This window comes from Halomonas sp. NCCP-2165 (assembly GCF_023708045.1).
GTDB lineage: Bacteria > Pseudomonadota > Gammaproteobacteria > Pseudomonadales > Halomonadaceae > Bisbaumannia > Bisbaumannia pacifica.
Genome location: NZ_BRCY01000024.1, coordinates 1 through 48,849 on the forward strand (window position 1 = coordinate 1; position 48,849 = coordinate 48,849).

Consider the following 48,849-nt stretch of genomic DNA (forward strand, 5'->3'; position numbering starts at 1 on the left):
CCCTTCTTCGAGGACTCGGCGGACCAGCAGGGCTCGACCATGGGGAGTGAGACGGGCATTCTTATGGGTGTTCATCCGGGCCTCCTGGAGGTTGGTTTGGTTCGCACCCCCAGTTTTCCGGGTTGGCTCCGGATGAACAACCTACCGAGAGATCACAGCTAGGCCGAGGCGCCGCGGATTCTCGCGCCCGACGCCGGCCCTTCCCAGATGGGTCGGCGGCCTGTCAAGGAAAAAGGTTCCCAAACGGTGCCGCTTTCCGTAGAATGTCGCGTCTTCATGACTGGGTCGTGAGTCCGCTCACGCCCTGAAGACTCCAAATTTCAGCAATCCAACCGAAGGACTGTTTAACGCCATGGTTACCATTCGTCTGGCACGTGGTGGCGCCAAGAAGCGTCCCTTCTATCACCTGACCGTGACCGACTCTCGCAAATCCCGCGACGGTCGTTTCCTCGAGCGCGTCGGCTTCTTCAACCCGGTGGCCCGTGGCCAGGAAGAGCGTCTGCGCGTCGACCTGGAGCGCGTCACCCACTGGCAGGATCAGGGTGCCCAGCTCTCCGAGCGCGTCGCCGAGCTGATCAAGGAAGCTCGCAAGCAGGCCAGCGCCTGATCGTGAGCCCGGTGCAGGAAACCGCCATGACCTCTCCCCAGGACAGCCCCGATGCACAGCACGTGGTATTGGGTAAACTGACCAGCTCCTACGGGGTCAAGGGGTGGCTCAAGGTGTACTCCTACACCAGCCCCATGGAGGGCATTCTCGACTACCCCGAGTGGTGGGTGCGTCTCGATGGTCGGGTGGCGAAGTACCGCCTGACTCAGGGGCGTCGCCATGGCAAGGGACTGGTCGCGAGCCTCGATGGGGTGAACGACCGCGACGCCGCCGAGCGGCTGGCCGGGGCAGAGATCCTGCTGCCCAAGTCGGCGCTGCCAAAGCTGCCCGCGGACGAGTATTACTGGCACCAGCTGGAAGGACTCGAGGTGGTGACCGCCGAGGGACAAGCCCTGGGGCGTGTGGCCTACCTGTTCGAGACCGGCGCCAACGACGTCATGGTCGTGCGCGGTGCCGCCGACGGCAAGGAGCGGCTGCTGCCCTTTTTGCCCGATGAGGTGATACTCGACGTGGATCTCGATGCCGGCCGCATGACGGTGGCCTGGGATCCCGATTTTTGACCCTAGGGTCTACCGCCCGAGGCGGAACCCCCGGGGCCGATGCCTGGAATCGATTGCCGTGTGGATAGGTGTTGTCTCGCTGTTCCCGGAGATGTTCGACGCGATCAGCCGTTATGGCGTGACCGGTCGAGCGGTCAAGCAAGGGTTGCTGGAACTGGAATTCTGGAATCCCCGGGACTTTGCCACCGACAAGCACCGCACGGTGGATGATCGCCCCTATGGGGGCGGGCCGGGCATGCTGATGAAGGTCGAGACGCTGCGTCAGGCGATTCATGCCGCGCGCGCCGAGGCCGAAGCGACACAGGGCCAGCCGGCCCGCGTGATCTACCTGTCGCCCCAGGGGCGACCTCTGGATCAGCGCGGTGTCCAGGAACTGGCCGCGGCGGGACCCCTGATCGTGGTGGCCGGCCGTTACGAGGGCATCGACGAGCGTATCGTCGAGGCCGATATCGATGAAGAGTGGTCCATCGGCGACTATGTGCTGAGCGGCGGCGAGCTGCCCGCCATGGTGCTGATCGATGCCGCCGCCCGGCTGGTGCCGGGGGTGCTGGGACACCAGGACTCGGCGGTAGAGGACTCCTTCAACGAGGGACTGCTGGATTGCCCCCATTACACGCGCCCCGAGGAGATCGACGGGCGGGTGGTGCCGGAGGTACTGCTGAGCGGCAATCATGGTGCCATTCGTCGCTGGCGCCTCAAGCAGTCCCTGGGACGCACCTGGCTCAGGCGCCCCGACCTTCTCGAGGGTCGCGAATTGAGCCGAGAGCAGCGACAACTGCTCGATGAATTTATCGACGAATACGCCAGTCAGGCGGAGGTGCGAGCCACCCCCGAGGCCCCATAAGCCAGGGCAGACTCGCGTCACACATCCGATTCCCGCGTCTGCGTGCCTACGCCGAGCGTCGGGATCACGGCCACTTCCGGGTGGCGATAGAGAGATTGAGGAGCTAGCAATGAGCAGCAAGAACAAGGTGATCCAGGCGATCGAAAACGAGCAGATGAGCAAGGAAATCCCGGCCTTCGCCCCCGGCGATACCGTGATCGTCCAGGTCAAGGTCAAGGAAGGTAACCGCGAGCGTCTGCAGGCCTTCGAGGGCGTGGTGATCGGCAAGCGTAGCCGCGGTCTGAACTCCGCCTTCACCGTGCGCAAGATCTCCCACGGTGTCGGCGTCGAGCGGACCTTCCAGACCTACAGCCCGCTGGTCGACTCCATCAGCGTCAAGCGCCGCGGCGACGTGCGCCAGGCCAAGCTGTACTACCTCCGCGAGCGCAGCGGCAAGTCTGCCCGTATCAAGGAAAAGCTGGCCTAAGTCGGGCCAGGCCGCGACCCGGCACCGCCGAGGTCGCCGGGAAACCCCGTCACCGCTCGCGCGGGGCGGGGTTTCCCTGCATTTGAGGCCCGCCGATGTCCGATGCCACCCTGATCGACGCCTTCCTCGATGCCCTGTGGCTCGAGCAGGGCGCCAGTGAGCACACCCTGGCCGCCTATCGCCGCGACCTCGGCGCCTGGGCGGCCTGCCTGGCCGAGCGGGACGCCTGCCTGCTGGCTCCCGGCGCCGAGACCCTGCCCGAGTGGCTAGCGGCGCGCCGCGCGGCGGGTTACCGGCTGCGCTCCAATGCCCGCTTGCTGTCCAGCCTGCGGCGCTTCTACCGCTGGGCGCTGATGACCGAGCGACTGAGTGTCGATCCCCTGGCCGGGGTGCGTCTGCCCAAGGTGCGTCCCAACCTGCCGAATACCCTCGACGAGGCCGAAGTGGAGCGGTTGCTGGCGGCGCCGGACACCGAGACTCCCTTGGGGCTGCGCGATCGCGCCATGCTGGAGGTGCTCTACGGCTGCGGCCTGCGGGTCTCGGAGCTGGTCAACCTGAGCCTGGCCAGCGTCAACCTGCGCCAGGGCGTGGTACGGGTGCTGGGCAAGGGCGACAAGGAGCGCCTGGTGCCCCTGGGCGAGGAGGGCATCGCCTGGCTCGAGCGCTACCTGCGCGGCGGCCGGGGGGCGATGATGCAGGACCCCACCCGGCCGGCGCTCTTCCCCGGGCGCGGCGATGCCTGCCTGACCCGTCAGGCCTTCTGGCATCGCATCAAGGCCCATGCTCGCGCCGCCGGCATCTCGCGGCCCCTGTCGCCGCATACCCTGCGCCACGCCTTCGCCACCCATCTGTTGAATCATGGGGCCAATTTGCGTGTCGTACAGCTGTTGCTGGGTCATAGCGACCTGTCGACGACCCAGATCTATACCCATGTGGCCCAGGCCCGCCTGGAGCTGCTGCATGCCGAACATCACCCGCGAGGCTGAACATGCAACGAGCGTCACGAGTCGTACTGGCTGGCCTGCTGGCCGCCGTCCTGTCCGCCCCGGCCCTGGCCGACCCCGCCGCCGAGCTGGCCGAGCGCCTGAGCGTGCGCGGCGAATCGATGCCGGTGGAGAGCGTGACCGCGACCCCCCTGGAAGGGTTCTTCGAGGTGCGCCTGGACAACGGCGAGACCTTCTACAGCGACAGCAGCGGGCGCTTCTTCCTGGTCGGGGACCTCTACGAGAACGCCGACCAGGGGCTGGTCAATCTCACCGAGCAGGCCCGCAACGCCGAGCGCGCCGAGCGCCTGGCGATGATCCCCGAGGCCGAGCGGGTGATCTTCCGTGGCGCCGAGAGTCGCGCCGTGGTCAGCGTCTTCACCGATACCACCTGCCCCTACTGCGTGCGTCTCCACGAGGAGGTGGCGGCGCTCAATGAGCGGGGAATCGAGGTACACTATCTGGCTTTCCCGCGGGGCGGCATGGGCTCACAAGGCGCTCGAGAGCTGCAGCAGGTGTGGTGCGACGCCAATCCCGGCGAGGCGATGAGCCGGGTCAAGGGCGGGGAGTCCCTGGAAGGGCCCGCGGACTGCGACAATCCGGTCGAGGCCCAGTATCATCTGGGGATGGAGCTTGGCGTCCAGGGCACGCCGGCCATCGTGCTGCCCGACGGGCGCCTGGTGCCGGGCTATGTGCCCGCCGAGCGCCTGGCCGCCATGCTGGGCCTCGACGACTGAACAGACGCAAGACGATGACGAGTGGCGGGCGTAGGCCCGGCCGGAACCGCCACCGCTGGACCGCCGCCCGACGACCCGGGCGGACACCGAACACTAGAGCAAGGGGATATCACGTTGAAACCGGTGAGAGTGGGAATCTGTGGCCTGGGTACCGTCGGTGGCGGTACCTTCAATGTCCTGACGCGCAATGCCGACGAGATCGCCCGGCGGGCCGGGCGGCCCATCGTGATCGAACAGGTGGCGATGCGTCGCGACAACCCGGACTGCGACACCACCGGCGTCAAGACCACCGCCGATATCTTCGAGGTGGCCCGTAACCCCGAGGTGGACGTGCTGGTGGAGCTGATCGGCGGCTACGACATCGCCCGCGAGCTGGTGCTCACCGCCATCGAGCACGGCAAGCACGTGGTCACCGCCAACAAGGCGCTGATCGCCGTACACGGTAACGAGATCTTCCAGGCCGCCCACGAGAAGGGCGTGATCGTCGCCTTCGAGGCCGCCGTGGCCGGCGGCATCCCGGTGATCAAGTCGCTGCGCGAGGGCCTGGGCGCCAACCGCATCGAGTGGGTCGCCGGCATCATCAACGGCACCGGCAACTATATCCTCACCCATATGCGCGACGAGGGCCGAGCCTTCGAGGACGTCCTCGCCGAGGCCCAGGCGCTGGGCTACGCCGAGGCCGACCCCACCTTCGACGTGGAAGGCATCGATGCCGCCCACAAGCTGACCATCCTCGCCTCCATCGCCTACGGCGTGCCGCTGCAGTTCGAGAAGGCCTATACCGAGGGCATCTCCCGGGTCACCGCCGAGGACGTGGAGCAGGCCGATAACCTGGGCTATATCATCAAGCACCTGGGCATCTCCAAGCGCACCGAGCAGGGCCTGGAACTGCGGGTCCACCCGACCCTGATTCCCAAGGAGCGCCTGCTGGCCAATGTGCACGGCGTCAAGAACGCCATCGCGGTGATGGGCGATGCCGTGGGCCCGACCCTCTACTACGGCGCCGGCGCCGGTGCCGAGCCCACCGCCTCCGCGGTGGTGGCCGACCTGCTCGACGTGGCCCGGGATATCACCACCGCTCACCACTACCGGGTGCCCTACCTGGCCTTCAGCGGCATCGATGAGGACGTCAGCCAGCTGCCGATCCTGCCCATGGAGGAGATCAACACCGCCTACTACCTGCGGCTGCTGGCGGTGGATCGCCCCGGCGTGCTGGCCCGGGTGGCGACCATCCTCTCCGAGCAGGGCATCTCCATCGAGGCGCTGATCCAGAAGGAGGCCACCGAAGGCGAGCTGGTGCCGATCATCCTGCTGACCCACCGCACCCGCGAGCAGCAGATGAACGAGGCGATTCGCCAGATCGAGTCCATGGCCGATATCGCCGGGCCGGTGACGCGGATCCGCGTGGAATCCCTCGACGAACACGAATAAGCCGGGCTTCGCCCGAGCGGCAAGCCGTAAGCTGGAAGCTGGAAGCGCCCCCCAGCGGATACGGGGGCGCTTCTAGCTACTACCGCTATCTGTCGCCGGATCGGCTCCGAGCGAGCAAAGGAATCGAACAATGCGCTATATCAGTACCCGCGGGCGCGCGCCCGCGCTCTCCTTCGAGGACGTGGTGCTCACCGGCCTGGCCAGCGATGGCGGCCTCTATGTCCCCGAGACCGTGCCGCAGTTCTCCCATGAGGAACTGGCCGAGATGGCCGGCCTGTCGTACGCGGAGATCGCTTTCCGGGTGATGAAGCCCTTCGTCAACGGCGAGATCGACGACGACACCTTCCGTCGCCTGGTCACCGAGGCCTATGCCACCTTCAGTCACGACGCCGTGGTGCCGCTCAATCAGCTCGATGCCAACCACTTCCTGCTCGAGCTCTTCCACGGCCCGACGCTGGCCTTCAAGGACGTGGCCCTGCAGCTACTCGGGCGTATCCTCGATCACTTCCTGAAGAAGCGCGGCGAGCGGGCGGTCATCATGGGCGCCACCTCCGGCGATACCGGCTCCGCGGCCATCGAGGGCTGCCGCCACTGCGACAACCTCGACATCTTTATCCTCCACCCGCACAACCGGGTCTCCGAGGTGCAGCGTCGCCAGATGACCTCGGTGCTGGCGGACAACGTCTTCAATATCGCCATCGAGGGCAACTTCGATGACGCCCAGGCGATGGTCAAGGCGAGCTTCGCCGACCAGGACTTCCTCAATGGCACCCGACTGGTGGCGGTCAACTCCATCAACTGGGCGCGGATCATGGCCCAGATCGTCTACTACGTGGCCGCCGGCGTGGCCCTGGGCGCCCCCCACCGCAAGGTGAGCTTCTGCGTGCCCTCGGCCAACTTCGGCAACGTCTTCGCCGGCTTTATGGCCTACCGCATGGGCCTGCCGGTGGAGCGCTTCGTGATCGCCACCAACGCCAACGATATCCTCCACCGCACCCTGGCCGACAACGACTTCTCCAAGAAGGAACTGGTCGCGACCCTGGCGCCTTCCATGGATATCGTCGTCTCCTCCAACTTCGAGCGACTGCTGTTCGAGGCCTACGATCGCGATGGCGCCGCCGTGGCCGAGCTGCTGGAGCGCTTCCAGGCGGAACCCGCGACGCTCGCCGACGCGCCGCTATCGCGCCTTCGTGAACGCTTCGCCAGCCATAGCGTCGATGACGCCACCATCCTCGAGGTGATCCGCGAGGCGCATCACCGCACCCAGGAGATCCTCGACCCGCACACCGCCACCGGTTATCGCGCCGCCGAGCGCGAGCGGGGCGACGAGAGCGTGCCGATGATCACCCTGGCCACCGCGCATCCGGCCAAGTTCGCCGAGGCGGTGGTCAAGGCGGGCTTCCCCGGGGTGCCGCTGCCGCCGCATATGGACGACCTGCTGGAGCGCGAGGAGCGCTACACGGTGCTGCCGGCGGAGCTTTCCGCGGTACAGCAGTTCGTCGCCGAGAATCGCCGCTAAAGCCGGAAGCCGGAAGCCGGAAGCCGGAAGTCGGAAGTCGAGGCGAAGGGCGCCGGGGACAGGCCTGAAGGGGGGCTATGCCAGGGATGGCATCGGTAGCGCCCAGGGAGGGGGGCACCGCGCCCCGAACAAGGCCTGTCGCTGGATCAGCCCCGAGTGGGCATATGCCCCTCTACATCGTGTGCCTACCTGCAGGAGCCTGACTTGAGTGCCGCCAGTGATCCCATGGAGTTGAACGAGCGGCTACGGCCGCGGATTCAGTCGCGTCCCTTGAACCAGGCCCTCTATGCCCGGGCCCAGCAGGAGGGCCTCTCGGAGCTCCAGGCGCGAATCCTCGCCGGGCGCCTCGACGACTACCGCGGCGAGCTGGCGCCGCTGATCTCGCCCAGCCTGCGCCACCTGGCGCATCCCGAGCGGCTGGCCGACGGCCGCCGCGCCGCCGAGCGCATCGCCCAGGCGGTGGCCGAGGGCGAGCATATCGGCATCCTCACCGACTACGACGTGGACGGCATCACCTCCCATGTGGTGATTCGCCGAACCCTGCACGAGCTATTCGGGGTGCCCGAGGCCAAGCTGCATAGCCTGATCGGCCACCGGATCCATGACGGCTACGGCATCAGCCTGCCCCTGGTGGAGCGCACCCTCTCGCTCGCGCCGCGGCCCAGCCTGGTGATCACCGCCGACTGCGGCAGCAGCGACGAGCCGCGTATCGCTCGCCTGGCCGCCGAAGGGGTCGAGGTGGTGGTCACCGACCACCACGCCCTGCCCGTGGAGGGCCCGCCGGCCTCGGCCTATGCCACCGTCAACCCCACCCGGGACGACTGCGACTACCCGGACCCGACCATCGCCGGCTGCATGGTCGCCTGGCTGACCATGTCGCTGACCCGCGGCGTGCTGATCGACTGGGGCGTGCTGCCCGAGGCCACCCCCAAGCTTTCCCCCTGGCTCTCCTATGTGGCGCTGGGCACGGTGGCGGACTGCGTGTCCCTGGGCGGCAGTCCCGCCAATCGCGCCGTGGTCAGCCATGGCCTGACCCTGATCAACCGCCTGGAGGCCGCCTGCTGGCGCACCATGGCGGCGCGCCTGGGGCCCGACAGCCTGCCCTTCGACGCCGAGACCCTGGCCTTCCAGATGGGCCCGCGCATCAATGCCCGCTCGCGGCTCGACGACCCCTATGCGGCCCTGCATTTCATGCTGGCCGCCGATGACGCCACCGCGGCGCGCCACCTGGAGACCCTCGATCAGGACAATCAGTCGCGCAAGGCGATCGAGGCGGAGATGACCGAGCAGGCCAAGGCCCTGGCCCGGGCGCCGCTGGTCGAGGATGCCCCGGCCCTGGTGATCTTCCTGGAGCAGGGCCATGCGGGGGTCCAGGGCATCGTCGCCTCGCGGCTGGTGCAGGCCTACGGGCGGCCGACCCTGGTGCTGACCCCCGCCGCGGCCCCGGGCATGTTGACCGGCTCCGGGCGCTCCATCGAGGGGCTGCATCTGCGCGATGCCCTGCAACGCGCCCATGAGCTGGCCCCGGAGGCGCTACCGCGCTTCGGCGGCCACCGTGGCGCCGCCGGGGTGGGGGTGCCCCGGGAGCGGCTGGACGCCTTCCGCGAGGCCGTGCTGACGGCGGTGGCGGAGCAGCTCGGCGGCGCCGAGCTCTATCCCAGGGTGCTGACCGACGGGGAGTTGTCGCCCGAGCAGCTCAGCCTCACCACCCTGGAGACCCTCGAGGCCCTGGGCCCCTATGGTCGGGAGTTCGAGGCGCCACTCTTCGAAGGGGATTTCCTGGTGGAGTCGCTGCGCCCGGTGGGTGCCGACGGCAGCCACCTGATGATGGACCTCTCCCTGGGTCGCATGAGTCATCGGGCAATCTGGTTCCGTGCCCTGACCCCCGGCGAGCTGCCCGCCTTCGGCCTGGGCGACCGCCTGCGCTGCGCCTACAAACTCAACCGCAACCGCTGGAAGGGGCGCGAATCGCTGCAGCTGATGGTGGAGCATGCCGAGCCACTGGGCGCCTAGGCGATATGTCGATCCTAGCTAAGCCAGAACCACCAGGCGATGGCGGCGATCAGCGCCAGGCCCGCTAGATTGATCAACCAGGTCATGGGGTTGCCTCCCGTGGCGTCGTGTCGGTGGGATGGTCGCTCGATGCGCCGAGCTTGAGCAGGCGCAGGCGGTTGGCGTTGCCCACCACGGTGATGGACGAGAGCGACATGGCGGCGCCGGCGATCATCGGCGACAGCAGCATGCCGGTCAGGGGGTAGAGCACCCCCGCGGCGATGGGGATGCACAGGGCGTTGTAGCCGAAGGCGCCCACCAGGTTCTGCTTGATATTGGTGAGGGTCGCCCGGCTGATCTCGATGGCCGCGGCGACGCCGTGCAGGGAGCCGCGCATCAGGGTGATGCCGGCGCTCTCGATGGCCACGTCGGTGCCCTGGCCGATGGCGAAGCCCACGTCGGCCCGGGCCAGGGCGGGGGCGTCGTTGATGCCGTCGCCGACCATGCCCACCACCTCGCCGGCCTGCTGGCGACGCTCGATCTCGGCGTGCTTGTCCTCGGGCAGCAGGCCGGCCCGGAAGTCGTCGATACCCAGCTCGGCGGCGATGGCGGCGGCGGTGTGTCGGTTGTCGCCGGTCAGCATCACCACCCGCAGGCCATCCGCCTGCAGGCGCCTGATCGCCGCGGCGGTATCGTGGCGCAGCGGGTCGCTGATGCCGAAGAGTGCGGCCAGTTCGCCGCCCACGGCCAGGTAGACCACGGTGCGGGCCTGCTTTTCCCACTGGCTGGCCCGCTCGGCGGCATCGCCCAGGTCGATGCCGGCCTCCTCCAGCAGGCGGGCATTGCCCAGCAGCAGCGCGTGGCCGTGCTCGTCGCTGGCCCGGACGCCGCCGCCGGTCACGCTCGAGAAGTCGCGGATCTCGGCGGCCGTGTCGCCGATCCGCGCCTCACAGTAGCTCACCAGGGCGCTGGCCAGGGGATGCTCGGAGCCCCGCTCCAGGGCCGCGACCAGGCCCAGTAGCCGGGTCTCCTCGTTGTCGTCCTCCCCGGCAGAGAACAGATGGGCCTCGGTCACCCGTGGCTTGCCCTCGGTGAGGGTGCCGGTCTTGTCCACCACCAGGGTGGTGAGCTTGCTGGCGGTCTGTAGGGCCTCGCCGTTTCTGACCAGCACCCCCTGCTCGGCGGCCTTGCCCACGCCGACCATGGTGGAGATGGGCGTGGCCAGGCCCAGGGCGCAGGGACAGGCGATGATCAGTACCGTGGTCGCGGTGACCAGCATATGAATGACCCGCGGCTCGGCGCCGACGTTGAACCAGGCCAGGGCGGTCAGCACGGCGATGATCATCACCGAGGGTACGAAGATGCTGGAGATGCGGTCGGCCAGGGCGCCGATGGGCGGGCGGGAGTTCTGGGCGCTGGCCACCTGCTCGGTGATCTGGCCCAGGCGAGTATCGGCGCCGACCCGGGTCGCCTCGTAGACCAGCCCGCCCTTGCCGTTGACGGTGCCGGCACTGACCTCGTCATCCACGCCCTTGGCCACCGGAAGTGGCTCGCCGGTGAGCATCGACTCGTCGACATGGCTGGCGCCCTCCACCACCACGCCGTCCACCGGCAGGCGCTCGCCGGGGCGCACGCGGATGTGGTCGCCTTCGCGCACCGCGTCGATCTCCACCTCTCGTTCCTCGCCGTCGCGGATCACCCGGGCGGTGCGGCTCTGCAGATCGAGCAGGCGCTTCAGGGCATCGCTGGTGCGGCCCCGGGCGCGCAGTTCCAGGGCGTTGCCCAGCAGCACCAGGCCGATCACCATGGCCGAGGCCTCGAAGTAGATGCCCTGGGCCACTTCCGGGAGCCAGGGGGCGAAGACCACCACCGCCATGGAGTAGCCCCAGGCGGTGCCGGTGCCCATGGCGATCAGGGTGTCCATATTGGCCTGGTGATGACGGAAGTTCTTCCAGGCGTTGATAAAGAAGTGGCGGCCGGGGCCGGCCATCACCGCCAGCGTCAGCAGCCCGATTACCAGCCAGAAGAACCGCCCCGGACCCACCGGGTGGGGGTGGAAGAAGAACATGCTGGCCATCAGCGGCACCGCCAGCGCCAGCGACCAGAAGCTGCCGTGCAGGCGGCGGCGATACTCCCTGGCATCCTGTTCGGCGCGGCTGGCCTCGGCCTGGCGCAGGTCGACGATCGGCTCGGCCTCGTAGCCCGCCGAGCGCACGGCCCGGATCAGTGCCTCGGCGTCGGCGCTGCCATGGACCTGGGCGGTACGGGTGCCGAAGTTGACGCTGGCGGTGGCCACGCCCGGGGTGCGCTCCAGGGCCTGCTGCACGCTCTTCACGCAGCTGGCGCAGGTCATGCCACCGATCGCCAGCCGCCGGGTGGTGGCGTGCTCCGCCGCCGACGGGGCCTGGGCGGCGGGCGCCTTGTCCTCGTCGGCTGGCGCGGCATCGGGCGCCTCGTCGGCGTGGGCGATCTCGCCGGTCGGGTAGCCGGCCTGGGCGAGGATGGCGTCGAGGGTCTCGCCATCCAGCGAGGAGGTGACGGTGAGGCGCTTCTCGGCGGGCTCGCCCATCACCTCGGCCTCGGGATCCCGGGCCTGAATCGCCTCGCGCATGCGTTTGACGCAGCCCTGGCAGCTCATGCCGGGGACGCTGCGCTGGAGTGATGACTGGGCGTTCATGGTGTCTCCTCCCGGGGCTCGGCATCGTATGAGGCATCGGCCTTGGTATCGCCGAGGGGCTCGGGGAAGCTCTCGATCAGGCGGCACAGGCTATGGCCATCGGGGGTGCCGTCGGGCATCGCTTCCCAGGCCGACAGTGCCTGCTCCATGCGGGCGGCCAGCGCCTCGAGCTCATGGATACGGGCGCGGATCTCCGGCAGGCGGCTGGCCAGCAGGTCGCGGACCAGGGGGCAGGGGGAGTCGCCCTGGTCGGCATGGGCGAGGATGTCGCGAATCTCGGCGACGCTGAAGCCCAGGGTACGGGCGCGCTGAATAAAGCGCAGCCGCTCCAGGTCCCGGTGTGCGTAGCGCTGGTAGCCGTTATCCGGATCGCGGGAGGGGTGCAGCAGTCCCTCGCGGGTGTAGTGGCGCACGGTCTCGCCGGTGACCCCGGCGGCCCGGGCCAGTTCGATCACTTTCATGGCGTCTCTCGCGGGTCGATGGTTACCGGGAGTGTAGAACCTGTGAGTAACACCTAGGTCAAGCAGCGCTTGCCGGGACAGGACGAGGTGCCCGGCGGCGACTCGGCAAGTGGTTGAAAGTTCAGGAGGTCAAACAGTCGTGCGACTAAAGTATTAGCAAATATTGCATTAAAACGAACGTTTGGCCTTGATCTTCCCCAGGGGTTGCGCCAACACTGGGGGCACGTCATCGCCCGCCGGCGCGGGTTTATAACAACGCACAGCTCACCCCTGAAAAGGATGTCGTGACCATGCAGAACAAGTTCAACAAGCTCTCCTTAGCCGTGGCCATCGCCGCTGTCACCTTCGCCGGCCAGGCCAGTGCCGGCGGTTATCAGATCAACGAACAGAGCGTCAGTGGCCAGGGCTATGGTCACGCCGGCCGCAGCTCCAACGTCCATGATGCCACCATCGTCTTCGGCAACCCGGCGGGGATGTCCTTCCTGAACCGGGCCCAGATTAGTGCCGGCGGTACCTATCTCGATGTCAGTAGCGAGATCAGCAATGTTGAATATACAAGCACCGTGCCCGGTACAGGCGGTTCTACTGCCGAAGGCGACATGGTTCCCGGTAAGCTGATCCCCTTTGCCTTCTATGCCCAACCGCTTAACGAGCGCCTGGCCTTCGGCTTCGGTGTCTATGCGCCTTTTGGTTCGAATACAGACTATGAAGATACATTTGCTGGGCGAACTTTCGGCAACTACACCGAAGTGCGGGTGGTCAGCGCCCAGCCGACCCTCTCCTATCGCATCAACGACCAGTGGTCGGTCGGGGCCGGGATTACCTATAACCGAGTAGAGGGCGAGCTGCATCGCCAAGTTCCGATCGGGGTTAGTACCGAGCTTGATTCCCGAATCGAGGGCGATGACGATGGCTGGGGCTATAACCTGGGGGTGATCTATCAACCGGTGCCGGAGACCACCCTGGGCCTGACCTATCGCTCCAAGGTGGATTACACCCTGACCGGCGACTTCCGGGCCATAGATCCCGCCGGTAACGTCGCCATGACCGACGATGCCAGCCTGGATCTGACCACGCCGGAGACCGTCAACTTCTCCCTGACCCAGCAGATGTCGGATCGCCTGAAGCTGATGTTCGGTGCCTCCTGGACCCGCTGGAGTCGCTTCGATGAGATTCTGGTGACAGGAGAGTCTAGGCCCGTGATCACTCGGGAAGAGCAGAACTACTCCAATGCCTGGGCCTTCGCCGTGGGGGGCGAGTATCAGTTGAATCCGCAGCTGGCGCTGCGGGCCGGCCTCAGCCTGGATAATACGCCCACCAATGACAATGATCGTAGTGTCCGCATCCCCTCGGACGATCGGCGGATTTTCTCTTTGGGCGCGGGCTGGACGCCTATGGAGGATTTGACCCTGGACTTCGCCTACTCCTATCTCACCGAGCGGAGCACTCGGGTTGAGCAGGGCGGACCGGGGGATCTTCGAGGTGATTTCAGTGCCGACTACAAGAACGAGGCCCATGGGTTCGGTGCTCAGCTGACCTACCGCTTCTAAGCCGCGTCGTTCGACGAACCAGGAGCCCGGCCCCGGCCGGGCTCCTGGCGTTTGGGGGCATCGTGGCGGATGCGGCCCGGCGTCAGGTTCGCTACAATGATGCCCTTTCCGCGCCGCCCGGCCCCGGGGATGCTTCTCGGGGTAGGCGGCCGTTTGTTCACCGCAGATCGAGGCGAGACGCCCCCATGCTGGAAACCAATCCCATTCATAACCTCATCAAGGACCTGTCCGAACGGACAGACGTCCTGAGGGGGTATCTTTGACTATGCCGAACGCAAGGATCGGCTAGAAGAAGTCTCCCGCGAGCTGGAAGACCCCAACGTCTGGAACGACCCGGACTACGCCCAGAAGCTCGGCAAGGAGCGCGCCTCCCTGGAGCAGATCGTCCAGACCATCGACGAGCTCGATCAGGGCCTCGGCGACAGCCGCGACCTGCTCGAGCTGGCCGAGATGGAGGAGGACGAGGCCACCGTCGACGAGGTGCGCAAGGAGCTCGAGGGGCTCCAGGAAGCTCTGGAGAAGCTGGAGTTCCGGCGCATGTTCGCGGGCGAGATGGACGAGAACAACGCCTACCTCGATATCCAGGCCGGCTCCGGCGGCACCGAGGCCCAGGACTGGGCCAATATCCTGCTGCGCATGTACCTGCGCTGGGCCGAACATCACGGCTTCAAGGCCGAGATCATCGAGGCCTCCGCCGGCGAGGTGGCGGGTATCAAGTCGGCGACCCTCCATGTCCAGGGCGACTACGCCTTCGGCTGGCTGCGTACCGAGACCGGGGTGCATCGCCTGGTGCGCAAGAGTCCCTTCGACTCCGGCGGCCGGCGCCATACCTCCTTCGCCTCGGTGTTCCTGTCGCCGGAGGTGGACGACAGCTTCGAGGTGGAGATCAACCCGGCCGACCTGCGGGTCGATACCTACCGCTCCAGCGGTGCCGGTGGTCAGCACGTCAACACCACCGACTCGGCGGTGCGTATCACCCACGAGCCCACCGGCATCGTGGTGGCCTGTCAGAGCCAGCGCAGCCAGCACGCCAACCGCGACTTCGCCATGAAGCAGCTCAAGGCGAAGCTGTGGGAACACGAGATGCAGAAGCGCAACGCCGCCAAGCAGGAGGCGGAGGAGTCCAAGGCCGATATCGGCTGGGGCAGCCAGATCCGCTCCTATGTGCTGGATGACCAGCGCATCAAGGACCTGCGCACCGGCGTGCAGACCAGCAACTGCGACAAGGTGCTGGACGGCGACCTGGACCAGTTTATCGAAGCCAGCCTTAAACAGGGTCTCTGACCCTCGCCCATCGCGGCGGGGCGGAGGCCTCGCCGCGTGCCGGCGCCTCTTCTCCGTTTCCGCCAGCCCCTTTGCCCAAGCTTAACTCGACTACAGGTAGCGACATGGCCAACCAGAGCCCCTCCACGGATAGCCCCCAGCAGGACGAGAACCACCTGATCGCCGAGCGCCGCGCCAAGCTGGCCGCGCGCCGCGAGCAGGCCGTTGCCCAGGGGGCGAGTGCCTTCCCCAATGACTTTCGCCGCGACAGCCAGGCCGCCGAGCTGATGGCCGAGCTCGGCGACAAGGCGAAGGAGGAACTCGAGGCGCTGGGGCGCCAGGCGGCGGTGGCCGGGCGCATCATGCGCAAGCGGGGCCCCTTTATCGTCATTCAGGACGTCTCCGGCCAGATCCAGCTCTATGTCGACAAGAAGGGGCTGCCGGCCGAGGTGCTCGAGGACGTCAAGGGCTGGGATATCGGCGATATCGTCGCCGGGCGGGGGCCGGTCCACAAGTCCGGCAAGGGCGACCTCTATGTGATGATGGAAGAGGCCAAGCTGCTCACCAAGAGCCTGCGCCCGCTGCCCGACAAGTTCCACGGCCTCACCGACATGGAGGCCCGCTACCGCCAGCGCTACGTGGACCTGATCATGAACCCCGACTCGCGCCAGGTCTTCGCGACCCGCGCCGGGGTGATCAGCGCCATGCGCCGCTTCTTCGAGGCCCGCGGTTTCATGGAGGTGGAGACCCCCATGCTGCAGGCGATCCCCGGCGGTGCCACGGCGCGCCCCTTTATCACCCACCACAATGCGCTGGACCAGGACATGTACCTGCGCATCGCCCCGGAGCTCTACCTCAAGCGCCTGGTGGTGGGGGGCTTCGAGAAGGTCTTCGAGATCAACCGCAACTTCCGCAACGAAGGCCTCTCCACTCGGCACAACCCCGAGTTCACCATGATCGAGTTCTATCAGGCCTACGCGGACTATAACGACCTGATGGACCTCACCGAGGCGATGCTGCGCACCCTGACCCAGGAGGTGCTGGGCACCACCACCGTGGTCAATACCGTGCGCAACCGCGACGGCGAGGTGCTGGAGACCTTCGAGTACGACTTCGGCCGTCCGCTGCGTCGCCTGAGCGTCTTCGACTCGATCCTCGAGTACAACCCGGATATCCATGCCGAGGCCCTGGCCGACGAGAGCGCCGCCCGTCAGATCGCCGAGCGCCTGGATATCGACGTCAAGGATGGCTGGGGCCTGGGCAAGGTCCAGATCGAGATCTTCGAGAAGACCGTGGAGCATCGCCTCCATGAGCCCACCTTTATCACCGAGTATCCCACCGAGGTGAGCCCGCTGGCACGCCGCAAGGATTCGAACCCCTTCGTCACCGAGCGCTTCGAGTTCTTCGTCGGCGGCCGCGAGATCGCCAACGGCTTCTCCGAGCTCAATGACGCCGAGGACCAGGCCGAGCGCTTCCGCGAGCAGGTGGCCGAGAAGGAGGCCGGCGACGACGAGGCGATGTATTACGACGCCGACTATGTGCGCGCTCTCGAATACGGCCTGCCGCCCACCGCCGGCGAGGGCATCGGTATCGATCGCCTGGTGATGCTGCTCACCGACAGCGCCTCGATCCGCGATGTGTTGCTGTTCCCGGCCATGCGCCCCGAAGGCGATTGAAGGGGAGCGCCTCCTTCCGTGGGGGCGCATGAACCGGGGCGGGAAGTATTGGTAACCGCGAGCCCTTGCACCCATAATGCCCAGGAATCGTCATCGAGGAGAGTGCGATGAAACTGCTCAACCGCTCCGCCCTGAGCGTCAAGCCGACCCAGCCCTTCCTGGACTGGATCAACTCCCTGGAGCCCACGGTGGGCGAGGATGACCTGACCCTCGATGACATCGATCGGGAAAGTACCATCTACCTGATCCCCGAGATGGATACCCCGGAGGCCCTGCAGGCCTTCGTCCGGGAGCGCTACCTGGAGATCCTCGAGACCGAGCTGCGAGCCTGGGAGGAGGACGAGCGCCTCTGGCCCGAGACCCTCGACTGGGCGCTCTTCCAGCGCTTCCTGCGGGTCGAGCACAGCTACCTGGCCATGGACCTGGACGACGAGGCGCCCCTGGAGATCTCCGAGTTCGACGATGCCCTGCTGATGGAAAGCGACCCGGATTAAGCGGATCGCCTCACCGTCCTCCAAGACCGGCCGCGGCCGGTCTTTTCGTTGCGCTGGCATAAACGGAACCTCATGAGCCGACTCTTCTCCACCCGCCCCGGCGACGATGGCCTGCCGGGACCCGAGCGCCGCCTGGCCGTCCTGACCCTGGTGCTGGGCACCCTGATCATGGTGGTGGACGTCACCATGATCAACGTGGCCCTGCCCTCCATCGCCCGCGACCTGGCCATCTCCGAGGCCCGTGCGGTGTGGGTGGTGACCAGCTTCCAACTGGTGTGTGGCGCCAGCCTGCTGCTGTGCGCCGCCCTGAGCGAGCTGCTGACCCGGCGTCGCCTCTACCTCTCGGGGCTGCTGCTGTTCTCCGTCGCCTCCCTGGGGGCGGCCCTCTCCGGGCGCTTCGAGACCCTGCTGCTGTTCCGCGCCCTCCAGGGGCTGGGGGCCGCCGCCACCCTCTCCATCGGTCCCTCCATCTATCGACAGGTCTTCCCCTCGCGGCTGCTGGGGGCGGCCATGGGCTTCAGCGCCATGGTGGTGGCGGTGGGCTATGCCTCGGGGCCGGCCCTGGGCGGGCTGGTGCTGGCCGTCGCCGACTGGCCCTGGCTGTTCGCCCTCAATGTGCCCCTGGGCCTGATCGCCGCCATGCTGGCCTGGCGAGCCTTGCCCACCGAGCCGCGCCGCCAGGGCGGCTTCGACCTGGCCGGGGCCCTGCTCTCGGCGGCCATGCTGGTTAGCTTCTTTCTGGCCATGGACGCCCTGGGCCATGGCGATGCCTGGGGACTGGCCCTGCTCGCCCTGAGCCTGGCCTGCGGCGCTGGCTTCCTGTTCCGCCAGCGTCGCGCCCGCCATCCGCTGCTGCGGTTGGGACTCTTCCGTGAACCGCGCTTCGCCCTGGGCATCCAGGCCCAGGGACTGACCTTTATCGCCCAGGGGTTGGTCTTCGTGGCGCTCTCCTTCTACTACCAGAAGGAACTCGGCTACTCGCCCCTGCAGACCGCCTGGCTCTTCACCCCCTGGCCGCTGATCATCATGCTCACCGCGCCCCTGGCCGGGCGCCTGGCGGATCGGGTCAATCCGGCCCTGCTGGCCAGTACCGGGCTCGGGCTGCTGATGAGCGGCCTGGCGGCCCTGGCGCTGCTGGGGCCCGAGGCGAGCCTCGCCGACAGCCTGTGGCGCATGGCGCTGTGCGGCCTGGGCTTCGGGCTCTTCCAGGCCCCCAACAATCGCGAGCTGATGAGCAGCATCCCGCGAGAGCGCAGTGCCAACGCCTCCGGGGTGATGAGCACCACCCGTACCCTGGGGCAGTCCCTGGGGGTGGCCGTGGTCGGCCTGGTGCTGGCCACCGGCTGGCTGGCCTCGGTGCAGGCCACCCTCTGGCTGGGCTGCCTGGCCTGTCTGCTGGCCCTGCTGGCCAGCCTGCGGCGCCTGCCGCTGAGTGAGGCGGCGCGCCGCGAGGACCATCGTCGGCGCCTGGCCGAATGAGTACAATGGAGGCTCTTTCCCTCTCCCCTAGCGAGGCTCCCATGAGCGTACAGGCGTCCATCGAAGCGAAACTCCAGGCCCTCGAGCCCAGCATGCTGTTGGTGGAGAACGAGAGCCACAAGCACCATGTGCCGCCGAACTCCGAGACCCACTTCAAGGTGACCCTGGTCTCCGAGCGCTTCGGCGGCATGCTGCCGGTCAAGCGCCACCAGCAGATCTACGCCCTGCTGGCCGACGAGCTGGCCGGCCCCGTGCATGCCCTGGCGTTGCATCCCTATACCCCGGAGGAGTGGGCCGCCCGGGGCGGCGAGCGCCCCGACTCCCCGAACTGTCGCGGCGGCGGCCGGTGATCAACGAGCCGCAGCGCCTCCAGTACCTGGAGGCCATGGGATTGACCGCCTGGACGGCCCGCTATCGGCTGCCCGGGGCGGCCGAGACCCCGGCCTGCGACTGGCCCGAGGAGGCGCCGGTGGCGGCTCAGGCGCCCCGGGCCCGCCTGCAGGCGCTGCTGCAGGAGCCCGCGGCGCCCACCCACGCGCCCGCCGAGGCGACGCCCCAGGCATCGACCCAGGCATCGACCCAGGCATCGCCCGAGGCGACCGCCGGGCCGGGGCGGGCCAAGGCCCTGCTGGGCGAGGCGCCCCAGGCCCTGGTCGCCACGCCGCCGGAGGCCCAGACCCACGCCGCCCAGCCCGTGGTCCCCGTCGCCTCGCCGGCAGCGCCCCAGCGGGCGCTGCGTTTCTCCGTACAGTTGATGGCCCTGGAGGGGCGCTGGCTGGTGCTCCTCCCCGAGGCGCCGAATGCCAGCCAGCAGCGCTTGCTGAATAACCTGGGGCGTGCCGCCGGCCTGCCTCTGGCGGCCCCGGCCTTGCAGCGTTTCGACTGGCCGCTGATGGAGGGGCTGCCGGTGGAGGCGCCCCTGGAGGAGGCCCGGGAGGGACTCAAGGCCTTTATCGCCGGGCGCGGCTGGCACCCGGAGCGGCTGCTGGTGTTCGGCCTCTCGCCGGAGCTCGGCCGGGTGCTGGCCATCGACGGCGAGCGCAGCGAAGGCCTGGCGCTACCCGCCTGGCAGGGGCCGAGCCTCGCCGAGCTGGCCGGGGACGGCGAGGCCAAGCGTGGCCTGTGGCCGGGGCTGTTCGCCCTGGGCCAGGCCTGGACCGGCGATGGCGATGCCTGAGCTCGTCCGCCTGGGGCGGGCGGACCTGCCGGCCCTGCTGGCCCTGGAGCGGGCCGGGCAGCCCCACCCCTGGAGCGAGCGCCAGTTGGCCGATGCCCTGGAGGACGAGGCGGCCCGGGGCTGGGGCGTACGCGATGGGGAGGCGCTGCTGGGGCAGGCGATCGTCTATCGGCTGCCCTTCGAGGCGGAGCTTCAGGCCATCACGGTGTCGCCCCGGGCCCGGCGGCGCGGCCTGGCGCGGCGGCTGCTGGAGCGCGTGATCGAGACGGCGAGGGGGTGGGGGAGCGAGCGGCTGCTGCTGGAGGTGCGAGCCGGCAATGCGCCGGCCCTGGCGCTCTATCGGGCCGCCGGTTTCACGGAGGACGGGCGGCGCCGGGGCTACTATCCGGGGGGGAGCGGGGCGCCACGGGAGGACGCGGTGCTGATGTCGCTCGCCCTGGCGCCCCCGGCGGAGATGGCTTAGGTTTTGTACGAAAAGTCGGCGAGTGATGGCCAGACAAGGCAAAAATCGGCGAAAAGACGGAGTTTACGCGGTGTAAATGAGTACTTTGAGCCGATTTTTAACGCCGTATGGGCGAGCGCAGACAGTTTTCGTACAGAGCCTAGGACTGACCGCCGCCGTCCAGCTCCTGAAACTTGCTCAACAGGCCATTGAGGCGACGCTGCCACTCGTCGTGCTCCTGCTTCAGGCGGCTGTTTTCTTCGCGCAGCTCCTCGGCTTCCATCTTCAGCAGTTCCAGGGCCTCCACGGCCTGGGACACCTTCTGTTCGAGCTGGTTGAAGAGTTCGATACTCATCCTGTTTCTCCTGATCGCTGGGCGTGTGGCATGAGCCTACAGGGCGCAGCGTACGATGGCTGGCGCGGCTCAGCAAGCGTCGCCGGCCGGCGACGGCGGGGCCTGGCACAACTGGCGTTGGTAGAGGCGCCCCAGGGTATCGCCGGCCTTAACCTCCCGATGCAGTCGCCAGTGGGCCGGTACCCTCAGTGCCAGCGCCTGCTCCACCTCCACATAGATCCATGCCTCCGGGGCGAGCCAGCCGTTTTCCTCCAGGCCGACACAGGCCGCCTCCGCCAGCCCCTGGCGGAAGGGCGGGTCGAGGAAGACCAGGTCGAAGGGGGTGGCGGGGCCGGCCAGGAAGGCCTCCGTGGCCTGAGTCAGGACCCGGCCCCGGTCATCAGCCCCCAGGGTCGCCAGGTTGCTGCCGAGCCCCTGGGCCACCCGGGGCTCGCGCTCCACGAAGCAGGCCTGCCGGGCGCCCCGGGAGAGCGCCTCCAGCCCCAGGGCGCCGGTGCCGGCATAGAGGTCCAGCACCCGGGCGCCGGGCGTCACCCCGGTCAGCCAGTTGAACAGGGTCTCGCGGACCCGGTCCGGGGTGGGGCGCAGGCCGGGGCTATCGGGCACCGGCAACTGGCGGCGGCGATAGTCGCCGCCGATGATGCGCAGCTTGCCGCGACCACCCGGGCCAGGCCCTGAGGCGGCCCCCCGGGACGAGGCGCGGCGCTGGCGAGAGGAAGAAGAAGGACGTCGTTTCATGGCGGGGATTGTACCCCCGCCCTTATTCCCAGTCATGGCCGGGGACGGCGAGAGGAGGATATGGTTCGTCGTGTCAGGGGCGAGGGCATCTCACCGGGTTATCCGCATCCACAGTAATGATTGGCGGCGGCAAGAGGAGGATGTGGTTCGTCGTGTCAGGGGCGAGGGCATCTCACCGGGTTATCCGCATCCACAGTAATGATTGGCAGTGGTAGGATGAGCCGATTCTTCAGACCTCGAGGTCAGATCCCCCCATGTTCGGATTTTTCAAGCGCAAGAAGAAACAGGAAGAGCAGCAGCAACAGGCCGAGGAGGCCCGGCTCGAGGAGGCCCAGGCGTCCGAGAGTGAAACGGCAGATGCCGAGGACGAAGCGCCGGTCACCGAAGCCGCGCCCGAGGTAGCGGCGTCGGCGCCAGTCGACGAGGCTGTCTCGCCTGAGCCTGAGCCTGAGCCTGAGCCTGAGCCTGAGCCTGAGCCTGAGCCTGAGCCTGAGCCTGAGCCTGAGCCCGAGCCCGAGGTCGTCGATACGCCCGAGCCCGAGGCCATCGATACGCCCGAGCCCGAGGCCGTCGATACGCCCGAGCCCGAGGCCGTCGATAAGCCCGAGCCGGTGGCGGCGGTCGCGCCGGAGGAGGCACCCAAGAAGAAGGGCTGGTTCGCGCGGATCAAGGCGGGGCTCGGCAAGACCCGTGCCAACCTGACCGACGGCATCGCCGACCTCTTCCTGGGCAAGAAGCAGATCGACGACGACCTGATGGAGGAGCTGGAGACCCAGCTGCTGATGGCCGACGTGGGCATCGAGGCCACCACCGAGATCATCGACAGCCTCACCGACCGGGTCTCCCGCAAGGAGCTCAAGGACTCCGAGGCCCTCTATCAGGCCCTGCAGGAGGAACTGACCGCCCTGCTGGCGCCGGTGGCCAAGCCCCTCGACCTGCCGCCCAAGGGCGAGGGTCCCTTCGTGATCCTGATGGTGGGCGTCAACGGCGTCGGCAAGACCACCACCATCGGCAAGCTCACCAAGCACTTCCAGGCCGAGGGGCGCAGCGTGATGCTGGCCGCCGGCGATACCTTCCGCGCCGCCGCGGTGGAGCAGCTCAAGGTGTGGGGCGAGCGCAACAGCGTGCCGGTGATCGCCCAGCACACCGGCGCCGACAGTGCCTCGGTGATCTATGACGCCCTGGCCGCCGCCAAGGCCCGCCAGGTGGACGTGTTGATCGCCGATACCGCCGGCCGCCTGCACAACAAGGGCCACCTGATGGAGGAACTCAAGAAGGTGCAGCGGGTGATGGGCAAGCTGGACGCCCAGGCCCCCCACGAGGTGATGCTGGTGCTCGACGCCGGCACCGGGCAGAACGCCCTCGCCCAGGCCAGCACCTTCAACGAGGCGGTGCCGGTCACCGGCATCACCCTGACCAAGCTGGATGGCACCGCCAAGGGCGGCATCATCTTCGCCCTGGCCAAGCAACTGGGCACGCCGATCCGCTATATCGGCGTCGGCGAGTCCCTGGACGATCTGCGCTCCTTCGCCGCCGAGGAGTTCGTCGGCGCGCTCTTCGCGCGTGACGACGCCCGGCGCGACGACGCCTGAGCCCGCCGATGATCGTCTTCGAGCATGTGGGCAAGCGCTACGGCGGGCGCTTCGAGGCGCTGGCCAACCTCGACTTCCGGGTGCGCCGCGGCGAGATGGTCTTCCTGACCGGCCACTCCGGGGCCGGCAAGAGCTCCCTGCTGCGGCTGATCATGCGCCTGGAGCGTCCCAGTCGCGGCCGGGTGCTGGTGGCCGGCCATGATATCGAGCGCCTGCATGCCAGCCAGTTGCCCTTCTATCGCCGCCAGATCGGCGTGGTCTTCCAGGATCACCAGCTGCTCTTCGATCGCAGCGTCTTCGCCAACGTGGCCCTGCCGCTGGAGATCCAGGGCATGGAGCCCCGGGAGATCGCCCGTCGGGTGCGCGCCGCCCTCGATAAGGTGGGCCTGCTCTACCGCGAGAAGGCGCTGCCCATCGAGCTCTCCGGGGGCGAGCAGCAGCGGGTCGGTATCGCCCGGGCGGTGGTCAACAAGCCGGCCCTGCTGCTGGCCGACGAGCCCACCGGCAACCTGGATCCCCAGCTCTCCGCCGATATCATGGCGCTGTTCGAGGACTTCAATCGCATCGGTACCACGGTGATGATCGCCAGCCACGACCTGGCGCTGATCGCTCGCCTGCGCCATCGCATCCTGCGCCTGCGCGAGGGGCGCCTGGTGGCCGATGAGGAGGCCGCATGAGCCATGACGATACGCCCGCCCGGCGCGGTGCCCGCAGCCAGCGGACCCAGGCCTCCAGCCGCTTGCGCGCCTGGGGCCGCCACCATCGGGCCATGGGCCAGGACAGCGCCCGGCGCCTGGTGCGTCAGCCCCTGGGTAGCCTGCTGACCATGCTGGCCATCGCCATCGCCCTGGTGCTGCCGGCGGGCCTGTGGCTGATGCTCGACAGCGCCCGCCTGCTGGACGCCGAGCTGGCCGAGAGCGCCACCCTCACCGCCTACCTGGAGCCCCGGGTCGGCGAGGGCGAGGCGATGCGCATCGCCGAGGCCCTGGGCGCCCATGACGACGTGGTGGCGGTGCGCCTGATCACCGCCGCCGAAGGCATGGCGGAGTTCCAGCAGGCCCTCGGCCTGGGCGATGCCCTGGGGCGGCTCGAGAGCAACCCGCTGCCCGCCAGCGTGGTGGTGATGCCGCGTCGGGAGGCGCCGGCGGCCATGCGGGCCCTGGTCGACGAGCTGGAGGCCGTCACCGGCGTCGAGGAGGTGCGCCTGGACCTGGCCTGGGTGGAGCGCCTGGCCCAGCTGGCCGAGCTGGGGCGCCGCGTCGCCCTGGCCTTGGCGTTGCTGTTCGGCCTGGGGGTGCTGCTGATCGTCGGCAACACCATCCGCCTGGCGGTAGAGAGTCGCCGCCAGGAGATCGAGGTAGTGACCCTGATCGGCGCCACCCACGCCTTCGTGCGCCGCCCCTTTCTCTATAGCGGTGCCTGGTATGGCCTGGGCGGCGGCCTGCTGGCGCTGGGGCTGCTCAATCTGGGCGGGCACTGGCTGGCCACCCCGGTCTCGGCCCTGGCCGCCAGTTACGGGGCCCATTTCGCCATGCCGCGGCTGGATGTCGCGGGCTCGGCAACGCTGCTGCTTTGCAGTACACTCTTGGGTTGGCTGGGGGCCTGGCTCGCCGTGGGACGTCACCTGGCGAGTATCCGCCCCCGCTAGCCAACGGTACCGGCCCGCTCGGGAACCCCTCGTCGATCATGGGGTCAAAGCGGGCAGTCATTAGTTACCTAACGTTGTCGTGAGTTAAGGGCATCTTGGAGACACGCACCCTATGAGCACTCGTCTTCTGCCTGTTGGCCAGTTGTCACCGGGCCATGATCTGAACGGGTATATCCAGGCCGTCAACGGCATTCCCGTGCTCTCCGCCGAGGAAGAGCGCGAGCTGGCCTATCGCCTGCATGATGAGAGCGACCTGGAGGCGGCTCGCCGCCTGGTCCTGGCCCACCTGCGCTTCGTGGTGCATATCGCCCGCAGCTACTCCGGCTATGGCTTGCCCCAGGCGGACCTGATCCAGGAAGGCAACGTCGGCCTGATGAAGGCGGTCAAGCGCTTCGACCCCAACCAGGGGGTGCGCCTGGTCTCCTTCGCCGTGCACTGGATCAAGGCCGAGATTCACGAGTACGTGCTGCGCAACTGGCGCATCGTCAAGGTGGCCACCACCAAGGCCCAGCGCAAGCTGTTCTTCAACCTGCGCAGCGCCAAGAAGCGCCTGGCCTGGCTGAACAACGACGAGGTCGATGCCATCGCCAAGGACCTCGACGTCAAGCCGGAGGTGGTGCGCGAGATGGAAGGGCGCCTCTCCGCCTATGACGCCGGCTTCGATGCCTCCCCCGCCGAGGAGGAGGAGCAGGGCTACCAGGCGCCGGTGCACTACCTGGAAGACGGACGCTACGACCCGGCGGTGCAACTGGAGGACAGCGACTGGGAGGCGGGGGCGACCCGTCGCCTGCAGCAGGCCCTGGAGGAGCTCGACGAGCGCTCCCGGGATATCCTCCAGCGCCGCTGGCTCAGCGAGCCCAAGGCGACCCTCCACGACCTGGCCGATGTCTATGGCGTCTCCGCCGAGCGTATCCGCCAGTTGGAGAAGAACGCCATGAAGAAGATCAAGCAGCGGATCGGCGACGCCCTGGTGGCCTGATCGCTATAAATGTAGGAGCGCACGTCGGTACGCGATTGGCGCCGAAGGCGCCCGAAACGAGAACCCCCGCCGGTCTGCCGGCGGGGGTTCTTGGTTGTGGGGCGGGTAAGTCGGGTGTTGACGGCTCCGGGGGCGTTGGGTGCGCTCGCCTGACTTACCGACCTACGGGCTCGCTTACCCGACCTACGACTCCTGCTTATCCTTAGGCCGTCTGCGCCTGGCGCGCCTCGGTGAGCAGGCCGGCGGAGAGCAGCTGCCACTGATCCTCCCAGAATTCGGTGGGGCGGCGCCGGAAGTCGCTGCGCACGTACTGGCTGATGCGCCCCTCCACATGGGCGAGCAGCAGGTTGGCGGCGCTGCTGGCGCCGAGCACCGGGCGGCGCCCCTCGTGGATCTCCGCCTCACGCAGGATCTGCTTGAACTGGGTTTCCAGACGCTCGAACAGCTGGTGCATGCGCAGCCGTAGCCGGGCGGTCTCGCCGGTCAGGGCATCGCCCCCCAGCAGCCGCGACAGTCCCGGATTCTTCTCGGCGAAACCCAGCAGCAGGGTGAGAATCTGCTGGCAGCGGGGCAGGGCCTCCGGGGTCTCGTCGAGGATGCGGCGAATCCGTGCGAAGAGGCTCTCCTCGATAAACTCGATCAGCCCCTCGAACATCCGTGCCTTGCTGGGGAAGTGGCGGTAGAGGGCCGCCTCGGAGACGCCCACCTGGCGTGCCAGGGCGGCGATGGTGATGCGCTTGCCGCTGTCCTCTTCGAGCATCAGGGCCAGGGCCTGGAGGATCTGCTCGCGGCGATTGATCTTGGTAGCTTCCTGCGTCATGAGCATCTTCTGATTATTCCATGCGATGGGCTCATCCTAATCAGGCCCGGGAGGCGGCGCAAATCGCGCCGCCCGGCGGCACCTTATTCCGCGTCGAGGATCTGGGTGCCGACCCCCGCATTGGTGAAGATTTCCAGCAGGGTGGCGTGGGGCACCCGGCCATCGATGATATGGGCGCTCTGCACGCCGCCCTTGACCGCCTCCAGGGCGCAGCGAATCTTCGGCAGCATGCCGCCGTGGATGGTGCCGTCGCCGATCAGGGCGTCCACGTCCTGGGTGGAGAGGCCGGTCAGCACCTCGCCCTCGCCGTTCATCAGGCCGGCCACATTGGTCAGCAGCATCAGCTTCTCGGCGCCCAGGGCCTCGGCCACCTTGCCGGCCACCAGGTCGGCGTTGATATTGTAGCTGTGGCCCTCGTCATCGACGCCGATGGGGGCGATCACCGGGATGAAGTCGCGCTCGGCGAGCATCTCGATCAGGTCGGTGGAGACATGCTCCACCTCGCCCACATGGCCGATATCGATAATCTCCGGGGCGGTCATCTCCGGGGACTGGTGCTCCACCTTGAGCTGGCGGGCGCGGATCTGGCTGCCGTCCTTGCCGGTCAGGCCGATGGCCTTGCCGCCGCACTGGTTGATCAGGTTGACGATGCCCTTGTTGACCAGGCCGCCCAGCACCATCTCCACCACGTCCATGGTCTCGGCGTCGGTGACCCGCATGCCGTTGACGAAGCGCGACTCGATATTGAGCTTGGCCAGCAGGTCGCCGATCTGGGGGCCGCCGCCGTGCACCACCACCGGATTGATGCCCACCTCCTTGAGCAGCACCATGTCCCGGGCGAAGGAGTCGATCAGGGTGTCCTCGGTCATGGCGTTGCCGCCGTACTTGACCACCACCGTCTTGCCGGAGAAGCGCTGGATATAGGGCAGCGCCTCGGAGAGCACCTCCACGGTGAGCTGGGGATCGCGGGTCTGTTGGTCGGTCATGGGCGTGTCCTTGGTGTCGATCGTGGTGATTCAGAAGGGCAGGGCCAGCTCCGGGGCGATGGCCTTCAGGGCCGCGGCGAAGCGCCCCTGGATGCGCGCGAGGGCCGCCTCGTTCTTGCCCTCGAAGCGCAGCACCAGCACCGGGGTGGTGTTGGAGGCGCGACACAGCCCCCAGCCGTCCGGGTAGTCGACGCGGATGCCGTCCAGGGTGGTCTTGACGCCGTCTTCGCCGAAGTCGCCTTCCCGGGCCAACTGGCTCACCAGGGCGAACTTGTTCTCGTCGGTGACGGTGATATTGAGTTCCGGAGTGCCCAGGTCCTGGGGGTAGCGGGCGAAGAAGGCATCGGCGTCGGCGGCCTGGCGGGAGAGCAGCTCCAGCAGGCGGGCGGCGCCGTAGAGGCCGTCATCGAAGCCGTACCAGCGCTGCTGGAAGAAGATATGGCCGCTCATCTCGCCGGCAAGCTGAGCGCCGGTCTCCTTCATGCGCGCCTTGATCAGCGAGTGGCCGGTGCGCCACATCTCCGGGGTGCCGCCGGCGGCCTCGATCACCCGGGCCAGGTTGCCGGTGCACTTCACGTCGAAGATCACCCGGGCGCCGGGGCTCTCCTCGAGCAGCGCCTCGGCGAAGGCCATCATCAGGCGGTCCGGGTAGATCAGCTCGCCGGCGGGGGTGACCACGCCCAGGCGGTCGCCGTCGCCGTCGAAGGCCAGGCCGATATCGGCGCCGCTCTCCCGCACGCTACGGATCAGGTCCACCAGGTTCTCCGGCTTGCCCGGGTCCGGGTGGTGGTTGGGGAAGGTGCCGTCGATCTCCGCATACAGCGGAATCGTCTCCACCCCCAGGCGCTCGATCAGTCGCGGGCCCAGCTCGCCGGCCACGCCGTTGCCGCAGTCCACCACCGCCTTGAGGGGGCGCTCGAGGCGCACATCGCCGAGGATGCGTGCCAGATAGGCCTCGCGCACGTCCTCCTGGCGGATGCCACCCTGGCCCTCGCTCAGCTCGCCGGTCACGAGGCGGGTATGCAGGGCGGTGATCGCCTCGCCGGAGAGGGTCTCGCCCCCCAGCACGATCTTGAAGCCGTTGTAGTCCGGCGGGTTGTGGCTGCCGGTGACCATCACCCCGGAGGCGGTACCCTCGAGCACATGGGTGGCGTAGTAGAGCACCGGGGTGGGCACCATGCCGATATCGATGACGTCGCAGCCGGCCTGGGTCAAGCCCTGCATCAGGGCGGCCTGCAGGCGCGGCCCGGAGAGGCGGCCGTCACGGGCCACCACCAGGGTGGACTCGCCGCGGGCGCGGGCCGCGCTGCCGATGGCCTGGCCGATACGGGTCACATTGGTCTCGGTGAGGCTGTCGTCGACGATGCCGCGGATATCGTAGGCGCGAAAGATGGAGGCGGGGACCTGGGGCATGGGGCGTTCCTTGGCTAACGGGGAGGCGTTCAGCGACGGCCGGAGCTACCGAAACCGCCGGTGCCACGCTGGCCGGTGCCACGGTCGCTGGCGGCGAAGTCGTCGACCACCTCGAGCTCGGCCTGGACCACCGGCACCAGCACATACTGGGCGAGGCGCTCGAAGGGTTCCAGGGTGAAGTCGGCCTGGCCGCGGTTCCATACCGAGATCATCAGCTCGCCCTGGTAGTCGGAGTCGATCAGTCCGACCAGGTTGCCGAGCACGATGCCGTGCTTATGGCCCAGGCCGGAGCGGGGCAGGATCATCCCGGCCAGGCTCGGGTCGGCGATATGGATGGCCAGGCCGGTGCGCACCAGCTGGCACTCGCCGGGGGCCAGGGTCAGGGGGGCGTCGAGCAGGGCGCGCAGGTCCATGCCGGCGGAGCCCTCGGTGGCATAGCTCGGCAGGCCGAACTCGTGGACGCGCTCGTCGAGAATCTTGACCGCCAGGCGCGGGCGGGAGGCGTGATGGGTCATGAAGAAACCTGTGCTTATCGGGGGGCGTGTTGGGGGGCCGCCTGGGCCTCCAGGGCGGTCTCGAGGATCGCCCGGGCCAGGTCGCGCTTGGATTGGGGGGGAAGCTCGCGACGAGCCTCCCGGTTGCCCTGGCGCCACAGCAGCAGGGCGGCGTTGTCATCGGCACCGAAGCCGAGGCCGGCCCGGGAAACGTCGTTGGCTACCACCATGTCGAGCTTCTTGCGGGTCAGCTTGTCCCGGGCGTAGCGCTCCACATCCCGGGTCTCGGCGGCGAAGCCCACCACATAGGGGCGGTCGGTGCGGGCCGCCACGGCGGCGATGATATCCGGATTCTTGACCAGCCTGAGGATCAGGCCGTCATCGTCATCGGTCTTCTTGATCTTGTGCTCGGCCACCTGCTCGGCGCGGTAGTCCGCCACCGCCGCGCAGCCGATAAAGAGGTCGCACTCGCCGGCCAGGCGCTGGGCGGCGCAATGCATCTCGGTGGCGCTCTCCACGTCGAGGCGCTCCACCCCGGCGGGGGTGGCCAGGGTGACCGGGCCGCTGATCAGGGTGACCCTGGCGCCCAGGGCCGCGGCGGCCTCGGCCAGGGCATAGCCCATCTTGCCGGAGCTGTGGTTGGAGAGGTAGCGCACCGGGTCCAGGGGCTCCCGGGTGGGACCGGCGGTGATCACCACATGGCGCCCGGCGGCGGGGTGGCTGTCGGCCGCCTCCAGGTCGGCGAGGATCGCCTCCGGCTCGAGCATGCGTCCCGGTCCCACGTCGCCGCAGGCCTGGTCGCCGGCGTCCGGGCCCAGCAGGCACCAGCCGTCGGCCTGCAGGCGCTGGGCGTTGCGCTGGGTCGCCGGGTGGCGCCACATGGCCTGGTTCATGGCCGGGGCCATGACCAAGTCGGCCTCGCTGGCCAGGCACAGGGTGGTGAGCAGGTCATCCGCCATGCCCTGGGCCAGGCGCGCCATCAGGTCGGCGGTGGCCGGGGCGATCAGGATCAGCTCGGCCCACTTGGCCAGCTCGATATGGCCCATGCCCGCCTCGGCCTCGGGGTCGAGCAGAGAGGTGCGCACCGGCTCGCCGGTCAGGGCCTGGAGAGTCAGGGGGGTAATAAAGGCCTGGGCGCCCTCGGTCATGACCACGCGTACCTCGGCGCCGGCCTTCTTCAGCAGGCGGGCCAGGTGAGCGCTCTTGTAGGCGGCGATGCCGGCGCTGATGCCCAGCAGTACGCGACGGCCGGCCAGGGGAGTGCCGGCGAGGGAGGTGCCGGAGAGTGAAGACATGGCGGTATCCGCACGAAAAATCCAGGCGCCTACCTTACCACCGGCGCCCCGCCTTGCGTAGTTATGGCGCCTACACTGGGAGAAGGTCCAGGTCGTGCAAGGAGGCACCCGATGTCGATTCGTGACTGGCCGGAGGGGGAACGCCCCCGGGAGAAGCTCTTGGCACTGGGGCCCGAGGCGCTCTCCGATGCGGAGCTGCTGGCGATCTTCCTGCGGGTGGGGGTGTCCGGGCGCTCGGCGGTGGACCTGGCCCGGGACCTGCTGAGCGCCTTCGGTGGCCTGCGCCCGCTGCTGGAGGCCGACCAGGCGCGCTTCTGCGCCGAGCGGGGCCTGGGCATGGCCAAGTATGTGCAGTTGCAGGCCACCCTGGAGCTCTCCCGGCGGCACCTGGCCAGCCAGCTGGCCAGGGAGGCGGCCCTGACCTCGCCGACCCTGGTGCGCGCCTATCTCGCCTCGCGGCTGCGTCACCTGGGTCATGAGGAGTTCGCGGCCCTCTTCCTGGACAGCCAGCACCGGGTGATCCGCTTCGAGTCGCTGTTCCGTGGCACCCTCGACGGCGCCTCCGTCTATCCCCGAGAGGTGGCCAGGCGCGCCCTGGAGCTGGGGGCCGGGGCGCTGATCTTCGCCCATAACCACCCCTCAGGAGTCGCCGAGCCCAGCGACGCGGACCGGCGTATCACCGAGCGCCTCAAGGCGGCCCTGGCGCTCTTCGAGATCCGCGTGCTGGACCATTTCGTGGTGGGCGATGCCGAGGTGGTCTCCTTCGCCGAGCGGGGCTGGCTGTAGGGTTACATCGGTCATAGGTTACGTCACGGGGCGCTGGGGGCAGGCCGAAGCAAAGCGTCTTTTTCAGGGACGAAAAAGTCGAGCGCCCAGGGATGGGTTTACAGCGTCTTTGTGAAGTGCCTGCCCCCAGGTTAGCCCCGGAGCTACGGCGTACCCTGGCCCGCTTGCCGAGAGCTGGCCTACCCGCCCCGCTTGGGGTAGGATGGCGCCCCGATGGCCTCGCTGTCCCCGACAATTTTGCCGGCAACTGCCGGCTCCGAGTGCGAATCCCGAGCTGCCGCCCGGGGCGGAACGACGCACGGCGCTTGCCGTGTCTTGCCGCGTCTGGTATAAAGTGCAGCCTTTGAATTCCCTTGGGTTAAATGTAGGGGGCATGAGGCGGTGACCTGCCGTTCGCCCTTCCCGGTTTGCCCGACAGGTTTTGAACAACTCGCCACGCGGTTGGAGGCTCCCATGTCCAAAGTATGTCAGGTTACCGGCAAGCGCCCGGTGACTGGTAATAACGTTTCACACTCCCAGCGCAAGACCCGTCGTCGTTTCTTGCCGAACCTGCACAGCCACCGTTTCTGGGTGGAGTCCGAGAAGCGCTTCGTCAAGCTGCGCGTCTCCTCCAAAGGCATGCGCATCATCGACAAGAAGGGCATCGAAGCGGTGCTCGGCGATATTCGCAAGCGCGGCGAAAGCATCTAAGTCTTAACTCCTGGGAGAAGCTGTCATGCGTGACAAGATCAAGTTGGTGTCCAGCGCCGGTACCGGCCACTTCTACACCACCAACAAGAACAAGCGGAACACTCCGGACAAGCTCGAATTCAAGAAGTACGATCCGGTCGTCCGCAAGCACGTGATGTACAAGGAAGCTAAGATCAAGTAAGCCTTGATCGCTTCCACCGCAGGCGAGTCGGCCTGCCCCGAGAACCCGGTTTCGACCGGGTTCTTGCGTATCTGACCGGTACCGAGGAGGCATCAGATGCCGGAATTGCCCGAGGTCGAGACGACGCGGCGGGGACTCGCGCCGGATGATAGAGAGGGAGGCGCGAGGCTCGCGCACCTCCACAGGCCGCTCCATCAGTCGATAAGGAGGCGATCGAGACATGCCGGAATTGCCCGAGGTCGAGACGACGCGGCGGGGAATCGCGCCCCATGTCGAGGGGCGCGAGATCCGCGAGGTGCGGGTGCGCGAGCGGCGCCTGCGCACCCCGGTGCCCGAGGGGCTGGAGAATGCCCTGGTGGGGGCGCGTGTCGGCGCCCTGGGGCGCCGCGCCAAGTACCTGCTGATGCCGCTGGCGGACGACTCCCGCAGTCTGATCTGGCACCTGGGCATGTCCGGCAGCCTGCGTATCGCCCGCCTCGGCGAGCTGCCCCGCAAGCACGACCATATCGACCTGGTGCTCGACGATGGCGGCGTGCTGCGCTATCACGACCCGCGCCGCTTCGGTTTCGTCGACTGGCTCCGGGGGAGCCCGGAGAGCGACCCGCGCCTGGCGCGCCTGGGGCCGGAGCCCCTCTCCGAGGCCTTCGACGGGGCGCGCCTCTATCGGCTGTCACGAGGGCGTCGCCTGAGCGTGAAACCCTTCCTGATGGACAATGCCGTGGTGGTGGGTGTGGGCAATATCTACGCCAGCGAGGCGCTCTTTATGTCGGGTATCGACCCGCGCCGCGCCGCCGGGCGTATCTCGCAGGAACGCTACGAGCGTCTGGCGGCGGCGGTCCGCGAGGTGCTCGCCGCCGCCATCACCCAGGGGGGCACCACCCTGCGCGACTTCGTGAGCGGCACCGGCGAGCCGGGCTATTTCGCCCAGCGCCTCAATGTCTATGGGCGTGACGGCCAGCCCTGCCGGCGCTGCGGCGCCGAACTGCGGCTGGTGACCCTCGGCCAGCGGGCCAGCGTCTACTGCGCCGCCTGCCAACACTGATCCGGGGCCGCTTGATGGCCCCTCCTGGGGTACAATGCCCCCATGAACCAAACGCCTGCTTGACGGAGAGCTCCGTGACCGAACGCCTGCGCCTGAAGAAGAATGCCGACCGCCGCCTCAAGGCGGGCCATCTGTGGCTCTACTCCAACGAGATCGATATCGAGGCCACGCCCCTCAAGGGCATCGAGCCCGGCGCCCAGGCGGTGATCGAGGCGGCCAATGGCAAGGCCATGGGGATCGCCTACGTGAACCCCCACTCGCTGATCTGCGCCCGGGTGGTCTCCCGGGACGCCGAGGTGCGCCTCGACCGCTCCCTGCTGGTGCACCGCTTCAAGCAGGCCCTGGGCCTGCGCGAGCGGCTCTATGCCAAGCCCTTCTATCGCCTGGTCCACGGCGAGGGCGACCTGCTGCCGGGCCTGGTGGTGGACCGCTTCGACGATGTGCTGGTGGTGCAGCTCAACACCCTGGGCATGGAGCGCCTCGCCGAGGAGGTGGTGGCGGCCCTGGACAAGGTCCTCTCGCCGCGGGCCATCGTCTTCAAGAACGACTCCTCCGGGCGTCGCCAGGAGCAGCTCGAGGCCCAGGTGGAGGTCGTCCACGGCGAGCTGCCCGACCAGGTGCTGCTGGAGGAGAACGGCGTGCGCTTCGTGGCCCCGGTGCTGGATGGCCAGAAGACCGGCTGGTTCTATGATCACCGCAGCAACCGTGCCTGGCTCAACGGCCTGGTGGCCGGCAAGCGGGTCCTCGACCTGTTCAGCTATGTGGGCGGCTGGGGCGTGCAGGCCGCCGCCCATGGCGCCCGCGAGGTGCTCTGCGTGGACGCCTCCGCCCAGGCCCTGGAGCGGGTCGCCGAGAACGCCGCCCTCAATGGCCTGACCGACCAGGTGGCGGTGGGCGAGGGCGATGCCTTCGAGGCCCTGGCCGCCCTCAAGGCCGACGGCGAGCAGTTCGACGTGGTGATCCTCGACCCGCCCGCCTTTATCAAGAAGCGCAAGGACATCCCCAACGGCGAGCGGGCCTATTCGCGGCTCAACCGCGAGGCGATGCGCCTGCTGGGCCGCGATGGCCTGCTGCTCTCCGCCTCCTGCTCCATGCACCTGGCCCCCGAGCGGCTGGTGGAGGTGGTGCGTGGCGCGGTGCGCCACCAGGATCGCCACGGCCAGGTGATCTACCAGGGCCACCAGGGACCGGATCATCCGGTGCATCCGGCCATTCCGGAAACCTCGTATCTGAAGGCCCTGGGCGTCCGGGTCTTCCGGGACTGAGGTTTGATGTCGGCGCCCTCCTATGTGCGGGTCTTTGCCCATAGCAACGGGCTACTGGTGAGCCATCTGCATAACCTGCTGACGGCCGCCGGCATCCCCGCGGAGCTGCGCAACATGACCCTGGGCGGCGGCGCCGGCGAGCTGCCCCTGGGGGAGTGCGAGCCGGAGGTCTGGGTGGCCCCCCATAATGCCGCCCGGGCCGCGGCGCTGATTCGTGACGCCCTGGAGGGCGCTGCCCATGGTCCCGCCTGGGCCTGCCCGGGCTGCGGCGAGCGCCTGGAGGGCGTCTTCGAGGCCTGCTGGCGGTGCGGCACCCCCAGGGACGGAGGCCAGGAATGAGCTGGGACCTACCGGAGCCCTTCGTCCTCGAGCTCGAGGTGGAGGCCGCCGCCATCGACGAGTATGGCCACGTCAACAATGCCGAGTACCTGCGCTGGATCGAGCGGGTCAGTTGGGCCCACTCCGCCTCCCTGGGCCTGACCCTGGAGGACTACCGGGCCCTGGATCGTGGCATGGCGGTGCACCGTCACGAGATCGACTACCTGGCGCCGGCCTTCGAAGGAGAGCGGCTGGCCCTGGCCACCTGGATCGTCGCCAGCGACGGTCGCCTGACCCTGACCCGGCGCTTCCAGCTGCGCCGCCCCGCCGATGACCGTACCCTGCTGCGGGCCCGTACCCGCTTCGCCTGTATCGAGCTCTCCAGTGGACGCCCCCGTCGCCTGCCGGCGACCTTCCGCGAGCGTTACGGTGCCGCCCTGGTCTGTGAGGCACCCTGATTTCGGGCGAAAATTCTGCATCAATTCCGTGATTCCAGAAATATCTCCAAATATCTCCGTGGAACTATCGTGATTGCATGACTGTGCTGTAATGAGAGCATGATCTCACGCCAGTCACCGATGTTGATCAGGAGGTGCCATGAAGATCGCCGTTCCCAAGGAGATCAAGAACCACGAATACCGAGTGGCCCTGACCCCCTCCGGGGCTCGGGAGCTGGTGGCCCGAGGTCATCGGGTGACGGTAGAGGCCGGCGCCGGGGAAGGCGCGGGTTTCCCCGATGCCGACTACCGGGCCGCCGGGGCCGAGCTGGAAGAGGCGGTGGCGACACTCTGGCGCGAGGCCGAGCTGATCCTCAAGGTCAAGGAGCCCCAGCCCGAGGAGGTGGAACGCCTGAGCGCCGGCCAGACCCTCTTCACCTACCTGCATCTGGCCGCCGAGGAGGCCCTGACCCGGGGGCTGATGGGCAGCGGCGCCACCTGTATCGCTTATGAAACCATCACCGACCGCCAGGGCGGCCTGCCGTTGCTGGCGCCCATGAGCACCGTGGCCGGACGCATGGCCATCCAGGCCGGCGCCCATAGCCTGGAGAAGGCCCAGGGTGGGGCCGGCATCCTGTTGCCGGGGGTGCCCGGGGTGGCACCGGCGAGGGTGGCGGTGATCGGCGGCGGCGTGGTGGGCGAGAACGCCGCCCGCATGGCGCTGGGATTGGGCGCCGAGGTGACGGTGCTGGACAAGTCGATTCCGCGCCTGGAGACCCTGGATGATCGCTACCAGGGGCGCATGAAGACGGTCTTCTCCACCGCCGATGCCCTGGACGAGGTGGTGCGCGAGTCCGACCTGATCGTCGGTGCCGTGCTGGTGCCCGGGGCCGCCGCCCCCAAGCTGATCACCCGCGCCATGCTGGCCGATATGAAGCCGGGCAGCGTGCTGGTGGACGTGGCCATCGATCAGGGCGGCTGCTTCGAGACCAGCAAGCCCACCACCCATGCCGAGCCCACCTATGTGGTGGACGAGGTCGTCCATTACTGCGTGGCCAATATGCCCGGGGCGGTGGCGCGCACCTCCACCCAGGCGCTGACCAATGCCACCCTGCCCTTCGTGATCGCCCTGGCCGACAAGGGGTGGAAACAGGCCCTGGCCGACGACCCCCACTTCCTGCCGGGGCTCAATGTGCACCAGGGCCAGGTTACCTATGCCGCCGTGGCCGAGGCCTTCGGCCTGGAGAGCGTCGATCCCGCTTCCGTGGTCGGCTAAACCAGGCAGAGCGGCCGGCGCCCCGGTCGCCTTGATCGGGGCGCCGCGTTAAGATGGGCCCATTCGTCAACGATCCCGACAGAGCCCATCGATTTCATGACCAAGACACGCGTTCTTACCGGTATCACCACCACCGGCACGCCCCACCTCGGCAACTACGTGGGGGCCATCCGCCCGGCCATCGCGGCGAGCCAGGACCCCAATGTCCAGTCCTACTACTTCCTCGCCGACTTCCACGCCTTGATCAAGTGCCAGGACCCCAAGCGGGTGCAGGAGTCGCGGCGGGAAATCGCCGCCACCTGGCTGGCCCTGGGCCTGGATACCGACAACGCCATCTTCTATCGGCAGTCGGATATTCCCGAGATTCCCGAGCTGACCTGGATGCTCTCCTGCGTCTGCGCCAAGGGGCTGATGAACCGCGCCCATGCCTACAAGGCGGCGGTGGCCGAGAACGAGGAGGCCGGTAACCAGGACCCGGACAAGGGCATCACCATGGGCCTGTTCGGCTACCCGGTGCTGATGGCCGCGGATATCCTGATGTTCAACGCCAACAAGGTGCCGGTGGGTCGCGACCAGATCCAGCATATCGAGATGGCCCGGGACATGGCGGGACGCTTCAACCACCTCTTCAAGGACAACTTCTTTACCCTCCCCGAGGCGGTGGTGGACGACAAGGTGGCGGTGCTGAACGGCCTGGATGGTCGCAAGATGTCCAAGAGCTACAACAACACCATCCCGCTGTTCGTCGCCGAGAAGAAGCTGCTCAAGTTGGTGCGCAAGATCAAGACCAATTCCCTGGAGCCCGGCGAGCCCAAGGACCCGGATACCTGCACCCTGTTCCAGATCTACTCCGCCTTCGCCAGCGCCGAGGAGGCCGAGGTGATGCGCCAGGAGTACGCCAACGGCATCGGCTGGGGCGACGCCAAGAACCGCCTCTTCGAGTACCTCAACGAGCAGCTGCGCGAGCCCCGGGAGCGCTATCAGGCGCTGATGGAGGATCCCGGCCATATCGAGGCGGTGCTGATGAAGGGCGCCGAGCGGGCCCGGGCCGAGGCGGCGCCCACCATGGATCGCCTGCGCCAGGCGGTGGGGCTGGGGCGCTTTATCTAAGGCACTGCCTTAGCCGCGGCGAGAGATGGCCCCGCCGGCCCGCCCGGCGGGGCCTGTCTATTGGTAGAAGCTATTTCACGCCCCGCCGGGAGGCGGGTAGCCTAGTTATTAGGCGGTTAACTTTTATCGGAGTCGATCATGCAAGACACGACCGCGCCGCGCGTTTCCCGCCCCCTGGTGGGAGGCGCCCTGGCGCTATTGGTGTTGGCCATCCTGGCGATCTTCGCCACACAGGGAGAGCGATTGGGGCTGTTGATGCTGGTGGGCGGTGCCCTGGGCATGGTGCTCTATCATGCCGCCTTTGGTTTCACCGCCGCCTGGCGGGTCTTTATCACCGAGCGGCGCGGTCGCGGGCTGCGTGCCCAGATGGTGATGCTGGCCATCGCCGTGGTGCTCTTCTTCCCGGCCCTGGCCGACGGTAGCCTGTTTGGCAACCCGGTCTCCGGTTATGTCGCTCCCATCGGCGTCTCGGTGCTGGTGGGCGCCTTCCTCTTCGGTATCGGCATGCAACTGGGTGGTGGCTGCGCCTCCGGGACCCTCTTTACCGTGGGTGGCGGCAATGCTCGCATGCTGGTCACCCTGCTCTTCTTTGTCATCGGCTCGCTGATCGGCACCGCCCATTTCACCTGGTGGCAGGGCCTGCCCGCCTTCCGTCCCACCTCCCTGGTGGAGCTGGGGGCGACAGGCGGTATCGCCGTCAGCCTGGCGCTGTTCGCCGCCATCGCCGCCCTGACCGCGGTGATGGAAAAGCGTCGCCACGGCCAACTGGAGCAGGTGCCCCGTGTCGATGCCGGTAATGCTCGCTGGCTGACCGGCCCCTGGCCGTTGCTGGCCGGTGCCGTGGCCCTGGCGCTGCTCAACTTCGCGACCCTGGCCCTGGCCGGACGCCCCTGGGGCGTCACCTCCGCCTTCGCCCTGTGGGGCGCCAAGGGTTTCGAGCTCCTCGGGGGGGACGTCACCGCCTGGGGCTACTGGCAGTCGCCGGGCAATGCGGCGGCGCTTGAGGCCAGCGTCTGGGGCGATATCACCACGGTGATGAACGTGGGGGTGATGCTGGGGGCCCTGGCGGCGGCTAGCCTGGCCGGACGCTTCGCCCCCAACTTCCGCATTCCCGCTCGCTCCCTGGTGGCGGCGATCCTCGGCGGCCTGCTGCTGGGCTACGGCGCCCGACTCGCCTTCGGCTGCAATATCGGCGCGTATTTCGGTGGCATCGCCTCCGGCAGCCTGCATGGCTGGCTATGGCTGGTGGCGGCCTTCGCCGGCAATATGCTGGGCGTGACGTTGCGCCCCTTGTTCTTCGACGGAAAGGCGGGGCGGCAGCCCACGGCCAAGGGCTGCTAGCAATCGTCGGGGCGCGCTTGGTTCGGCAGCGTCCCGGCTGGCCGACATGTCACCCACCCGTGCCTCCGCCGGGTGGGTGATTTTGTATACGGGCGTGCTAAGCTCGCAACCAAGAGAAGGCGCCGGCAGAGCGCCAAACGGCCCAAGCTCCCATACAGAACAGCGCGAGACGAGCGATGAACGAGACCAAGCGTCCCCTCTATGTACCCTATGCCGGCCCCTCTCTGCTGGAGATGCCGCTGCTCAACAAGGGCAGTGCCTTTACCCTCCAGGAACGCATCGCCTTCAATTTGGTGGGCCTCCTGCCGCAGAACGTGGAGTCCATCGAAGAGCAGGCGGAGCGGGCCTACCGTCAATACCAGCAGTGCCAGACCAACCTGGACCGGCATATCTACCTGCGCGCCATCCAGGACGACAACGAGACCCTCTTCTTCCGGCTGCTGGAGGAGCACCTGGAGGAGATGCTGCCGATCATCTATACCCCGACGGTGGGGGAGGCCTGCGAGGAGTTCTCCAATATCTACCGCAACCACCGGGGGCTCTTTATCAGCTACCCGGACCGCGAGCATATGGACGATCTGCTGCGCAGCGCCACCAAGGACAACGTCAAGGTGATTGTGGTCACCGACGGCGAGCGCATCCTGGGCCTGGGGGATCAGGGCATCGGCGGCATGGGGATTCCCATCGGCAAGCTCTCCCTCTACACCGCCTGTGGCGGCATCAGCCCCGCCTATACCCTGCCCATCACCCTGGACGTGGGCACCAACAACCAGCAGCTCCTCGACGATCCCATGTACATGGGCTGGCGCCATCCGCGGGTCTCCCAGGCCGAGTATGATGCCTTTATCGCCGACTTTATCGCCGCGGTGAAGCGCCGCTGGCCCAAGGTGCTGCTGCAGTTCGAGGACTTCGCCCAGGCCAACGCCATGCCGCTGCTGGAGCGCTATCGCGACGAGCTGTGCTGCTTCAACGACGATATCCAGGGCACCGCCGCGGTCTGCGTGGGCACCCTGCTGGCCGCCTGCAAGGCCAAGGGCGAGAAGGTCAGCGAGCAGCGGGTCGCCTTCGTCGGCGCCGGTTCCGCCGGCTGTGGCATCGCCGAGCAGATCGTGCTGGCCATGCAGGGCGAGGGCCTCGACGAGGCGGAGGCCCGGGCGCGGATCTTCATGGTGGACCGCCACGGCCTGCTGACCCGGGACATGCAGGAGCTGCACGACTTCCAGGCGCGCCTGGCCCACGATGCCGCCGATTTCGCCGATACCAGCCTGCTGGGAGTGATCCGGCAGGCCAGTCCCACGGTGCTGATCGGCGTCTCCGGCCAGCGCGGCCTCTTTACCCGGGAGGTGATCGAGGCACTGCACGCCGGCTGCGAGCAGCCCCTGGTGATGCCGCTCTCCAACCCCACCTCCAAGGTGGAGGCGACCCCCGAGGAGGTGCTGACCTGGACGAAGGGGCAGGCCCTGGTGGCCACCGGCAGTCCCTTCGCGCCGGTGGCGCTCGAGGGCCAGACCTACCCCATCGCCCAGTGCAACAACGCCTATATCTTCCCCGGCATCGGCCTGGGAGCGATCGCCGCCGGGGCCAGTCGAATCACCGACGGCATGCTGATGGCCGCCTCCAATGCCCTGGCCAAGAGCGCCCCCATGGTCAAGGAGGGCCAAGGCGCCCTGCTGCCCTCCCTGTCGGAGATCCGCGAGGTCAGCCTGGCCATCGCCTTCGACGTGGCCAAGCAGGCTCAGGCCGAGGGCGTGGCGCTGCGCAGCGATGACGACACCCTGAGGGCCGCCATCGAGGCCAACTTCTGGTACCCCCGCTACCGGGAGTATCGTCGCCGGGCCTTCTAAGGAAGAGGTCGACGGCACAACGCAACGGGCCCCGCCAACTGGCGGGGCCCGTTGCGTCAGGGGGCCGGTCGAACCTAGTCAGGCCGAACCTAGTCAGGCCGACCCGATCATCTTGCGCAGTACATAGTGGAGGATGCCGCCGTGGCGGTAGTACTCCCGCTCGTTGGCGGTATCGATGCGACACAGCGCCTCGAGGTGCTTCTCGCCCTGGTCGGAGGCGATGGTCACCCTGATCTTGCCGCCCGGGGTCAGCTCGGAAAGCCCCGCGATGGAGACCCGCTCGTCGCCGGTCAGGCCCAGCGTCTCGCGGCTCTCGCCCTCGGGGAACTGCAGCGGCACCACCCCCATGCCGATCAGGTTGGAGCGGTGGATGCGCTCGAAGGACTCCGCCAGCACCGCGCGCACGCCGAGCAGCCGGGTGCCCTTGGCGGCCCAGTCGCGGCTGGAGCCGGTGCCGTACTCCTTGCCGGCGATCACCACCAGGGGGGTGCCCTCCTGCTGGTAGCGCATGGCGGCGTCATAGATCGCCAGCTGCTCGCCGCTGGGCACATGGCGGGTCTCGCCGCCGACCACGCCGTCGAGCATCTCGTTTCTGATGCGCACATTGGCGAAGGTGCCGCGCATCATGATCTCGTGGTTGCCGCGGCGTGAACCGTAGGAGTTGAAGTCCACCGGCTTGACGCCGCGCTCCTGCAGGTAGCGCCCGGCGGGGCTGTCGGGCTTGATGGCCCCGGCCGGGGAGATATGGTCGGTGGTCACCGAGTCGCCCAGCAGGGCCAGGATATGGGCCCCCTCGACGTCCTCGATGGCCTCGGGCTGGCGTCCCATGCCCGCGAAGAAGGGCGGATGCTGGATATAGGTGGAGTCCGTCGACCACCGGTAGACCCGGCTCTCGGGCACCTCGATGGACCGCCAGGCGTCGTCGCCGTCGAAGACCTCGGCATACTCCTTGTGGAACATCGCGGTGTTGACCCGAGTCACCGCCTCGGCGATCTCCGCCTGGCTGGGCCACAGGTCCTTGAGGGTGACGGGATTCCCATCCCGGTCGCTGCCGAGCGGATCGCGGCTAAGGTCGAGGCGCATATTGCCGGCCAGGGCATAGGCCACCACCAGGGGCGGTGAGGCGAGCCAGTTGGTCTTGACCAGCGGATGGACCCGGCCCTCGAAGTTGCGGTTGCCGGAGAGCACCGAGGCCACCGCCAGATCGCCGGCCTCGATGGCGCGCTCGATGGGCTCGGCCAGGGGACCGGAGTTGCCGATGCAGGTGGTGCAGCCGTAGCCCACCAGGTGGAAGCCCAGGGCCTCCAGGTCCTCGCGGAAGCCGCCGGCCTCGAGGTAATCGGTGACCACCTTGGAGCCCGGCGCCAGGGAGGTCTTGACCCAGGGCTGGGTGGTCAGGCCCCGCTCCCGGGCCTTTCGGGCCAGCAGGCCCGCGGCCATCATCACGCTGGGGTTGGAGGTGTTGGTGCAGGAGGTGATGGCGGCGATCACCACGGCGCCGGGGTCGAGGGAGAACTGCTGGCCATCCAGGTCGACGGCCTGGCTGTCGGCATGCTCGTAGCTGCGTTCGACGCCCACCGCGGTCTGGCCGCCCTCCGAGGCGAGCTTGCCGTTCTCGTTGGTGGTATCGGCGGCCTTGCCCTCGTCGCGCAGGAAGCGTGCGAAGGCCGCGGGGACCCGGGGCAGGGCGACGCGATCCTGGGGCCGCTTGGGCCCGGCCAGGCTGGCCTCCACCTCGCCCAGGTCCAGGTGCAGGGTGTCGCTGAAGATCGGCTCGTCGCCGGGCTCCCGCCATAGCCCCTGGGCCTTGCAGTAGGCCTCGACCAGGGCCAACTGAGCGTCGTCGCGGCCGGTCAGGCGCAGGTAGGTGAGGGTCTCGTCGTCCACCGGGAAGAAGCCGCAGGTGGCGCCGTATTCCGGGGCCATGTTGGCGATGGTGGCGCGGTCGGCCAGGGGCAGGTCCGCCAGGCCGTCACCGTAGAACTCCACGAACTTGCCCACCACGCCCTTCTGGCGCAGCATCTCGGTGACCGTCAGCACCAGATCGGTGGCGGTAATGCCCTCCTTGAGCCTGCCGGTGAGCTGGAAGCCGATCACCTCGGGAATCAGCATCGACACCGGCTGGCCGAGCATGGCCGCCTCGGCCTCGATGCCGCCGACGCCCCAGCCGAGCACGCCCAGGCCGTTGATCATGGTGGTGTGGGAGTCGGTGCCCACCAGGGTGTCGGGGTAGGCGAGGGTCGTGCCGTCCTCCTGCTTGGTCCACACCGTCTTGCCCAGGTACTCCAGGTTGACCTGGTGGCAGATGCCGGTGCCCGGCGGCACCACCCGGAAGTTGTCGAAGGCCTGCTGGCCCCAGCGCAGGAACTCGTAGCGCTCGTGGTTGCGCTCCATCTCGATGGCCACGTTGTCCTTGAAGGCGGTGGGGTTGCCGAACTTGTCGACCATCACCGAGTGGTCGATCACCAGGTCCACCGGGGAGAGCGGGTTGATGCGGGCCGGATCCTCGCCGAGGGCCTCCACGGCGGCGCGCATGGAGGCGAGATCCACCACCCCGGGCACGCCGGTGAAGTCCTGCATCAACACCCGGGCCGGGCGATAGCCGATCTCCCGGTCGGAGCGGCCCTGGCGCTGCCAGTCGACCAGGGCCTGCATGTCCTCCACCGAGACGCTGTCGTCATCGGCGAAGCGCAGCTGGTTCTCCAGCAGGATCTTCAGGGTCTTGGGCAGGCGGGCGATATCGCCGAGGGTCTCGGCGGCCTTGGGCAGGCTGAAGTAGTGGTAGGTGATGCCGCCGGCGTCCAGGGTCTGCCGGCAGTTCGGCGTGGTCGCGTTCATGCGCTCCTCCTTATTGAGGGGGTCGAGCATCCATGAGTATCACATGGGCATAACGGAAGGCGTCTTCAAGGCGAGGGGCGGCTAGACTTGAAGGCAGTGCGCACCGCCCCCATTTTCTCACTCGCCCGGCGGTGCGCGGGGAGCCTGGCATGCATGAAGAAATGCTGAATTCTCTGGCCGTGCACTGTCCCTACTGTAGCACCGCCTTCGACCTGCTGGTGGATGCCAGCCAGGGCAGTCACCAGACCTGGGAGGATTGCCCGCGCTGCTGCGCGCCGATCCAGGTCAGGGTGGAGATCACCGCCGACGCCGACGATGATGGAGAGTCGGTGGAGGTGACCCTGGGGCGGGACGACGAGGTCGTCTAGCCGTCATGGCGTCGTCATCGGCCGCAGATAGGGTCCGGCTATATGTCCTATTGGGCTTATTAAATTGCCATATGGGGACACCCCCCTTAGTCTAGTCCCCGTTCAGTTTCACGACAGCAACACCCATTCTCGTTAAGGAGATTTGCATGAGCGTACTGGTTGGTCGTCAAGCCCCGGATTTCGAAGCGGCAGCCGTTCTGGGTAACGGTGAGATCGTCGAGAACTTCAAGCTCTCCGACAGCAACGGCAAGCTCCGCGTGCTGTTCTTCTGGCCGCTGGACTTCACCTTCGTGTGCCCGTCCGAAATCATCGCCCACGACAACCGTCTGGCCGCTTTCCGTGACCTGGGCGTCGAGGTGATCGGTGTCTCCATCGACTCCCAGTTCACCCACTACGCCTGGCGCAAGACCTCTCCGGAGGCCGGCGGCATCGGTGAAGTCGGCTTCCCGATCGTCGCCGACGTCAAGCACGACATCGCTCAGTCCTACGGCATCGAGCATCCGGAAGCCGGCGTTGCCCTGCGCGCCTCCTTCCTGATCGACGAAGATGGCGTCGTTCAGCACCAGGTCGTCAACAACCTGCCGCTGGGCCGCAACGTCGACGAGATGGTGCGCATGGTCAAGGCCCTCAAGCACCACCAGACCCATGGCGAAGTCTGCCCGGCCGGCTGGGAAGAGGGCAAGGAAGGTATGCAGGCCGACGCCGAAGGCGTGGCCAAGTACCTGGGCGCTAACGCAGAAGCCCTGTAAGCGACCCCGATGTGAGGAGGCGGCCTGCGGGCCGCCTCTTTACGTTCTGGGCAGTGTTACAATGCCGTCGGTGCTGTGATCTGAGTCCGCTCCCCCGCCCGGGCCCAGATCAGAGCATCCCGCCCTTGATGACGCGACGAGGTTTCCGATGAGCGAAGTACGCCATGAACGCCTGATCATTCTCGGTTCCGGCCCGGCCGGCTATACCGCCGCCGTCTATGCGGCCCGTGCCAATCTCAAGCCGCTGCTGATCACCGGGATCCAGGCGGGGGGGCAGCTGACCACCACCACCGACGTGGACAACTGGCCCGGCGACGAGAACGGCGTCCAGGGGCCGGAGCTGATGGAGCGCATGAAGCGCCATGCCGAGCGCTTCGATACCGAGGTGCTGTTCGACCATATCAACGAGGTGAGCCTGGGCGAGCGGCCCTTTACCCTCAAGGGCGACGGCGGCACCTATCGCTGCGATGCCCTGATCATCGCCACCGGTGCCAGCGCCCGCTACCTGGGGCTGCCCTCCGAGCAGCAGTTCATGGGCCAAGGGGTCTCGGCCTGCGCCACCTGCGACGGCTTCTTCTACCGCAACCAGGACGTGGTGGTGGTGGGCGGCGGCAATACCGCCGTGGAAGAGGCGCTCTACCTCTCCAATATCGCCGCCAAGGTGACCCTGGTGCATCGCCGCGATAGCCTGCGCGCCGAGAAGATCCTCCAGGACAAGCTGTTCGAGAAGGCCGAGCACGGCAACGTCGTGCTGGAGTGGAACCACACCCTGGACGAGGTGCTGGGCGACAACAGCGGCGTGACCGGGGTGCGCCTCCGCTCGACCCTGGATGACAGCACCAAGGAGGTCCAGGCGCCGGGGCTCTTTATCGCCATCGGCCATAGCCCCAACACCGGCATCTTCGAGGGCCAGCTGGAGATGAACAACGGCTATATCCAGGTCAAGTCGGGCCTCGACGGCAATGCCACCGCCACCAGCGTGCCCGGCGTCTTCGCCGCCGGCGACGTGATGGACCATGTCTATCGCCAGGCGGTAACCTCCGCCGGCACCGGCTGCATGGCCGCCCTCGACGCCGAGCGCTATCTGGACGAACTGTAAGCGGCGACAAGGGACAAGGAGCAAGCCACAAGGCCGGGACCCGCATGCGGGGTGGAGTGCTCCTTGCTCCTGCTCGCTTTTAGTAGTGCGGCGGCACTTCGTCCTCGGGCGAGTAGCCGCCATCTTGCTGTTCCTGGAGGGCTCGGTGCTGCTCCCGTAAGCGGGCCTGCATCAGCCGACTCAGGCGCTCCAGATGATCCAGCCGACGCTCCTTGTCGGCCACCGCCCCGTCCAGGGTTTCCAGCCAATGCTCCTGATAGGCGATACGGCTCTCCAGCGCCTCCAGGCGGGCTTCCAGCCGGGCGAGCGGGGCTGAAATTGGCGTGCTAGAATCGCTCGGGTCTGTCTCGTCATGCATTGCGGCACCTTCATCGTGGTTGTTACCGGCATCGTTAACGTGCCCGGACGCCGCTTCTCGTCGCCGCCGTGCTGGCGCTTTTACTGTCTTCATAACAAGAGAAGTCGAGGTCCATGAATCAAAAGGTATTGCTTCGTTGTAGCCTGATCAGCCTGTTGCTCGCTACCCCGGCCCCGCTGCTGGTGGCCGTGCTGGTGGCTCAGGCCAATGCCGAGCTGGCGAGCCTGCTCGGCGAGCTGCTCGCCTCCGGCGAGGTGGCGGCCACCTATCTGGCGGCGGCCGCCGCGGTCTTCCTGTCGTTGCTGGTGGCGACCCTGGCGGTCAATCTGCTGACGCCGCAGCTGGCGACCCTGGCCGAGGTGGAGGCCGATGATCGCGAGATCGGTGAGGTGAAATGGTTTAACGTCAACAAGGGGTATGGCTTTATCACCCGCGGCAATGGCCAGGATGTCTTCGTGCATTTTCGGGCCATTCGCGGCAAGGGGCACCGGACCCTGGCCGAGGGCCAGAAGGTGCGTTACCAGGTGATCGAGAATGAGCGGGGGCTTCAAGCCGACGATGTCACCGTGATTACTTGAATCGAAGCGCCTGGCCATCGCTCGGCGCGTTTTATCTGGCACCCTTCCCAGGGTCTCAAACACAATGCCCCGCCTCGGCGGGGCGTTGTCGTTTCCGGGGCCGTGCTGTCACTGGCCGGAGTCGGGCCAGTGGAAGACCTCCCCCTCCTGCCCGGGGCGCACCCGCCAGAAGCGGTCCGGGTCATCGCCGGGCTGCCAGCCGCCCAGGGAGCAGCGTACCTCGCAGCCGAGCGCCTGAGCCGCTTCCTGGGCGCAGGCGCGATCATCCGCCCAGGGGGTGGCGGGGCTGTCGAACCACAGGCTGGCGAAGCCGTCGGCGGCCTTCTCCACCAGCAGCACCGGCACGCAGTCGCCCTGGCAGCGGCCACGGGTGCGCCACTTGCCGCGCCCCGCGGGAGCCAGGGGCGGGGCATCGAGACGCTCCCCCAGCCAGGCGTCGAGGCGCTCGTGGTCGAGCTCGGCCAGGTAAATCTCGATATCTGGATAATGTTCCATGATCGCCTCAGGCGTTAATGATGAGACGTTCGAGGATCGCCTCGTAGATCTCGCTCGGATTATTCGGCGGATAGTGTTCCATGATCGCCTCAGGCGGTAATGAAGAGACGTTCGAGGGTCGCCTCGTAAATCTCGCTCGGATTATTCAGCGGATAGTGATCCATGATCGCCTCAGGCGTTAATGATGAGACGCTCGAGGATCGCCTCGTAGATCTCGCTCGGATTATTCGGCGGATAGTGATCCATGATCGCCTCAGGCGGTAATGAAGAGACGTTCGAGGATCGCCTCGTAGATCTGGCTCAGGGTGTCCAGGTCGGCGGCGCGGATCCGCTCGTTGACCTGGTGGATGGTGGCATTCAGGGGGCCGAGTTCCACCACCTGGGTCCCCAGGGTGGCGATGAAGCGTCCGTCCGAGGTGCCGCCGGCGGTGGAGAGTTCGGGGCGTCGACCCAGCACCGCCTCGACGCCGCCCACCGCGGCCTCCACCAGTTCGCCCTCGGCGGTGAGGAAGGGCTCGCCGTTGAGGGTCCAGTCGATATGGAAGTCGAGGCCATGGGCGGCGAGGAGCGCCTCGGTGCGGTCCCGCAGCTGCTCGTGGGTTACCTCGGTGGAATAGCGGAAGTTGAAGACCACCTCCAGCTCGCCGGGGATCACATTGGTGGCGCCGGTACCGGCGCGGATATTCGAGATCTGGAAGCTGGTGGCCGGGAAGAAGGCGTTGCCGTCGTCCCAGTGCTCCTTGGCGAGCGCATCCAGGGCCGGCGCCGCCTCGTGGATGGGGTTGCGTGCCAGGTGGGGGTAGGCCACATGGCCCTGCTTGCCCTTGATATGCAGCACGCCGCCCAGGGAGCCGCGGCGCCCGTTCTTGATCACGTCGGCGAGCTCCGCGGTGGAGGAGGGTTCGCCGACGATGCAGTAGTCGAGGCGTTCGTGGGCCTCGCGCAGGTGCGCCACCACGGCGCGGGTGCCGTCCACGGCGGGGCCCTCCTCGTCGGAGGTGATCAGGAAGGCGATCTTGCCGTGGTGCTCCGGGTGGGCGGCCACGAAGCGTTCCACCGCGGTGATCATGGCCGCCAGGCTGCCCTTCATATCGGCGGCGCCGCGCCCCCAGAGCATGCCGTCGTCATCGATGCAGGGCTCGAAGGGGGGGTGCTGCCAATGAATCTCCGGGCCGCTGGGCACCACGTCGGTATGGCCGGCGAAGGCCAGTACCGGGCCGTGGTGGCCGCGCACCGCCCAGAAGTTCTCCACATCGCCGAAGGGCAGCGACTCGATATGGAAGCCGAGGCGTTCCAGGCGCTCGATCATCAGTGCCTGGCAGCCGGCGTCGTCGGGGGTCACCGAGGGACGCCGCATCAGCTCCATGGCGAGGTCGAGGGTGGGGGAGAGGTCGGC

50 protein-coding genes are annotated in these 48,849 nt (G+C 67.8%); 36 read left to right on the plus strand and 14 right to left on the minus strand.

The window, feature by feature from the left end:
- On the minus strand, positions 1–75 hold a 75-nt coding region (locus NFU04_RS12405), incomplete at its 3' end, for a leucine zipper domain-containing protein (RefSeq protein WP_251309827.1).
- Positions 76–352: 277 nt separating this feature from the next.
- Here NFU04_RS12405 and rpsP point away from each other — a divergent pair.
- From rpsP to NFU04_RS12450, 9 genes are all read left to right on the plus strand, one after another.
- Entirely contained in the window at positions 353–607 is a 255-nt protein-coding gene (gene rpsP / locus NFU04_RS12410) for a 30S ribosomal protein S16 (protein ID WP_146803387.1), read from the plus strand.
- 26 nt (positions 608–633) lie between these two features.
- A complete protein-coding gene (gene rimM / locus NFU04_RS12415) occupies positions 634–1,167 on the plus strand; it encodes a ribosome maturation factor RimM (RefSeq protein ID WP_146803388.1) in 534 nt (177 codons plus the stop codon).
- Between the two features lie 58 nt (positions 1,168–1,225).
- Positions 1,226–2,011 carry a tRNA (guanosine(37)-N1)-methyltransferase TrmD gene (gene trmD / locus NFU04_RS12420; RefSeq protein ID WP_251309768.1) on the plus strand — a complete coding sequence of 262 codons (786 nt, stop codon included), beginning with the start codon at positions 1,226–1,228 and terminating at the stop codon, positions 2,009–2,011.
- Between the two features lie 109 nt (positions 2,012–2,120).
- Positions 2,121–2,477: a 50S ribosomal protein L19 gene (rplS, locus tag NFU04_RS12425; RefSeq protein WP_146803390.1), complete on the plus strand. Its 357-nt coding sequence runs from the start codon at positions 2,121–2,123 to the stop codon at positions 2,475–2,477.
- A gap of 95 nt (positions 2,478–2,572) precedes the next feature.
- Entirely contained in the window at positions 2,573–3,463 is an 891-nt protein-coding gene (xerD, locus tag NFU04_RS12430) for a site-specific tyrosine recombinase XerD (RefSeq protein ID WP_251309769.1), read from the plus strand.
- A 2-nt stretch (positions 3,464–3,465) separates the two neighbouring features.
- Positions 3,466–4,197 (plus strand): DsbC family protein, encoded by a 732-nt coding sequence (locus NFU04_RS12435; RefSeq protein ID WP_251309771.1) that lies wholly within the window; start codon positions 3,466–3,468, stop codon positions 4,195–4,197.
- A gap of 114 nt (positions 4,198–4,311) precedes the next feature.
- Complete coding sequence (locus NFU04_RS12440; RefSeq protein WP_251309772.1) at positions 4,312–5,628, plus strand: homoserine dehydrogenase; 1,317 nt, start codon at positions 4,312–4,314, stop codon at positions 5,626–5,628.
- A 130-nt stretch (positions 5,629–5,758) separates the two neighbouring features.
- Positions 5,759–7,147 carry a threonine synthase gene (gene thrC / locus NFU04_RS12445; protein ID WP_251309773.1) on the plus strand — a complete coding sequence of 463 codons (1,389 nt, stop codon included), beginning with the start codon at positions 5,759–5,761 and terminating at the stop codon, positions 7,145–7,147.
- A gap of 225 nt (positions 7,148–7,372) precedes the next feature.
- Positions 7,373–9,160 carry a single-stranded-DNA-specific exonuclease RecJ gene (locus tag NFU04_RS12450; protein ID WP_251309828.1) on the plus strand — a complete coding sequence of 596 codons (1,788 nt, stop codon included), beginning with the start codon at positions 7,373–7,375 and terminating at the stop codon, positions 9,158–9,160.
- An 82-nt stretch (positions 9,161–9,242) separates the two neighbouring features.
- Here the strand turns inward: NFU04_RS12450 and NFU04_RS12455 are convergent, their stop codons facing one another.
- Together NFU04_RS12455 and NFU04_RS12460 are read right to left on the minus strand one after the other, a co-directional pair.
- Entirely contained in the window at positions 9,243–11,816 is a 2,574-nt protein-coding gene (locus NFU04_RS12455; protein WP_251309775.1) for a heavy metal translocating P-type ATPase, read from the minus strand.
- Positions 11,813–12,277, minus strand: coding sequence for a MerR family transcriptional regulator (locus NFU04_RS12460; RefSeq protein WP_251309778.1), 465 nt, complete (start codon positions 12,275–12,277; stop codon positions 11,813–11,815). Before NFU04_RS12460 ends, NFU04_RS12455 begins: the two co-directional genes overlap by 4 nt.
- A gap of 290 nt (positions 12,278–12,567) precedes the next feature.
- On the opposite strand from NFU04_RS12460, the gene NFU04_RS12465 reads away from it, so the two are divergent.
- The 8 genes from NFU04_RS12465 to rimI all read left to right on the plus strand — a co-directional run bounded on the left by NFU04_RS12465 (position 12,568) and on the right by rimI (position 20,379).
- Positions 12,568–13,827, plus strand: a complete 1,260-nt coding sequence (locus NFU04_RS12465) for an OmpP1/FadL family transporter (RefSeq protein WP_251309779.1) — start codon at positions 12,568–12,570, stop codon at positions 13,825–13,827.
- A 185-nt stretch (positions 13,828–14,012) separates the two neighbouring features.
- Positions 14,013–15,111, plus strand: a protein-coding gene (gene prfB, locus NFU04_RS12470) for a peptide chain release factor 2 (RefSeq protein WP_459382090.1) whose coding sequence is annotated in 2 segments (ribosomal slippage) — positions 14,013–14,087 and positions 14,089–15,111 — 1,098 coding nt in all. Because the reading frame shifts where the segments join, the coding sequence is not laid out codon by codon here.
- Positions 15,112–15,215: 104 nt separating this feature from the next.
- Positions 15,216–16,766 carry a lysine--tRNA ligase gene (gene lysS / locus NFU04_RS12475; RefSeq protein WP_251309780.1) on the plus strand — a complete coding sequence of 517 codons (1,551 nt, stop codon included), beginning with the start codon at positions 15,216–15,218 and terminating at the stop codon, positions 16,764–16,766.
- Between the two features lie 107 nt (positions 16,767–16,873).
- Positions 16,874–17,260, plus strand: coding sequence for a hypothetical protein (locus tag NFU04_RS12480; RefSeq protein ID WP_251309781.1), 387 nt, complete (start codon positions 16,874–16,876; stop codon positions 17,258–17,260).
- Positions 17,261–17,332: 72 nt separating this feature from the next.
- Positions 17,333–18,739, plus strand: a complete 1,407-nt coding sequence (locus tag NFU04_RS12485) for an MFS transporter (RefSeq protein ID WP_251309782.1) — start codon at positions 17,333–17,335, stop codon at positions 18,737–18,739.
- Between the two features lie 41 nt (positions 18,740–18,780).
- Positions 18,781–19,089, plus strand: coding sequence for a BolA family protein (locus NFU04_RS12490; protein ID WP_146803400.1), 309 nt, complete (start codon positions 18,781–18,783; stop codon positions 19,087–19,089).
- Entirely contained in the window at positions 19,086–19,916 is an 831-nt protein-coding gene (locus NFU04_RS12495) for a hypothetical protein (protein ID WP_251309783.1), read from the plus strand. The genes NFU04_RS12490 and NFU04_RS12495 overlap by 4 nt, the downstream gene beginning before the upstream one ends.
- Positions 19,909–20,379 carry a GNAT family protein gene (gene rimI / locus NFU04_RS12500; protein WP_459382091.1) on the plus strand — a complete coding sequence of 157 codons (471 nt, stop codon included), beginning with the start codon at positions 19,909–19,911 and terminating at the stop codon, positions 20,377–20,379. Before NFU04_RS12495 ends, rimI begins: the two co-directional genes overlap by 8 nt.
- Positions 20,380–20,518: 139 nt before the next feature.
- Here rimI and NFU04_RS12505 read toward each other — a convergent pair whose 3' ends face one another.
- The gene (locus NFU04_RS12505; RefSeq protein ID WP_251309792.1) at positions 20,519–20,713 is read right to left on the minus strand and encodes a cell division protein ZapB; all 195 of its coding nucleotides are present in this window, start codon (positions 20,711–20,713) and stop codon (positions 20,519–20,521) included.
- 69 nt (positions 20,714–20,782) lie between these two features.
- Complete coding sequence (rsmD, locus tag NFU04_RS12510; RefSeq protein ID WP_251309797.1) at positions 20,783–21,451, minus strand: 16S rRNA (guanine(966)-N(2))-methyltransferase RsmD; 669 nt, start codon at positions 21,449–21,451, stop codon at positions 20,783–20,785.
- Between the two features lie 254 nt (positions 21,452–21,705).
- Between rsmD and ftsY the strand changes: the two genes are divergently transcribed.
- The 4 genes from ftsY to rpoH all read left to right on the plus strand — a co-directional run bounded on the left by ftsY (position 21,706) and on the right by rpoH (position 25,670).
- Entirely contained in the window at positions 21,706–23,043 is a 1,338-nt protein-coding gene (ftsY, locus tag NFU04_RS12515) for a signal recognition particle-docking protein FtsY (RefSeq protein ID WP_251309800.1), read from the plus strand.
- Between the two features lie 8 nt (positions 23,044–23,051).
- The gene (gene ftsE, locus NFU04_RS12520) at positions 23,052–23,720 is read left to right on the plus strand and encodes a cell division ATP-binding protein FtsE (RefSeq protein WP_146804069.1); all 669 of its coding nucleotides are present in this window, start codon (positions 23,052–23,054) and stop codon (positions 23,718–23,720) included.
- A complete protein-coding gene (gene ftsX / locus NFU04_RS12525) occupies positions 23,717–24,691 on the plus strand; it encodes a permease-like cell division protein FtsX (protein WP_251309803.1) in 975 nt (324 codons plus the stop codon). The genes ftsE and ftsX overlap by 4 nt, the downstream gene beginning before the upstream one ends.
- 112 nt (positions 24,692–24,803) lie before the next feature.
- Positions 24,804–25,670, plus strand: coding sequence for an RNA polymerase sigma factor RpoH (rpoH, locus tag NFU04_RS12530; RefSeq protein ID WP_146804071.1), 867 nt, complete (start codon positions 24,804–24,806; stop codon positions 25,668–25,670).
- A 202-nt stretch (positions 25,671–25,872) separates the two neighbouring features.
- Here rpoH and slmA read toward each other — a convergent pair whose 3' ends face one another.
- From slmA to coaBC, 5 genes are all read right to left on the minus strand, one after another.
- Positions 25,873–26,490, minus strand: a complete 618-nt coding sequence (gene slmA / locus NFU04_RS12535; RefSeq protein ID WP_146804072.1) for a nucleoid occlusion factor SlmA — start codon at positions 26,488–26,490, stop codon at positions 25,873–25,875.
- A gap of 83 nt (positions 26,491–26,573) precedes the next feature.
- The gene (gene argB, locus NFU04_RS12540; protein ID WP_251309804.1) at positions 26,574–27,476 is read right to left on the minus strand and encodes an acetylglutamate kinase; all 903 of its coding nucleotides are present in this window, start codon (positions 27,474–27,476) and stop codon (positions 26,574–26,576) included.
- 30 nt (positions 27,477–27,506) lie between these two features.
- Complete coding sequence (locus NFU04_RS12545; protein ID WP_251309805.1) at positions 27,507–28,889, minus strand: phosphomannomutase/phosphoglucomutase; 1,383 nt, start codon at positions 28,887–28,889, stop codon at positions 27,507–27,509.
- A 29-nt stretch (positions 28,890–28,918) separates the two neighbouring features.
- Positions 28,919–29,404: a dUTP diphosphatase gene (gene dut / locus NFU04_RS12550; protein WP_251309807.1), complete on the minus strand. Its 486-nt coding sequence runs from the start codon at positions 29,402–29,404 to the stop codon at positions 28,919–28,921.
- Between the two features lie 14 nt (positions 29,405–29,418).
- Positions 29,419–30,678 carry a bifunctional phosphopantothenoylcysteine decarboxylase/phosphopantothenate--cysteine ligase CoaBC gene (coaBC, locus tag NFU04_RS12555; protein WP_251309808.1) on the minus strand — a complete coding sequence of 420 codons (1,260 nt, stop codon included), beginning with the start codon at positions 30,676–30,678 and terminating at the stop codon, positions 29,419–29,421.
- 111 nt (positions 30,679–30,789) lie between these two features.
- Between coaBC and radC the strand changes: the two genes are divergently transcribed.
- From radC to NFU04_RS12610, 11 genes are all read left to right on the plus strand, one after another.
- Entirely contained in the window at positions 30,790–31,464 is a 675-nt protein-coding gene (gene radC / locus NFU04_RS12560; protein ID WP_251309810.1) for a RadC family protein, read from the plus strand.
- Positions 31,465–31,917: 453 nt separating this feature from the next.
- Positions 31,918–32,154, plus strand: a complete 237-nt coding sequence (rpmB, locus tag NFU04_RS12565) for a 50S ribosomal protein L28 (protein WP_146804078.1) — start codon at positions 31,918–31,920, stop codon at positions 32,152–32,154.
- Between the two features lie 25 nt (positions 32,155–32,179).
- Entirely contained in the window at positions 32,180–32,335 is a 156-nt protein-coding gene (gene rpmG / locus NFU04_RS12570) for a 50S ribosomal protein L33 (protein WP_129140669.1), read from the plus strand.
- A 220-nt stretch (positions 32,336–32,555) separates the two neighbouring features.
- Positions 32,556–33,377, plus strand: coding sequence for a bifunctional DNA-formamidopyrimidine glycosylase/DNA-(apurinic or apyrimidinic site) lyase (mutM, locus tag NFU04_RS12575; protein ID WP_251309812.1), 822 nt, complete (start codon positions 32,556–32,558; stop codon positions 33,375–33,377).
- Between the two features lie 74 nt (positions 33,378–33,451).
- Entirely contained in the window at positions 33,452–34,642 is a 1,191-nt protein-coding gene (locus NFU04_RS12580) for a class I SAM-dependent rRNA methyltransferase (RefSeq protein ID WP_251309814.1), read from the plus strand.
- Between the two features lie 6 nt (positions 34,643–34,648).
- Positions 34,649–34,981, plus strand: coding sequence for a putative signal transducing protein (locus NFU04_RS12585; RefSeq protein ID WP_251309815.1), 333 nt, complete (start codon positions 34,649–34,651; stop codon positions 34,979–34,981).
- Positions 34,978–35,418 (plus strand): acyl-CoA thioesterase, encoded by a 441-nt coding sequence (locus tag NFU04_RS12590; protein WP_251309816.1) that lies wholly within the window; start codon positions 34,978–34,980, stop codon positions 35,416–35,418. Before NFU04_RS12585 ends, NFU04_RS12590 begins: the two co-directional genes overlap by 4 nt.
- A gap of 139 nt (positions 35,419–35,557) precedes the next feature.
- A complete protein-coding gene (gene ald, locus NFU04_RS12595; RefSeq protein WP_251309817.1) occupies positions 35,558–36,673 on the plus strand; it encodes an alanine dehydrogenase in 1,116 nt (371 codons plus the stop codon).
- A 96-nt stretch (positions 36,674–36,769) separates the two neighbouring features.
- Positions 36,770–37,783, plus strand: coding sequence for a tryptophan--tRNA ligase (locus NFU04_RS12600; protein ID WP_251309818.1), 1,014 nt, complete (start codon positions 36,770–36,772; stop codon positions 37,781–37,783).
- Between the two features lie 138 nt (positions 37,784–37,921).
- Positions 37,922–39,124, plus strand: a complete 1,203-nt coding sequence (locus NFU04_RS12605) for a YeeE/YedE family protein (RefSeq protein ID WP_251309819.1) — start codon at positions 37,922–37,924, stop codon at positions 39,122–39,124.
- Between the two features lie 176 nt (positions 39,125–39,300).
- The gene (locus NFU04_RS12610) at positions 39,301–40,968 is read left to right on the plus strand and encodes an NAD-dependent malic enzyme (protein WP_251309820.1); all 1,668 of its coding nucleotides are present in this window, start codon (positions 39,301–39,303) and stop codon (positions 40,966–40,968) included.
- A gap of 93 nt (positions 40,969–41,061) precedes the next feature.
- Here NFU04_RS12610 and acnA read toward each other — a convergent pair whose 3' ends face one another.
- Positions 41,062–43,806 carry an aconitate hydratase AcnA gene (gene acnA / locus NFU04_RS12615; RefSeq protein WP_251309821.1) on the minus strand — a complete coding sequence of 915 codons (2,745 nt, stop codon included), beginning with the start codon at positions 43,804–43,806 and terminating at the stop codon, positions 41,062–41,064.
- Positions 43,807–43,955: 149 nt separating this feature from the next.
- Here acnA and NFU04_RS12620 point away from each other — a divergent pair, with 149 nt between their 5' ends.
- The 3 genes from NFU04_RS12620 (at position 43,956) to trxB (ending at position 46,022) form a co-directional block, all read left to right on the plus strand.
- On the plus strand, positions 43,956–44,174 hold the full coding sequence (locus tag NFU04_RS12620; RefSeq protein WP_251309822.1) for a CPXCG motif-containing cysteine-rich protein: 219 nt from the start codon (positions 43,956–43,958) through the stop codon (positions 44,172–44,174).
- A 146-nt stretch (positions 44,175–44,320) separates the two neighbouring features.
- Entirely contained in the window at positions 44,321–44,923 is a 603-nt protein-coding gene (locus tag NFU04_RS12625; protein WP_146804088.1) for a peroxiredoxin, read from the plus strand.
- A 148-nt stretch (positions 44,924–45,071) separates the two neighbouring features.
- Positions 45,072–46,022: a thioredoxin-disulfide reductase gene (gene trxB / locus NFU04_RS12630; protein ID WP_251309823.1), complete on the plus strand. Its 951-nt coding sequence runs from the start codon at positions 45,072–45,074 to the stop codon at positions 46,020–46,022.
- Between the two features lie 79 nt (positions 46,023–46,101).
- On the opposite strand, the gene NFU04_RS12635 is transcribed toward trxB, so the two are convergent.
- The gene (locus tag NFU04_RS12635; RefSeq protein WP_251309824.1) at positions 46,102–46,380 is read right to left on the minus strand and encodes a SlyX family protein; all 279 of its coding nucleotides are present in this window, start codon (positions 46,378–46,380) and stop codon (positions 46,102–46,104) included.
- A 113-nt stretch (positions 46,381–46,493) separates the two neighbouring features.
- On the opposite strand from NFU04_RS12635, the gene NFU04_RS16395 reads away from it, so the two are divergent.
- Positions 46,494–46,958 carry a cold-shock protein gene (locus tag NFU04_RS16395; protein WP_285835152.1) on the plus strand — a complete coding sequence of 155 codons (465 nt, stop codon included), beginning with the start codon at positions 46,494–46,496 and terminating at the stop codon, positions 46,956–46,958.
- A 108-nt stretch (positions 46,959–47,066) separates the two neighbouring features.
- Here NFU04_RS16395 and NFU04_RS12645 read toward each other — a convergent pair whose 3' ends face one another.
- Together NFU04_RS12645 and dapE are read right to left on the minus strand one after the other, a co-directional pair.
- Entirely contained in the window at positions 47,067–47,453 is a 387-nt protein-coding gene (locus tag NFU04_RS12645; RefSeq protein WP_251309825.1) for a hypothetical protein, read from the minus strand.
- A gap of 253 nt (positions 47,454–47,706) precedes the next feature.
- Positions 47,707–48,849: succinyl-diaminopimelate desuccinylase (gene dapE / locus NFU04_RS12650; protein WP_251309826.1), on the minus strand; the 1,143-nt coding region annotated here is incomplete at its 5' end.

Excerpts from the sequence above, each read along its gene's own strand:
- rpsP (WP_146803387.1), top strand. The coding sequence starts at position 353 with ATGGTTACCATTCGTCTGGCACGTGGTGGCGCCAAGAAGCGTCCCTTC.
- rimM (WP_146803388.1), top strand. The coding sequence starts at position 634 with ATGACCTCTCCCCAGGACAGCCCCGATGCACAGCACGTGGTATTGGGT.
- rplS (WP_146803390.1), top strand. The coding sequence starts at position 2,121 with ATGAGCAGCAAGAACAAGGTGATCCAGGCGATCGAAAACGAGCAGATG.
- xerD (WP_251309769.1), top strand. The coding sequence starts at position 2,573 with ATGTCCGATGCCACCCTGATCGACGCCTTCCTCGATGCCCTGTGGCTC.
- NFU04_RS12435 (WP_251309771.1), top strand. The coding sequence starts at position 3,466 with ATGCAACGAGCGTCACGAGTCGTACTGGCTGGCCTGCTGGCCGCCGTC.
- thrC (WP_251309773.1), top strand. The coding sequence starts at position 5,759 with ATGCGCTATATCAGTACCCGCGGGCGCGCGCCCGCGCTCTCCTTCGAG.
- NFU04_RS12450 (WP_251309828.1), top strand. The coding sequence starts at position 7,373 with ATGGAGTTGAACGAGCGGCTACGGCCGCGGATTCAGTCGCGTCCCTTG.
- NFU04_RS12455 (WP_251309775.1), bottom strand. The coding sequence starts at position 11,816 with ATGAACGCCCAGTCATCACTCCAGCGCAGCGTCCCCGGCATGAGCTGC.
- NFU04_RS12460 (WP_251309778.1), bottom strand. The coding sequence starts at position 12,277 with ATGAAAGTGATCGAACTGGCCCGGGCCGCCGGGGTCACCGGCGAGACC.
- NFU04_RS12465 (WP_251309779.1), top strand. The coding sequence starts at position 12,568 with ATGCAGAACAAGTTCAACAAGCTCTCCTTAGCCGTGGCCATCGCCGCT.
- lysS (WP_251309780.1), top strand. The coding sequence starts at position 15,216 with ATGGCCAACCAGAGCCCCTCCACGGATAGCCCCCAGCAGGACGAGAAC.
- NFU04_RS12480 (WP_251309781.1), top strand. The coding sequence starts at position 16,874 with ATGAAACTGCTCAACCGCTCCGCCCTGAGCGTCAAGCCGACCCAGCCC.
- NFU04_RS12485 (WP_251309782.1), top strand. The coding sequence starts at position 17,333 with ATGAGCCGACTCTTCTCCACCCGCCCCGGCGACGATGGCCTGCCGGGA.
- NFU04_RS12490 (WP_146803400.1), top strand. The coding sequence starts at position 18,781 with ATGAGCGTACAGGCGTCCATCGAAGCGAAACTCCAGGCCCTCGAGCCC.
- rimI (WP_459382091.1), top strand. The coding sequence starts at position 19,909 with ATGCCTGAGCTCGTCCGCCTGGGGCGGGCGGACCTGCCGGCCCTGCTG.
- NFU04_RS12505 (WP_251309792.1), bottom strand. The coding sequence starts at position 20,713 with ATGAGTATCGAACTCTTCAACCAGCTCGAACAGAAGGTGTCCCAGGCC.
- rsmD (WP_251309797.1), bottom strand. The coding sequence starts at position 21,451 with ATGAAACGACGTCCTTCTTCTTCCTCTCGCCAGCGCCGCGCCTCGTCC.
- ftsY (WP_251309800.1), top strand. The coding sequence starts at position 21,706 with ATGTTCGGATTTTTCAAGCGCAAGAAGAAACAGGAAGAGCAGCAGCAA.
- ftsE (WP_146804069.1), top strand. The coding sequence starts at position 23,052 with ATGATCGTCTTCGAGCATGTGGGCAAGCGCTACGGCGGGCGCTTCGAG.
- ftsX (WP_251309803.1), top strand. The coding sequence starts at position 23,717 with ATGAGCCATGACGATACGCCCGCCCGGCGCGGTGCCCGCAGCCAGCGG.
- rpoH (WP_146804071.1), top strand. The coding sequence starts at position 24,804 with ATGAGCACTCGTCTTCTGCCTGTTGGCCAGTTGTCACCGGGCCATGAT.
- slmA (WP_146804072.1), bottom strand. The coding sequence starts at position 26,490 with ATGACGCAGGAAGCTACCAAGATCAATCGCCGCGAGCAGATCCTCCAG.
- argB (WP_251309804.1), bottom strand. The coding sequence starts at position 27,476 with ATGACCGACCAACAGACCCGCGATCCCCAGCTCACCGTGGAGGTGCTC.
- NFU04_RS12545 (WP_251309805.1), bottom strand. The coding sequence starts at position 28,889 with ATGCCCCAGGTCCCCGCCTCCATCTTTCGCGCCTACGATATCCGCGGC.
- dut (WP_251309807.1), bottom strand. The coding sequence starts at position 29,404 with ATGACCCATCACGCCTCCCGCCCGCGCCTGGCGGTCAAGATTCTCGAC.
- coaBC (WP_251309808.1), bottom strand. The coding sequence starts at position 30,678 with ATGTCTTCACTCTCCGGCACCTCCCTCGCCGGCACTCCCCTGGCCGGC.
- radC (WP_251309810.1), top strand. The coding sequence starts at position 30,790 with ATGTCGATTCGTGACTGGCCGGAGGGGGAACGCCCCCGGGAGAAGCTC.
- rpmB (WP_146804078.1), top strand. The coding sequence starts at position 31,918 with ATGTCCAAAGTATGTCAGGTTACCGGCAAGCGCCCGGTGACTGGTAAT.
- rpmG (WP_129140669.1), top strand. The coding sequence starts at position 32,180 with ATGCGTGACAAGATCAAGTTGGTGTCCAGCGCCGGTACCGGCCACTTC.
- mutM (WP_251309812.1), top strand. The coding sequence starts at position 32,556 with ATGCCGGAATTGCCCGAGGTCGAGACGACGCGGCGGGGAATCGCGCCC.
- NFU04_RS12585 (WP_251309815.1), top strand. The coding sequence starts at position 34,649 with ATGTCGGCGCCCTCCTATGTGCGGGTCTTTGCCCATAGCAACGGGCTA.
- NFU04_RS12590 (WP_251309816.1), top strand. The coding sequence starts at position 34,978 with ATGAGCTGGGACCTACCGGAGCCCTTCGTCCTCGAGCTCGAGGTGGAG.
- ald (WP_251309817.1), top strand. The coding sequence starts at position 35,558 with ATGAAGATCGCCGTTCCCAAGGAGATCAAGAACCACGAATACCGAGTG.
- NFU04_RS12600 (WP_251309818.1), top strand. The coding sequence starts at position 36,770 with ATGACCAAGACACGCGTTCTTACCGGTATCACCACCACCGGCACGCCC.
- NFU04_RS12605 (WP_251309819.1), top strand. The coding sequence starts at position 37,922 with ATGCAAGACACGACCGCGCCGCGCGTTTCCCGCCCCCTGGTGGGAGGC.
- NFU04_RS12610 (WP_251309820.1), top strand. The coding sequence starts at position 39,301 with ATGAACGAGACCAAGCGTCCCCTCTATGTACCCTATGCCGGCCCCTCT.
- acnA (WP_251309821.1), bottom strand. The coding sequence starts at position 43,806 with ATGAACGCGACCACGCCGAACTGCCGGCAGACCCTGGACGCCGGCGGC.
- NFU04_RS12620 (WP_251309822.1), top strand. The coding sequence starts at position 43,956 with ATGCATGAAGAAATGCTGAATTCTCTGGCCGTGCACTGTCCCTACTGT.
- NFU04_RS12625 (WP_146804088.1), top strand. The coding sequence starts at position 44,321 with ATGAGCGTACTGGTTGGTCGTCAAGCCCCGGATTTCGAAGCGGCAGCC.
- trxB (WP_251309823.1), top strand. The coding sequence starts at position 45,072 with ATGAGCGAAGTACGCCATGAACGCCTGATCATTCTCGGTTCCGGCCCG.
- NFU04_RS12635 (WP_251309824.1), bottom strand. The coding sequence starts at position 46,380 with ATGCATGACGAGACAGACCCGAGCGATTCTAGCACGCCAATTTCAGCC.
- NFU04_RS16395 (WP_285835152.1), top strand. The coding sequence starts at position 46,494 with ATGAATCAAAAGGTATTGCTTCGTTGTAGCCTGATCAGCCTGTTGCTC.
- NFU04_RS12645 (WP_251309825.1), bottom strand. The coding sequence starts at position 47,453 with ATGGAACATTATCCAGATATCGAGATTTACCTGGCCGAGCTCGACCAC.